The 56,035-nt window shown below is 71.9% G+C and carries 54 protein-coding genes (2 of these 54 cut by a window edge); 31 read left to right on the top strand and 23 right to left on the bottom strand.

Annotated features, from left to right (window positions below):
• From lepA to hemW, 3 genes are all read left to right on the top strand, one after another.
• Positions 1-647, top strand: partial view of a translation elongation factor 4 gene (lepA, locus tag ACFVXJ_RS07100; protein ID WP_389659874.1) — the 3' end only. 1,219 nt of this gene lie to the left of the window's left edge; only the last 647 of its 1,866 coding nucleotides appear in the window; the start codon falls outside the window, past its left edge; its stop codon occupies positions 645-647.
• 239 nt (positions 648-886) lie between these two features.
• Positions 887-2,773, top strand: coding sequence for an AMP-dependent synthetase/ligase (locus ACFVXJ_RS07095; RefSeq protein ID WP_389659871.1), 1,887 nt, complete (start codon positions 887-889; stop codon positions 2,771-2,773).
• A 32-nt stretch (positions 2,774-2,805) separates the two neighbouring features.
• Positions 2,806-4,038 (top strand): radical SAM family heme chaperone HemW, encoded by a 1,233-nt coding sequence (gene hemW, locus ACFVXJ_RS07090; protein WP_389659868.1) that lies wholly within the window; start codon positions 2,806-2,808, stop codon positions 4,036-4,038.
• A 134-nt stretch (positions 4,039-4,172) separates the two neighbouring features.
• Here hemW and ACFVXJ_RS07085 read toward each other — a convergent pair whose 3' ends face one another.
• Together ACFVXJ_RS07085 and ACFVXJ_RS07080 are read right to left on the bottom strand one after the other, a co-directional pair.
• Positions 4,173-4,976, bottom strand: coding sequence for a DUF3097 domain-containing protein (locus ACFVXJ_RS07085; RefSeq protein ID WP_389659865.1), 804 nt, complete (start codon positions 4,974-4,976; stop codon positions 4,173-4,175).
• Between the two features lie 28 nt (positions 4,977-5,004).
• Positions 5,005-5,730 (bottom strand): MBL fold metallo-hydrolase, encoded by a 726-nt coding sequence (locus ACFVXJ_RS07080; RefSeq protein WP_389659862.1) that lies wholly within the window; start codon positions 5,728-5,730, stop codon positions 5,005-5,007.
• A 166-nt stretch (positions 5,731-5,896) separates the two neighbouring features.
• On the opposite strand from ACFVXJ_RS07080, the gene hrcA reads away from it, so the two are divergent.
• The 12 genes from hrcA to ACFVXJ_RS07020 all read left to right on the top strand — a co-directional run bounded on the left by hrcA (position 5,897) and on the right by ACFVXJ_RS07020 (position 16,606).
• Entirely contained in the window at positions 5,897-6,913 is a 1,017-nt protein-coding gene (gene hrcA / locus ACFVXJ_RS07075; protein WP_136215669.1) for a heat-inducible transcriptional repressor HrcA, read from the top strand.
• Positions 6,914-8,053, top strand: a complete 1,140-nt coding sequence (dnaJ, locus tag ACFVXJ_RS07070) for a molecular chaperone DnaJ (RefSeq protein ID WP_190182426.1) — start codon at positions 6,914-6,916, stop codon at positions 8,051-8,053. It abuts the gene before it with no gap.
• Between the two features lie 202 nt (positions 8,054-8,255).
• Positions 8,256-9,347, top strand: coding sequence for a nitronate monooxygenase (locus tag ACFVXJ_RS07065; RefSeq protein ID WP_389659858.1), 1,092 nt, complete (start codon positions 8,256-8,258; stop codon positions 9,345-9,347).
• Positions 9,344-10,090: a 16S rRNA (uracil(1498)-N(3))-methyltransferase gene (locus tag ACFVXJ_RS07060; protein ID WP_389659856.1), complete on the top strand. Its 747-nt coding sequence runs from the start codon at positions 9,344-9,346 to the stop codon at positions 10,088-10,090. Before ACFVXJ_RS07065 ends, ACFVXJ_RS07060 begins: the two co-directional genes overlap by 4 nt.
• Positions 10,091-10,227: 137 nt before the next feature.
• On the top strand, positions 10,228-10,587 hold the full coding sequence (locus ACFVXJ_RS07055) for a histidine triad nucleotide-binding protein (protein WP_389659853.1): 360 nt from the start codon (positions 10,228-10,230) through the stop codon (positions 10,585-10,587).
• Positions 10,588-10,590: 3 nt separating this feature from the next.
• Complete coding sequence (locus ACFVXJ_RS07050; RefSeq protein ID WP_389659850.1) at positions 10,591-11,496, top strand: ribonuclease Z; 906 nt, start codon at positions 10,591-10,593, stop codon at positions 11,494-11,496.
• 210 nt (positions 11,497-11,706) lie between these two features.
• Positions 11,707-12,804 (top strand): PfkB family carbohydrate kinase, encoded by a 1,098-nt coding sequence (locus ACFVXJ_RS07045; protein ID WP_389659847.1) that lies wholly within the window; start codon positions 11,707-11,709, stop codon positions 12,802-12,804.
• A 152-nt stretch (positions 12,805-12,956) separates the two neighbouring features.
• Positions 12,957-14,015 (top strand): PhoH family protein, encoded by a 1,059-nt coding sequence (locus tag ACFVXJ_RS07040; protein WP_389659844.1) that lies wholly within the window; start codon positions 12,957-12,959, stop codon positions 14,013-14,015.
• 13 nt (positions 14,016-14,028) lie between these two features.
• Entirely contained in the window at positions 14,029-14,526 is a 498-nt protein-coding gene (gene ybeY / locus ACFVXJ_RS07035) for an rRNA maturation RNase YbeY (RefSeq protein WP_361310834.1), read from the top strand.
• Positions 14,523-15,833 carry a hemolysin family protein gene (locus ACFVXJ_RS07030; RefSeq protein WP_389659840.1) on the top strand — a complete coding sequence of 437 codons (1,311 nt, stop codon included), beginning with the start codon at positions 14,523-14,525 and terminating at the stop codon, positions 15,831-15,833. Before ybeY ends, ACFVXJ_RS07030 begins: the two co-directional genes overlap by 4 nt.
• Complete coding sequence (locus ACFVXJ_RS07025) at positions 15,830-16,183, top strand: MmcQ/YjbR family DNA-binding protein (RefSeq protein WP_389659837.1); 354 nt, start codon at positions 15,830-15,832, stop codon at positions 16,181-16,183. The genes ACFVXJ_RS07030 and ACFVXJ_RS07025 overlap by 4 nt, the downstream gene beginning before the upstream one ends.
• Positions 16,184-16,252: 69 nt before the next feature.
• Positions 16,253-16,606 (top strand): cytidine deaminase, encoded by a 354-nt coding sequence (locus ACFVXJ_RS07020; protein ID WP_389659834.1) that lies wholly within the window; start codon positions 16,253-16,255, stop codon positions 16,604-16,606.
• Positions 16,607-16,612: 6 nt separating this feature from the next.
• Here the strand turns inward: ACFVXJ_RS07020 and ACFVXJ_RS07015 are convergent, their stop codons facing one another.
• Positions 16,613-17,266, bottom strand: coding sequence for a class I SAM-dependent methyltransferase (locus ACFVXJ_RS07015; protein ID WP_389659831.1), 654 nt, complete (start codon positions 17,264-17,266; stop codon positions 16,613-16,615).
• Positions 17,263-18,585 carry an MFS transporter gene (locus ACFVXJ_RS07010; protein ID WP_389659828.1) on the bottom strand — a complete coding sequence of 441 codons (1,323 nt, stop codon included), beginning with the start codon at positions 18,583-18,585 and terminating at the stop codon, positions 17,263-17,265. The genes ACFVXJ_RS07015 and ACFVXJ_RS07010 overlap by 4 nt, the downstream gene beginning before the upstream one ends.
• A gap of 71 nt (positions 18,586-18,656) precedes the next feature.
• Between ACFVXJ_RS07010 and ACFVXJ_RS07005 the strand changes: the two genes are divergently transcribed.
• Both ACFVXJ_RS07005 and era read left to right on the top strand, forming a co-directional pair.
• Complete coding sequence (locus ACFVXJ_RS07005; RefSeq protein ID WP_389659825.1) at positions 18,657-19,706, top strand: GlxA family transcriptional regulator; 1,050 nt, start codon at positions 18,657-18,659, stop codon at positions 19,704-19,706.
• 496 nt (positions 19,707-20,202) lie between these two features.
• Positions 20,203-21,153: a GTPase Era gene (era, locus tag ACFVXJ_RS07000; protein WP_389660104.1), complete on the top strand. Its 951-nt coding sequence runs from the start codon at positions 20,203-20,205 to the stop codon at positions 21,151-21,153.
• Between the two features lie 78 nt (positions 21,154-21,231).
• On the opposite strand, the gene ACFVXJ_RS06995 is transcribed toward era, so the two are convergent.
• From ACFVXJ_RS06995 to ACFVXJ_RS06980, 4 genes are all read right to left on the bottom strand, one after another.
• A complete protein-coding gene (locus ACFVXJ_RS06995; RefSeq protein ID WP_389659822.1) occupies positions 21,232-21,906 on the bottom strand; it encodes an SAM-dependent methyltransferase in 675 nt (224 codons plus the stop codon).
• Between the two features lie 119 nt (positions 21,907-22,025).
• Positions 22,026-22,895: a GNAT family N-acetyltransferase gene (locus ACFVXJ_RS06990; RefSeq protein WP_389659819.1), complete on the bottom strand. Its 870-nt coding sequence runs from the start codon at positions 22,893-22,895 to the stop codon at positions 22,026-22,028.
• 53 nt (positions 22,896-22,948) lie between these two features.
• The gene (locus ACFVXJ_RS06985) at positions 22,949-23,218 is read right to left on the bottom strand and encodes a protealysin inhibitor emfourin (RefSeq protein WP_389659816.1); all 270 of its coding nucleotides are present in this window, start codon (positions 23,216-23,218) and stop codon (positions 22,949-22,951) included.
• 10 nt (positions 23,219-23,228) lie between these two features.
• Positions 23,229-24,293: a M4 family metallopeptidase gene (locus tag ACFVXJ_RS06980; protein ID WP_389659813.1), complete on the bottom strand. Its 1,065-nt coding sequence runs from the start codon at positions 24,291-24,293 to the stop codon at positions 23,229-23,231.
• A gap of 376 nt (positions 24,294-24,669) precedes the next feature.
• Between ACFVXJ_RS06980 and leuA the strand changes: the two genes are divergently transcribed.
• From leuA to ACFVXJ_RS06950, 6 genes are all read left to right on the top strand, one after another.
• On the top strand, positions 24,670-26,433 hold the full coding sequence (leuA, locus tag ACFVXJ_RS06975; protein WP_389659810.1) for a 2-isopropylmalate synthase: 1,764 nt from the start codon (positions 24,670-24,672) through the stop codon (positions 26,431-26,433).
• Positions 26,434-26,683: 250 nt separating this feature from the next.
• Entirely contained in the window at positions 26,684-27,379 is a 696-nt protein-coding gene (locus tag ACFVXJ_RS06970) for a TerB family tellurite resistance protein (RefSeq protein WP_389659807.1), read from the top strand.
• 509 nt (positions 27,380-27,888) lie between these two features.
• Complete coding sequence (locus ACFVXJ_RS06965) at positions 27,889-29,499, top strand: nucleobase:cation symporter-2 family protein (RefSeq protein WP_389659804.1); 1,611 nt, start codon at positions 27,889-27,891, stop codon at positions 29,497-29,499.
• Positions 29,500-29,600: 101 nt separating this feature from the next.
• Entirely contained in the window at positions 29,601-30,347 is a 747-nt protein-coding gene (gene recO, locus ACFVXJ_RS06960; protein ID WP_136215648.1) for a DNA repair protein RecO, read from the top strand.
• Positions 30,348-30,358: 11 nt separating this feature from the next.
• Positions 30,359-31,183 (top strand): isoprenyl transferase, encoded by an 825-nt coding sequence (locus ACFVXJ_RS06955; RefSeq protein WP_361310793.1) that lies wholly within the window; start codon positions 30,359-30,361, stop codon positions 31,181-31,183.
• Between the two features lie 98 nt (positions 31,184-31,281).
• Positions 31,282-31,809, top strand: a complete 528-nt coding sequence (locus tag ACFVXJ_RS06950; RefSeq protein WP_389659799.1) for a YcxB family protein — start codon at positions 31,282-31,284, stop codon at positions 31,807-31,809.
• 24 nt (positions 31,810-31,833) lie between these two features.
• Here ACFVXJ_RS06950 and ACFVXJ_RS06945 read toward each other — a convergent pair whose 3' ends face one another.
• The 4 genes from ACFVXJ_RS06945 to ACFVXJ_RS06930 are packed head-to-tail and all read right to left on the bottom strand — an operon-like array spanning position 31,834 to position 34,966.
• Positions 31,834-32,256 (bottom strand): transcriptional repressor, encoded by a 423-nt coding sequence (locus ACFVXJ_RS06945; RefSeq protein WP_361310789.1) that lies wholly within the window; start codon positions 32,254-32,256, stop codon positions 31,834-31,836.
• Between the two features lie 51 nt (positions 32,257-32,307).
• Positions 32,308-33,174, bottom strand: coding sequence for a metal ABC transporter permease (locus ACFVXJ_RS06940; RefSeq protein ID WP_389659796.1), 867 nt, complete (start codon positions 33,172-33,174; stop codon positions 32,308-32,310).
• Positions 33,174-33,968, bottom strand: a complete 795-nt coding sequence (locus ACFVXJ_RS06935) for a metal ABC transporter ATP-binding protein (RefSeq protein ID WP_389659793.1) — start codon at positions 33,966-33,968, stop codon at positions 33,174-33,176. The genes ACFVXJ_RS06940 and ACFVXJ_RS06935 overlap by 1 nt, the downstream gene beginning before the upstream one ends.
• Before the next feature lie 32 nt (positions 33,969-34,000).
• Positions 34,001-34,966, bottom strand: a complete 966-nt coding sequence (locus ACFVXJ_RS06930) for a metal ABC transporter substrate-binding protein (RefSeq protein WP_389659790.1) — start codon at positions 34,964-34,966, stop codon at positions 34,001-34,003.
• Positions 34,967-35,120: 154 nt separating this feature from the next.
• Here ACFVXJ_RS06930 and ACFVXJ_RS06925 point away from each other — a divergent pair, with 154 nt between their 5' ends.
• The gene (locus ACFVXJ_RS06925) at positions 35,121-36,503 is read left to right on the top strand and encodes a glycine--tRNA ligase (protein WP_361310778.1); all 1,383 of its coding nucleotides are present in this window, start codon (positions 35,121-35,123) and stop codon (positions 36,501-36,503) included.
• Positions 36,504-36,577: 74 nt separating this feature from the next.
• On the opposite strand, the gene ACFVXJ_RS06920 is transcribed toward ACFVXJ_RS06925, so the two are convergent.
• From ACFVXJ_RS06920 to ACFVXJ_RS06905, 4 genes are all read right to left on the bottom strand, one after another.
• Complete coding sequence (locus tag ACFVXJ_RS06920; RefSeq protein ID WP_389659787.1) at positions 36,578-37,291, bottom strand: VC0807 family protein; 714 nt, start codon at positions 37,289-37,291, stop codon at positions 36,578-36,580.
• Positions 37,292-37,480: 189 nt separating this feature from the next.
• Positions 37,481-38,074 (bottom strand): TetR family transcriptional regulator, encoded by a 594-nt coding sequence (locus ACFVXJ_RS06915; protein WP_389659784.1) that lies wholly within the window; start codon positions 38,072-38,074, stop codon positions 37,481-37,483.
• Between the two features lie 20 nt (positions 38,075-38,094).
• Complete coding sequence (locus tag ACFVXJ_RS06910; protein ID WP_389659781.1) at positions 38,095-39,180, bottom strand: aldo/keto reductase; 1,086 nt, start codon at positions 39,178-39,180, stop codon at positions 38,095-38,097.
• A 57-nt stretch (positions 39,181-39,237) separates the two neighbouring features.
• A complete protein-coding gene (locus ACFVXJ_RS06905; RefSeq protein ID WP_389659778.1) occupies positions 39,238-39,582 on the bottom strand; it encodes a DoxX family protein in 345 nt (114 codons plus the stop codon).
• A 91-nt stretch (positions 39,583-39,673) separates the two neighbouring features.
• Here ACFVXJ_RS06905 and ACFVXJ_RS06900 point away from each other — a divergent pair, with 91 nt between their 5' ends.
• Positions 39,674-40,129, top strand: coding sequence for a MarR family winged helix-turn-helix transcriptional regulator (locus ACFVXJ_RS06900; protein ID WP_389659775.1), 456 nt, complete (start codon positions 39,674-39,676; stop codon positions 40,127-40,129).
• Between the two features lie 71 nt (positions 40,130-40,200).
• On the opposite strand, the gene ACFVXJ_RS06895 is transcribed toward ACFVXJ_RS06900, so the two are convergent.
• Positions 40,201-41,607: an MFS transporter gene (locus ACFVXJ_RS06895; protein WP_389659772.1), complete on the bottom strand. Its 1,407-nt coding sequence runs from the start codon at positions 41,605-41,607 to the stop codon at positions 40,201-40,203.
• Positions 41,608-41,671: 64 nt separating this feature from the next.
• Here ACFVXJ_RS06895 and dusB point away from each other — a divergent pair, with 64 nt between their 5' ends.
• The 4 genes from dusB to ACFVXJ_RS06875 all read left to right on the top strand — a co-directional run bounded on the left by dusB (position 41,672) and on the right by ACFVXJ_RS06875 (position 47,926).
• Positions 41,672-42,814, top strand: coding sequence for a tRNA dihydrouridine synthase DusB (gene dusB / locus ACFVXJ_RS06890; RefSeq protein WP_389659769.1), 1,143 nt, complete (start codon positions 41,672-41,674; stop codon positions 42,812-42,814).
• Between the two features lie 376 nt (positions 42,815-43,190).
• The gene (gene ppdK, locus ACFVXJ_RS06885) at positions 43,191-45,899 is read left to right on the top strand and encodes a pyruvate, phosphate dikinase (RefSeq protein ID WP_389659766.1); all 2,709 of its coding nucleotides are present in this window, start codon (positions 43,191-43,193) and stop codon (positions 45,897-45,899) included.
• Between the two features lie 444 nt (positions 45,900-46,343).
• On the top strand, positions 46,344-47,399 hold the full coding sequence (locus ACFVXJ_RS06880; protein WP_389659763.1) for an ArsR/SmtB family transcription factor: 1,056 nt from the start codon (positions 46,344-46,346) through the stop codon (positions 47,397-47,399).
• Between the two features lie 116 nt (positions 47,400-47,515).
• Entirely contained in the window at positions 47,516-47,926 is a 411-nt protein-coding gene (locus tag ACFVXJ_RS06875; RefSeq protein WP_389659760.1) for a VOC family protein, read from the top strand.
• 12 nt (positions 47,927-47,938) lie between these two features.
• Here ACFVXJ_RS06875 and nirD read toward each other — a convergent pair whose 3' ends face one another.
• Genes nirD through ACFVXJ_RS06860 form a run of 3 tightly spaced genes read right to left on the bottom strand, consistent with a single transcriptional unit; the run spans position 47,939 to position 52,169 of the window.
• Positions 47,939-48,277: a nitrite reductase small subunit NirD gene (gene nirD / locus ACFVXJ_RS06870; protein ID WP_389659757.1), complete on the bottom strand. Its 339-nt coding sequence runs from the start codon at positions 48,275-48,277 to the stop codon at positions 47,939-47,941.
• A complete protein-coding gene (nirB, locus tag ACFVXJ_RS06865; RefSeq protein WP_389659754.1) occupies positions 48,274-50,913 on the bottom strand; it encodes a nitrite reductase large subunit NirB in 2,640 nt (879 codons plus the stop codon). Before nirB ends, nirD begins: the two co-directional genes overlap by 4 nt.
• 2 nt (positions 50,914-50,915) lie before the next feature.
• The gene (locus tag ACFVXJ_RS06860) at positions 50,916-52,169 is read right to left on the bottom strand and encodes an NAD(P)/FAD-dependent oxidoreductase (protein ID WP_389659751.1); all 1,254 of its coding nucleotides are present in this window, start codon (positions 52,167-52,169) and stop codon (positions 50,916-50,918) included.
• Positions 52,170-52,350: 181 nt separating this feature from the next.
• Between ACFVXJ_RS06860 and ACFVXJ_RS06855 the strand changes: the two genes are divergently transcribed.
• A complete protein-coding gene (locus tag ACFVXJ_RS06855) occupies positions 52,351-53,127 on the top strand; it encodes a sulfite exporter TauE/SafE family protein (RefSeq protein WP_389659748.1) in 777 nt (258 codons plus the stop codon).
• 25 nt (positions 53,128-53,152) lie between these two features.
• On the opposite strand, the gene ACFVXJ_RS06850 is transcribed toward ACFVXJ_RS06855, so the two are convergent.
• Together ACFVXJ_RS06850 and ACFVXJ_RS06845 are read right to left on the bottom strand one after the other, a co-directional pair.
• Positions 53,153-53,788: a class F sortase gene (locus tag ACFVXJ_RS06850; protein WP_389659745.1), complete on the bottom strand. Its 636-nt coding sequence runs from the start codon at positions 53,786-53,788 to the stop codon at positions 53,153-53,155.
• A 129-nt stretch (positions 53,789-53,917) separates the two neighbouring features.
• Positions 53,918-54,460, bottom strand: a complete 543-nt coding sequence (locus ACFVXJ_RS06845; RefSeq protein WP_361310742.1) for a hypothetical protein — start codon at positions 54,458-54,460, stop codon at positions 53,918-53,920.
• A 269-nt stretch (positions 54,461-54,729) separates the two neighbouring features.
• On the opposite strand from ACFVXJ_RS06845, the gene ACFVXJ_RS06840 reads away from it, so the two are divergent.
• Positions 54,730-55,200, top strand: coding sequence for a gamma-glutamylcyclotransferase family protein (locus ACFVXJ_RS06840; RefSeq protein WP_389659741.1), 471 nt, complete (start codon positions 54,730-54,732; stop codon positions 55,198-55,200).
• Between the two features lie 51 nt (positions 55,201-55,251).
• Here the strand turns inward: ACFVXJ_RS06840 and dnaG are convergent, their stop codons facing one another.
• Positions 55,252-56,035: the final stretch of a DNA primase gene (dnaG, locus tag ACFVXJ_RS06835; protein WP_389659738.1), read on the bottom strand. 1,118 nt of this gene lie beyond the right edge of the window; only the last 784 of its 1,902 coding nucleotides appear in the window; its start codon lies beyond the right edge, outside the window — the gene reads right to left on this strand; its stop codon occupies positions 55,252-55,254.

Here is a 56,035-nt window from a genome sequence, read left to right as displayed (position 1 = left end):
GCGAGTTCCCCGAGGGCAAGATCTCGGACGTGTTCGAGCCGGTCGTGCGGGCCACGATCCTCGCGCCCAGCGAGTTCATCGGCGCGATCATGGAGCTGTGCCAGACCCGCCGCGGCACCCTGCTCGGCATGGACTACCTCTCCGAGGACCGGGTCGAGATCCGCTACACGCTCCCCCTCGCGGAGATCGTGTTCGACTTCTTCGACCAGCTGAAGTCCAAGACGCGCGGTTACGCCTCCCTCGACTACGAGCCCACCGGCGAGCAGTCCTCCAGCCTGGTCAAGGTCGACATCCTGCTGCACGGCGACAAGGTCGACGCCTTCTCCGCCGTCTGCCACAAGGACGCCGCCTACGCCTACGGGGTGCGGCTCGTCGCCAAGCTGCGCGAGCTCATCCCGCGCCAGGCGTTCGAGGTGCCGATCCAGGCGGCCGTCGGCTCCCGCGTCATCGCCCGCGAGACCATCCGCGCCATCCGCAAGGACGTCCTCGCGAAGTGCTACGGCGGTGACATCTCCCGTAAGCGGAAGCTGCTGGAGAAGCAGAAGGAAGGCAAGAAGCGGATGAAGATGGTCGGCTCCGTGGAGGTCCCGCAGGAAGCCTTCATCGCCGTCCTCTCCAGCGACGAGTCCGCCGGCAAGAAGAAGTAGCCGGCCGGCGACACCGGTCATGACAAACGGGCCCACATGCGGACGCATGCGGGCCCGTTTCGTTATGAACCGGCCGCCCGCCGCCCCTTACGCGCGGGCCGGGCGGCCTTTAGTCTGATCACTGCTCGATGGTTACTCGCCAGTCACAAACTCGCCAACAGCACGTGCGCAGGTCCCCACCCCGCCAGCCCCAAGCGCCCCACGCCCACGCTGCCGCGTGGACCGGTCCGGAGGATGTCGTGAGCGACACACAGACCTTGATCGAGAACCGCCCGCCCACCGTGGCGGCCCTCTTCCTGGAGCGTGTCGCCGCCACGCCGGACGGGGAGGCGTACCGGTACCCGGTCCCCTCCGCCAACGGCGGGCCCGACGCGTGGAAGTCGCTGAGCTGGGGCCAGGCCGCCGAGCGGGTGTTCGCCATCGCCGCCGGCCTGGCCGACCTCGGCCTGGGCCCGGAGGACCGGGTCGCGCTCGCCTCGAACACCCGGGTCGAGTGGATCCTGGCCGACCTCGGCGTGATGTGCGCCGGCGCCGCGACCACCACCATCTACCCCAGCACCAACGCGGAGGAGTCGGCGTTCATCCTGGCCGACTCCGAGAGCCGGGTGCTGATCGCCGAGGACGCCAAGCAACTGGCGAAGGCCCGCGCCCACCGCGCCGACCTGCCCCGCCTCGCCCACGTCGTCGTCCTGGACGCCGAGGACGCCCTGGCCGCGGACGGGGACCCGGAGGGCTGGGTCCTCTCCCTCGACGCCCTGGAGGCGCGCGGCGCGGAGTACCTGGCCAAGCACCCCGAGGCGGTCAAGGAGCGGATCGCCTCGATCACCCCGGACCAGCTCGCCACGCTGATCTACACCTCCGGCACCACCGGTCGCCCCAAGGGCGTGCGGCTGCCCCACGACAACTGGTCCTACATGGCCAAGGCGACCGTGGCCACCGGCATGATCCACGCGGACGACGTCCAGTACCTGTGGCTGCCGCTGGCCCACGTCTTCGGCAAGGTGCTCACCTCCGGCCAGATCGAGGTCGGGCACGTCACCGCGGTCGACGGCCGCATCGACAAGATCATCGAAAACCTGCCGGTGGTGCAGCCGACCTACATGGCGGCCGTCCCGCGCATCTTCGAGAAGGTCTACAACGGCGCCGCCGGCAAGGCCCGGGCCGCGGGCGGGGCCAAGTACAAGATCTTCAAGTGGGCCGCCGAGGTGGCGCGCGAGTACGCGAGGACCCGGCAGGACAACTACCGGCGCACCGGAAGCACGAAGGTCCCCGCCGGACTCGCCGCCAAGCACAAGATCGCCGACGCGCTCGTCTACTCCAAGCTCCGCGAGGCGTTCGGCGGCAAGCTGCGCGCCGCCGTCTCCGGCTCCGCCGCCCTCGCACCCGAGATCGGCTACTTCTTCGCGGGCGCCGGCATCCACATCCTGGAGGGCTACGGACTCACCGAGTCCAGCGCCGCCTCCTTCGTCAACCCCGGCGAGGCGTACCGCACCGGCACCGTCGGCAAGCCGCTCCCCGGCACCGAGGTCCGCATCGCCGACGACGGCGAGATCCTGCTGCGCAGCCCCGGCATCATGGAGGGCTACCACCGGCTGCCCGACAAGACCGCCGAGGTGCTGGAGGCGGACGGCTGGCTGCACACGGGCGACATCGGCGAGCTCTCGCCCGACGGCTACCTGCGCATCACCGACCGCAAGAAGGACCTGATCAAGACCTCGGGCGGCAAGTACGTGGCCCCGGCGGAGGTCGAGGGCCAGTTCAAGGCGATCTGCCCGTACGTCTCCAGCATCGTCGTCCACGGCGCGGACCGGAACTTCTGCTCGGCGCTGATCGCACTCGACGGCCCGGCGATCCTGACCTGGGCGGCCGAGCACGGCCTGGAGGGCAAGACGTACGCCGAGGTCGCGGCGGCGCCCGAGACGAACCGGCTGATCGAGACGTACGTACAGACCCTCAACGAGGGCCTCCAGCGCTGGCAGACGATCAAGCAGTTCCGGCTGCTGCCGCGCGACCTGGACGTCGAGCACGGCGACCTCACTCCCAGCCTCAAGCTGAAGCGGCCCGTCGTCGAGCGCGAGTTCAAGCACCTCATCGACGAGATGTACGCCGGGGCCAACGAAGCGTAAACGACCATGGGGCAGTGCGGGACAATGGGCCCATGCCTTCCGCACTGCCCGACGGTGAACCCATGCCCGAAGACGGCTCCCTGCCGGCGCACGCCCTGGCGGGTGCCGAGGACCGACCGCTCGGGTTCTACCTGCACGTCCCGTACTGCGCCACGCGCTGCGGCTACTGCGACTTCAACACCTACACGGCGACCGAGCTGCGGGGCACCGGAGGCGTGCTCGCCTCCCGGGAGAACTACGCCGACACCCTGATCGACGAGGTCCGCCTCGCCCGCAAGGTGCTCGGGGACGACCCGAGGGCCGTGCGCACGGTGTTCGTGGGCGGCGGTACGCCGACGCTGCTGCCGGCCGCCGACCTCGTACGGATGCTCGCGGCGATCCGGGACGAGTTCGGCCTGGCCCCGGACGCCGAGATCACCACGGAGGCCAACCCGGAGTCGGTGAACCCGGAATACCTGGCCGAGCTGCGCGCGGGCGGGTTCAACCGGATCTCCTTCGGCATGCAGAGCGCCAAGCAGCACGTCCTGAAGGTGCTGGACCGTACGCACACCCCCGGGCGCCCGGAGGCGTGCGTGGCGGAGGCGCGGGCGGCGGGCTTCGAGCACGTGAACCTGGACCTGATCTACGGCACGCCGGGGGAGTCCGACGAGGACTGGCGGGCGTCGCTGACGGCCGCGCTGGGGGCCGGCCCGGACCACATCAGCGCCTACGCGCTGATCGTGGAGGAGGGCACGCAGCTCGCGCGGCGGATCCGGCGCGGCGAGGTCCCGATGACGGACGACGACGTGCACGCCGACCGGTACCTGATCGCCGACGCGGTCATGGCGGAGGCCGGGTACCACTGGTACGAGGTGTCGAACTGGGCCACGTCCGAGGCCGGGCGGTGCCTGCACAACGAGCTGTACTGGCGCGGCGCCGACTGGTGGGGCGCTGGGCCGGGGGCGCACTCGCACGTGGGCGGGGTGCGGTGGTGGAACGTGAAGCATCCGGGGGCGTACGCCGCCGCGCTGGCGGAGGGGCGGTCACCGGGGGCGGGGCGGGAGCTCCTGTCGGAGGAGGACCGGCGGGTGGAGCGGATCCTGCTGGAGCTGAGGCTGGTGGACGGCGTGCCGTTGTCGCTGCTCGCGGGAGCCGGTCTCGCGGCGTCGCGGCGGGCGGTGGCGGAGGGGCTGCTGGCGCCCGAGCCGTACGAGGCGGGGCAGGCCGTGTTGACGTTGCGGGGGCGGTTGCTGGCCGACGCGGTGGTCCGGGACCTGGTCGACTGAGGTCGGGCGGGGCGGGGCGGGGCGTTCGGCTGCGGCGCCGCGACGCTGCGCGGCCTCGGCTGCGCCGGGCTTTCGGGGCTCCGCCCCGGACCCCGCGCCTCAATCGCCGGCGAGGCTGGATTTGGCCCCGCTGATCAGGCGGGGGCCGTGACGTGGTCGATGAGGTGTTCCACCGCGCCGAGGAGGGTGGGGTCGAGGTCCTTGTAGGACGTCACGCGGGACAGGATGTGCTGCCAGGCCGCGCCGGTGTTCGGGGGCCAGCCCAGGGCCTGGCAGATGCCCGTCTTCCAGTCCTGGCCCGGGGGGATCACCGGCCAGGCCTGGATGCCCAGGGCAGACGGTTTCACCGCCTGCCAGACGTCCACGTACGGGTGGCCCACCACCAGGACGTGCGGGGACGTCACCGAGGCCGCGATGCGGGACTCCTTCGAGCCCGGCACCAGGTGGTCGACCAGCACGCCCAGCCGGGCGTCCGGCGCGGGGGCGAAGTCCGCCACGATCGCGGGGAGGTCGTCGATGCCCTCCAGGTACTCCACGACCACGCCCTCGATCCGCAGGTCGTCGCCCCAGACCCGCTCCACCAGCTCCGCGTCGTGGCGGCCCTCGACGTAGATCCGGCCCGCCCGCGCCACCCGCGCCCGCGCCCCGGGGACGGCCACCGAGCCCGACGCGGTACGGGCGGGCGCCGCCGCCGCGCGAGCCGGGCGGGTCAGGGTGACCACCGCGCCGTCCAGCAGGAACCCGCGGGGCTCCAGCGGGAAGGCACGGCGCTTGCCGAAGCGGTCCTCCAGGGTCACCGTGCCCGCCTCGCAGGCCACCACCGCGCCGCAGAAGTCGATGCCCGCCACCTCCACCACCAGCCCGGGGTCGGCCGGAACCTCCGGCACGGCCTTGGCGCGCTTCCACTGCGGGGTCAGATCGGGGGAGTACTCACGCATCCGGCCGACGGTACGAGAGAGCCCGCGCTCACGCGCCCGACACGCCGAACCGCCCCGCGAGTGTGGCGCGTTGCGCACGGACGAAGGCCGCGTCGACCACCGCTCCGTGACCCGGCACGTACAGCGCGTCGTCGCCGCCGAGCGCGAGCAGCCGGTCCAGCGCGGCCGGCCATCGCGCCGGGACCGCGTCCGGGCCCGCCTGCGGTGCGCCCGACTCCTCCACCAGGTCCCCGCAGAAGACGACCTCCTGCCCGCCCGGCACGAAGACCGCCAGATCGTGCCGGGTGTGGCCCGGCCCGACGTTCGCCAGCAGCACCTGCACCCCGCCCAGCTCCAGCGTCCACTCGCCCGACACCAGGTGCCGCGGCAGCGGCATCAGGTCCGCCGCCTCGGCGGCCTCCGCCGCCGCCAGTCCCTGCCGGACCGCGTCCTCCCGCAGGGCGTCCCGGTCCAGCGCGAGGTGCGCGTCCAGCCCGACCGCACCGTAGAACTCGGCCCCCGAGAAGGCGGAGCCCCCCAGTACATGATCGAAATGTCCGTGCGTGAATGCGATATGGGTCACGTGGCGACCGGTCAGTCGCTCCGCCTCCGCCCGGATGTCCGCGCCCTCGCGGACACAGGAGCCGGGGTCGATCAGAAGGACCGACTCGTCCCCCACCACCAGCCCCACCGTGCAGTCCCACACCGGCAGTCGGCGTCTTCCGGCCCGCCCGGTCAGCCGTTCCCAGCCCGCCTCTTCCCAACGCACGTCCATGCGGGGACGCTACCCTGGCGGGCCGCCCTTGCCTCCGGCGTACTACCCGGCCGTACACTGACCGGGGGATCTCTGGCACTCGGATGCACAGAGTGCCAACACGGCCCGCCCCGGGCCGGCCGGAAACGACCGCAGCGACGACCCACCGCACTGGAGGTGTGCACGAGTGCTCAGCGAACGCAGGCTCGAAGTGTTGCGCGCCATCGTCCAGGACTACGTGGGGACGGAGGAGCCGGTCGGATCCAAGGCGCTCACCGAACGCCACCGGCTCGGCGTCTCCCCGGCGACGGTCCGCAACGACATGGCCCTGCTGGAGGAGGAGGGGTACATCGCCCAGCCCCACACCAGCGCCGGGCGCATCCCCACCGACAAGGGCTACCGGCTCTTCGTGGACAAGCTGGCGGGGGTCAAGCCGCTGTCGACGCCCGAGCGCCGGGCCATCCAGAACTTCCTCGACGGCGCCGTCGACCTCGACGACGTCGTGGGGCGCACGGTGCGGTTGCTCGCGCAGCTCACCCGGCAGGTCGCCGTCGTCCAGTACCCGAGCCTGACCCGTTCCACCGTCCGGCACGTGGAGCTGCTGTCCCTGGCGCCCGCGCGGCTGATGCTCGTACTGATCACGGACACCGGACGGGTCGAACAGCGGCTCGTCGACTGCCAGACCCCCTTCGCGGAGACTTCGCTCGCCGACCTGCGGGCGCGCCTCAACAGCCGGGTCGTCGGCCGTCGCTTCACCGACGTGCCGCCGCTCGTGCAGGACCTTCCGGAGTCCTTCGAGGCCGAGGACCGGGCGACGGTCAAGGCCGTCCTCGCGACCCTGCGGGAAACGCTGGTGGAGGAGGCGGAGGAACGGCTGATGATCGGCGGTACCGCCAACCTCACGCGATTCGGACATGATTTCCCCCTGACGATCAGGCCGGTGCTGGAAGCGCTGGAGGAGCAGGTCGTGCTCCTCAAGCTGCTGGGCGAGGCCAGTGAGTCGGGGATGGCCGTGAAGATCGGGCATGAGAACGCCTACGAGGGGCTGAACTCCACGTCGGTCGTCTCGGTCGGTTACGGTTCGGGCGGCGAAGCAGTCGCCAAACTCGGCGTGGTCGGACCGACCCGCATGGACTACCCCGGAACGATGGGAGCGGTACGCGCAGTGGCACGTTACGTCGGACAGATCCTGGCGGAGTCGTAAGTGGCCACGGACTACTACGCCGTTCTCGGCGTGCGCCGCGACGCATCGCAGGACGAGATCAAGAAGGCATTCCGTCGCCTCGCGCGCGAACTCCACCCGGACGTGAATCCGGACCCGAAGACGCAGGAGCGCTTCAAGGAGATCAACGCGGCCTACGAGGTCCTCTCGGACCCGCAGAAGAAGCAGGTCTACGACCTCGGCGGCGACCCGCTGTCCTCCTCGGGCGGTGGCGGCGGCGCGGGCGGGTTCGGGGCGGGCGGCTTCGGCAACTTCTCCGACATCATGGACGCCTTCTTCGGCCAGGCGTCGCAGCGCGGACCGCGCTCGCGCACCCGCCGCGGCCAGGACGCCATGATCCGCCTCGACCTGGAGCTGGACGAGGCGGCCTTCGGGACGACCAAGGACATCCAGGTCGACACGGCCGTCGTCTGCACCACCTGCTCCGGTGAGGGCGCCGCCCCCGGCACCTCCGCGCAGACCTGTGACATGTGTCGCGGTCGCGGCGAGGTGTCGCAGGTCACCCGGTCGTTCCTGGGCCAGGTCATGACCTCGCGACCCTGCCCGCAGTGCCAGGGCTTCGGCACCGTCGTCCCGACCCCGTGCCCCGAGTGCGCGGGCGACGGCCGGGTCCGCTCCCGCCGCAGCCTCACCGTCAAGATCCCGGCCGGGGTCGAGAACGGCACCCGGATCCAACTGGCGGGCGAGGGCGAGGTCGGTCCCGGCGGCGGCCCCGCCGGCGACCTGTACGTGGAGATCCACGAGCTGGCGCACCCGACCTTCCAGCGGCGCGGGGACGACCTGCACTGCACGGTCACCATCCCCATGACGGCGGCGGCCCTGGGCACCAAGTGCCCGCTGGAGACGTTGGACGGCCTGGAGGAGATCGACATCCGGCCCGGCACCGGATCCGGCCAGGCGATCCCGCTGCACGGCCGCGGCGTCACGCACCTGCGCGGCGGCGGCCGGGGCGACCTGATCGTCCACGTCGAGGTCACCACCCCCGGCAAGCTGGACGCCCAGCAGGAGGACCTGCTGCGCCAGCTGGCGAAGCTGCGCGGCGAGGAGCGGCCGATGGGCCAGTTCGCGCCGGGCCAGCAGGGTCTGTTCAGCCGCCTGAAGGACGCGTTCAACGGCCGCTGACCGGCCCGCCGCACCGCCTGTGAGCCCGGCCCGGGGACTGCCCCGGACCGGGCTCGCGGCGTTCGTGGACATGGGCCCGTGGTGAGCCCGCCGCGGGCCCGCACGGGGCACGCGGCGGCGTCGGACCCGTGCCGGGAAGCGGACTATGCCAGGCGAATGCCGTGATTCGGCCCGGTGCGCGGGACGTGGCACGATGCAGGGCATGTCCACCGCGCCGAACGGTCTCTCCCCGTACCCGATCGTGCAGGCCCCCATGGCGGGCGGCGCCTCCTGCCCGCCGCTCGCCGCCGCCGTGTGCGAGGCGGGCGGACTCGGTTTCCTGGCCGGCGGCTACAAGACCGCCGACGGGATGTACCAGGAGATCAAACAGCTCCGCGCGCTCACCCGGCGGCCCTTCGGCGTCAACCTGTTCATGCCGCAGACCGGCTACGTCGACCCGGCGGCCGTCGAGACGTACCGGGGCCAACTCGCCGGGGAGGCGACCTGGTACGAGGTGTCCCTCGCGCCGGACGACATCGTCGGCACCTGCGACGACGGCTACGACGCCAAACTCGCCACCCTCCTGGAAGACCCCGTCCCGGTGGTGTCCTTCACCTTCGGTTGCCCCCCGGCCGGCGTCCTGACCAGGCTGCGCGAGGTCGGCACGTACACCGTCGTCACCGTGACCGCCGTCGAGGAGGCCCGTACCGCCCAGGCCGCGGGCGCCGACGCGGTCTGCGTCCAGGGCGTCGAGGCGGGCGGCCACCAGGGCACCCACCGGGACGACCCCGAGACCGACGGCACGGCCGGCGTCGGCCTGCTCGTGCTCGTCACGGCGGTACGGGAGGCGGTGGCCCTCCCGATCATCGCGGCGGGCGGGGTGATGCGCGGGGCGCAGATCGCGGCGCTGCTCGCCGCCGGCGCATCGGCCGCCCAGCTCGGCACGGCCTTCCTGCCCTGCCCCGAGTCGGGCGCCGACCCCCAGCACAAGCGGGCGCTCACGAACCCGCTGTTCCCGCACACGGAACTCACCCGGGCCTTCTCCGGCAGGCCCGCCCGGGGCCTGGTCAACCGCTTCATGCGCGAGCACGGCCCGTACGCCCCGGCCGCCTACCCGCAGGTCCACCACCTGACCGCGGGGCTGCGCAAGGCGGCGGCCGCCGCCGGGGACCCGCAGGGCATGGCGCTGTGGGCGGGACAGGGGCACCGGCTGGCGCGGGCGCTGCCGGCCGGGGAACTGGTGGAGGTGCTGGCGGCGGAACTCGTCGAGGCACAGAGTGCGTTGAAGGTCACGCAGATGAGGAGAGCGTCATGACGGCCCCGGTGTTCGTGGTCGAGGAGGTCCCCGCGGGGCCCGAGTTCGTGCTGGACGGCCCGGAGGGACGCCACGCGGTGTCCGTGAAAAGGCTGAACCCCGGCGAGGACGTGGTCCTCACCGACGGGCGCGGCCACTGGGCGGAGGGCGTCGTCAAGGCCGCCGAGGGCAAGGACCGCCTCGTCGTCATGGATCTGGAATCCACCCAGGAGGAACCGGAACCGGCCGTCCGGATCACCGTCGTACAGGCGCTCCCCAAGGGCGACCGGGGAGAACTCGCGGTCGAGACCATGACCGAGACCGGGGTCGACGCGATCGTGCCCTGGCAGGCGTCCCGGTGCATCACCCAGTGGCGCGGCGAGCGGGGCGCCAAATCCCTCGCCAAGTGGCGGGCCACCGCGCGGGAGGCGGGCAAGCAGTCCCGCCGGGTGCGCTTCCCGGAGGTCGCCGAGGCCCTGTCCACGAAGCAGGTGGCGGCGCTGCTCGCCGAGGCCGATCTGGCCGTGGTCCTGCACGAGGACCGCGACACCCCCTCGGGCGCCCTGGCGACCGCCGAGTTGCCCACCGCCGGCTCCGTCGTCCTGGTGGTCGGACCGGAGGGCGGGGTCTCACCGGAGGAGCTCGCCGTCTTCGCGGCGGCCGGCGCCCACCCGTACCGGCTCGGCCCCTCGGTGCTGCGGACCTCCACCGCCGGTACGGCCGCGACGGCCGTGCTGCTGGCCCGGACGGGCCGCTGGTCCTGACGGCCGGCGCGGCGGCGGGGAGGGTTCGAGCCGGCCACGAGCCGGGAGATCACCGCGCCGGTTACGATGCCCCGGTCGACTCGACGTCCTGATCGACTCGACGTCCTGATCCGACGCACGGCACGAGAGGCGCAGCAATGGCCGGGGAACCGCAGGCGGACTGCCTGTTCTGCAAGATCGTGGAGGGGAAGATCCCGGCGACGATCGTCAGCGAGTCCGAGACGACCGTCGCCTTCCGCGACATCAACCCGCAGGCGCCCACCCACGTCCTTGTCATTCCCAAGGCGCACTACCCCGACGCCGCGTCCCTCGCCGCCGCCGAGCCGACGATCGCCGCCGACGTGCTCCGCGAGGCCGGGCGGATCGCCGCCGACGAGGAGATCGCCGACCACGGCTACCGGATCGTGTTCAACACCGGAGCCGGCGCCGGCCAGACCGTCTGGCACGCCCACGCGCACGTCCTCGGGGGTCGCGGCCTCCAATGGCCCCCCGGATAAGCCGTGTCCGTACGCGAGTTCGTGGTCCTGGGGACCGCCAGCCAGGTCCCCACCCGGGCCCGTAACCACAACGGCTACCTGCTGCGCTGGGACGGCGAGGGCATCCTCTTCGACCCGGGCGAGGGCACCCAGCGCCAGATGCTGCGCGCGGGGGTCGCCGCGCACGACATCGACCGGATCTGCGTCACCCACTTCCACGGTGACCACAGCCTCGGCCTCGCCGGGGTGATCCAGCGGATCAACCTCGACCAGGTCCCGCACCCCGTCACCGCGCACTACCCGGCCTCGGGGCAGAAGTTCTTCGACCGGCTCCGTTACGCCACCGCCTACCGGGAGACGGTGCGGCTGCGCGAGGAGCCGGTGGCCGAGGACGGGACGCTGGCGCGCGGGGCCTCGTACACGCTGGAGGCCCGGCGCCTCTCGCACCCCGTGGAGTCCTTCGGCTACCGGATCACCGAGCCGGACGGGCGCCGGATGGTGCCGGAGCTGCTGGCGCGGCACGGGATCAAGGGGCCGGACGTGGGCCGGCTCCGGCGCGAGGGCGTCCTGGGCGGGGTGACCTTGGACGAGGTCAGCGAGCACCGACCGGGGCAGCGGTTCGCCTTCGTGATGGACACCCGGCTGTGCGAGGGCGTGGACGCGCTCGCCGAGGGCTGCGACATGCTGGTGATCGAGTCGACGTTCCTCGACGAGGACGTGGCGCTGGCCACCGACCACGGCCACCTCACCGCCGGACAGGCGGCCCGGGCGGCCCGGGACGCGGGGGTCCGGCACCTGGTGCTGACGCACTTCTCGCAGCGCTACGCCGACCCCGCCGAGTTCGAGCGGCAGGCGCGGGCGGCCGGCTTCGAGGGTGAACTGACGATCGCCGCCGACCTGGTACGGGTTCCCCTGCCGAAGCGGACGTAGACCGGCGGCCGGACCGGGAGTGCCGGACCGGGCCTGGCGGGCGATCGGGGCGGTCGGGGCATCGGATCCGACCGGATCCGAGCGCTCATATGGTGATGTGGGTCACACTGGGTTCCGGTTCGTCCGTGCTCGGCACGGTGCCCGCCGCGGGCCCGGGCTCGGCGGCGAACCGCCCACCCCTGGGCCGCACACACGAAACGGGAGGACATCGTGACCACTCGGGAAAGCCGCACCAGCCCCGAGGCGAGACTGGACCCGCTCGGGCCGGTGCGCGATCCCCATGAACCCGGCTGCGACGTCTTCCTCACCGGCACCGTCTTCCTCGACATCATCTTCACGGGCCTGGACTCGGCCCCCGTCCGCGGTACGGAGTCGTGGGCGCGCGGCATGGGCTCCAGCCCCGGTGGAGTCGCCAACATGGCCGCCGCGCTGGCCCGCCTCGGCCTGCGCACCTCCCTGGCCGCGGCCTTCGGGGACGACCACTACGGCGAGTACTGCTGGGACGCGCTGGAACAGGGCGAGGGCATCGACCTGTCGATGTCCCGCAAGATCCCCGGCTGGCACAGCCCCGTCACCGTCTCCATGGCGTACGAGGGCGAGCGCACGATGGTCTCCCACGGGCACGAGCCGCCCCTCCCGGCGGGCCCCGGCCGATTCCCGCGGTGCCCGCCGCGCGCCCGGGCGGCCGTGGCCTCGCTCGGCCCGGGCGCCGGCGAGGAGTGGATCGCGCGGGCGGCCCGCCAGGGCTCCCGGGTCTTCGCCGACGTGGGCTGGGACGAGAGCGGCCGGTGGGACCTGGGGGCGCTGGCGGACCTGGAGCACTGCGAGGCGTTCCTGCCGAACGCGGGCGAGGCCATGCGGTACACCCGGACCGACTGCCCCCGCGCGGCGGCCCGCGCGCTGGCGGAGAGGGTGCCGGTGGCGGTGGTGACCATGGGCGCCGACGGCTCCTGCGCGGTGGACGGGCGCACCGGCGAGACGGCGGAGGTCCCCGGGATCACGGTGGACGCCCTGGACCCGACCGGGGCGGGCGACGTGTTCGTGGCGGGCTTCGTCACGGGCACCCTGGCGGGATGGCCGCTCGCGGACCGGCTGGCCTTCGCAGGACTCACGGCGGCCCTGTCGGTGCAGGAGTTCGGCGGCTCCCTGTCGGCCCCCGGCTGGCCCGAGGTCTCCCACTGGTGGCGCGCCGCCCCGGAGGACCTGCGGGACCGGTACGCCTTCCTGGACGCGCTGGTCCCCCCGGGCGCGCCGCCGGGTCCCCGCCGCCGGGCCGTCCCCACGATCGGCTTCCGGCCGTCCGTGTAGGGCGGTGACGGAAGACATATCGGGCGCCCGGGGCCGGCCCCCGGGAAAAGCCCTCGGGGATGGCGCCGGGGAGTCGTACCCTTGGTAGTCCGGAGGTCGACGATCGGCGCGACCCCTCAGTGGGAGGTATGCGCAGGCCACAGTGCCGGCCCATGACTCAGACACCGACAGCCCGTAACCCGGCGCCGGGGCAGGCGCGAGCCCACTTCACCGTTCCGGCCACGCACCCGATGGTGACCGTGCTGGGCTCTGGTGACGCCCTGCTGCGCGTCATCGAGAACGCCTTCCCGAAGGCCGACATCCATGTTCGGGGCAATCAGGTCAGCGCGATCGGCGACGCGGTGGAAGTCGCCCTGATCCAGCGCCTGTTCGACGAGATGATGCTGGTGCTCCGCACCGGGCAGTCGATGACGGAGGACGCAGTGGAACGCTCGATCGCCATGCTCAAGGCGAACGGCAGGGGCAACGGCGGCGACGGCGGCCAAGACGAGACCCCGGCCGAGGTGCTCACCCAGAACATCCTCTCCAGCCGCGGTCGCACCATCCGTCCCAAGACGCTCAACCAGAAGCGCTACGTGGACGCGATCGACAAGAACACCATCGTCTTCGGCATCGGCCCCGCCGGTACCGGCAAGACCTACCTCGCCATGGCCAAGGCGGTCCAGGCCCTGCAGTCCAAGCAGGTCAGCCGGATCATCCTGACCCGCCCCGCCGTCGAGGCCGGCGAGCGCCTCGGCTTCCTGCCGGGCACCCTGTTCGACAAGATCGACCCGTACCTGCGTCCGCTCTACGACGCGCTGCACGACATGCTCGACCCGGACTCCATCCCCCGTCTGATGGCCGCCGGGACGATCGAGGTGGCGCCCCTGGCATATATGCGCGGTCGCACCCTCAACGATGCTTTCGTCGTACTGGACGAGGCGCAGAACACCACCGCCGAGCAGATGAAGATGTTCCTGACCCGGCTCGGCTTCGATTCGAAGATCGTCGTCACCGGTGACATCACGCAGATCGACCTGCCGGGCGGGGCCAAGAGCGGCCTGCGTCAGGTGCAGGAGATCCTCGACGGGGTGCCGGACATCCACTTCTCGCGGCTCACCTCCGAGGATGTCGTCCGGCACAAGCTGGTCGGCCGTATCGTCGACGCGTACGAGAAGTACGACGACAGCCAGGACTCCCCGCAGTCCCGGAACGGCTACCAGCGGAAGTAGAACTCAGCGCACCATGTCGATCGACGTCAACAACGAGTCCGGGATCGAGGTCGACGAGCAGGCGGTCCTCGACATCGCCCGCTACGCGCTCACCCGGATGCGGATCCACCCGCTGTCCGAGCTGTCCGTCATCGTCGTCGACGAGGAGGCGATGGAGCAGCTCCACATCCAGTGGATGGACCTGCCCGGACCCACCGACGTCATGTCGTTCCCCATGGACGAGCTGCGCCCCCCGGCGAAGGACGACGAGGAGCCCCCGCAGGGGCTCCTCGGCGACATCGTGCTGTGCCCGGAGGTCGCCAAGCGGCAGGGCGAGGAAGCGCCGACGGGGCATTCCATGGACGAGGAGCTCCAGCTCCTGACCGTCCACGGGGTGCTCCACCTGCTCGGGTACGACCACGAGGAGCCGGACGAGAAGGCCGAGATGTTCGGCCTCCAGGCGGCCATCGTCGACGGCTGGCGCGCCGAGCGCGGCCTGACCGGCCCGTCCCCCGCCCCCACCGTCTCGTGACCGGCGCACCGCAGCTGATCAGCGGCGCGGTGCTGCTGGTCGTCGTGGCGTGGTTCGCGGCCTGCGCGGAGTCCGGGATCGCCCGCGTCTCCAGCTTCCGCGCCGAGCAGGCCGTACGGGAGGGCCGGCGCGGCAGCGCCAAGCTGGCCCAGGTCGCCGGGGACCCCACCCGCTACGTCAACGTGGCGCTGCTCGTCCGGGTCACCTGCGAGATGGCGGCCGGGGTGTTCGTCACGTACGTGTGCCTGGACGAGTTCGGCGAGAACTGGACGGCGCTGCTCGTGGCCATCGGCGTGATGGTGCTGGTGTCGTACGTGGCGGTCGGCGTGTCCCCGCGCACCATCGGCCGCCAGCACCCGCTGAACACGGCGACCGCGGCCGCGTACGTACTCGTCCCGCTCGCGCGGATCATGGGGCCGATCCCGCAGTTGCTGATCCTCCTCGGCAACGCGCTCACCCCGGGCAAGGGTTTCCGCAAGGGGCCGTTCGCCTCCGAGGCCGAGCTGCGGGCGATGGTCGACCTCGCGGAGAAGGAATCGCTGATCGAGGACGACGAACGCCGGATGGTGCACCAGGTCTTCGAACTCGGCGACACCCTCGTCCGCGAGGTGATGGTGCCCCGCACCGACCTCGTCTGCATCGAGCGCTACAAGACGGTCCGCCAGGCCACGACGCTCGCGCTGCGCTCGGGCTTCTCGCGCATCCCCGTGACCGGGGAGAACGAGGACGACATCGTCGGGATCGTCTACCTGAAGGACCTCGTCCGCAAGACGCACATCAGCCGGGAGGCGGAGTCCGATCTCGTCTCGACGGCGATACGGCCGGCCGTCTTCGTGCCCGACACCAAGAACGCCGGCGACCTGCTGCGCGAGATGCAGTCGGTGCGCAACCACGTGGCCGTCGTCATCGACGAGTACGGCGGCACGGCCGGCATCGTGACGATCGAGGACATCCTGGAGGAGATCGTCGGCGAGATCACCGACGAGTACGACCGCGAACTCCCGCCGGTCGAGGAGCTGGGCGACGACCGCTACCGGGTCACGGCCCGCCTCGACATCACCGACCTCGGGGAACTGTTCAAGGTCGAGGCGTTCGACGACGAGGACGTGGAGACGGTCGGCGGTCTGCTCGCCAAGGCGCTCGGCCGGGTACCGATCGCGGGTGCGTCGGCGGTGGTGGAGCTGCCCGACGGGCGGCCGCTGCGACTGACCGCCGAATCCCCGGCCGGACGCCGGAACAAGATCGTGACGGTGTTGGTGGAGCCCGTGGTGACGGAGCCCGACGTGAGCGCGGAGGTGCCGGAATGACCCCCGCGGAGCTGCGCGCGTTCTGCCTGGGTTTCAACGCGGCGGTGGAGGAGTTCCCCTTCACGCCCGAGACCTCGGTGTTCAAGGTGCTCGGCAAGGTGTTCGCGCTGACGGCGCTGGACGCCGAACCATTGAAGATCAACCTCAAGTGCGAGCCGGAGGCCGCGGTGCGGCTGCGGGCGGAGCACGAGGCGATCGTGCCGGGTTGGCACATGAACAAGCGGCACTGGAACACGGTGACGGTCGGCGGGCTGCCGGACGAGCTGGTCCGGGAGCTGGTGGAGGACTCGTACGACTTGGTGGTCGCCGGTCTGCCGAAGGCCGAGCGGTTGCGGCTGGACCGGCCCTGAGCGGTCGCTCGTAGCGGCTCGGCGGGGTCGTTCCCCGGCCTCGCCGGGACGCTCCCTATGCTTTCGACCATGAGCGACAACACCGGGATCGACCCCGAGGACAGCAAGATCATCACACTGGCGCGCAGCGCCCGGGCCCGTAACGGGGTGCCGGAGGGCGCGGCGGTGCGCGACGAGACGGGCCGCACGTACGTGGCCGGGACCGTGGAGCTGGACTCCCTCAAGCTCAGCGCGCTCCAGACGGCCGTCGCGATGGCGGTGGCGAGCGGGGCCCAGTCCCTGGAGGCCGCCGCCGTGGTGAGCGCCGCCGATGCGCCGGCCGACGTCGACCGCGCGGCCGTCCGCGACCTCGGCGGCCCCGACACCCCGGTCTTCCTGGCCGCCCCGGACGGCACCCTCAAGTCGACGACCGCCGCGGGCTGACGTCTCCTACGGGGCGCGCCACACGAGCGTGTACCGCCAGAACAGGCGCCGGCGCGGGCGGGCGCCCGGCAGGGCGGCGCGCGCCCGGTCGCGGATCTCGCCGAAGGTCATCACCGGCGGGCGGGTCGGGGCCGTCATCGCGTCCGGTCGGGGCGCCGGCCGGCCCCGGTTCCGCAGCCAACCGACGGCCGCGTTCAGCGGGATCGAGAGGGCGCCGAGCAGGTGGTCGCCGACGGTCTCGGCCCGCGCCAGGCCGACGACCACCAGGGTCCCGCCCGGGGCGAGGCGGTCGCGGAAGACGTCCAGGGCCCGGTCGAACGGCATGTGATGGAGCGCTGCGACACAGGTGACGACCTCGTACGGGCCGGGCGGTAGCGCCGCCGGCGCGTCGCCGGCGGCGAAAGTGACTCGGCCGCCGGCCCCCGTCAGCTCACGGGCCCGGGCGACGATCGCCGGGTCGGCGTCGATGCCGAGCACCGTCTCCGCCCGGCCGGCCAGGAGCCTAGCCAGGTCGCCAGTGCCGCAACCGACGTCCAGCGCCCTCGCGCACCGCTTCGGCAACTGCCGCAGGATCCACCGGTGGTAGTGGGCGTTGTGGTCCCAGGGGTGGGCCGCGTTGAACCGGTCGAGGGCCGCCAGGGCGCGGAGGGCAAGGGTCATGCGGCCAGTGAATCACCGGCCCGGCGCCGGATGACCATGGCCATCAGGGCGGCCATCGCGCACAGCGCCCCGGCCGCGTACCAGACCAGGTCGTACGAGCCGAACGCGTCCCGTGCCAGACCGCCCAGGAACGCCACCAGAGCCGCGCCGACCTGGTGCGAGGCGAGGACCCAGCCGAAGACGATGGCGCTGTCCTCGCCGTACTGCTCCCGGCACAGGGCGATGGTGGGCGGGACGGTCGCGACCCAGTCCAGGCCGTAGAAGACGATGAAGAACACCATCGGCGGGTGCACGGTCGGCGCCAGCAGCATCGGCAGGAACAGGAGCGAGACGCCGCGCAGGGCGTAGTACACGGCCAGCAGTCGGCGCGCCTCGAACCGGTCGGTGAACCAGCCGGAGGCGATCGTGCCGAGCACGTCGAACACGCCGACCACCGCGAGCAGCCCGGCCGCCGCCGTCACCGGCATGCCGTGGTCGTGCGCGGCGGGCACGAAGTGGGTCCGCACCAGCCCGTTGGTCGAGGCGCCGCAGATCGCGAAGGTGCCGGCCAAGAGCCAGAAGGGGCCGGTCCGGGCCGCCTTGAACAGCACCGACACCGCCCGGCCCGCCGCACCGCGGGCCGGCGCCGGCTTGGCCGCGTACGTGCCCCCGTACGGGGCGAGCCCCACGTCCGCCGGGTGGTCGCGCAGCAGCAGCCACACGAACGGCACCACGGCCACCGCCGCCAGCGACACGGTCACCGCGCCCGGGCGCCAACCGTGGTGCTCCACCAGCCAGGACAGCAGCGGCAGGAAGATCAGCTGCCCGGAGGCGCCGGCCGCGGTCAGGATGCCCGTGACGAGACCGCGGCGGGCGGTGAACCAGCGGTTGGTCACCGTCGCGGCGAACGCCATGGCCATCGAACCGCTGCCCAGACCGACCAGCACGCCCCACAGCAGCACCAGTTGCCAGGCCGCGGTCATCCAGACCGTGGCGACCGCCCCGGCGGATATGACGAGCAGGGCCAGTGCCACGACCCGGCGCATGCCGAAACGGTCCATCAGCGCGGCCGCGAAGGGGGCGGTCAGTCCGTAGAGGGCGAGGTTGACGGAGACGGCGAAGCCGATGGTGCCGCGCGACCAGTCGAACTCCTCGTGCAGCGGCTCGATGAGCAGTCCCGGCAGTGAGGCGAAGGCGGCGGCACCGACGATCGTCACGAAGGCGACGGCCGCGACGAACCAGGCGCGGTGGACGCGGCCGGACGGGCGCGGAGCGTGCGGGCGGCCGGGATCGGCATCGGGATCGGCGGAGGGCGCGGGCGTGGGTGCTGTCTGGGTCACCGGGACAGCTTCCGGCCCCCGGGGTCCCCGCCGAAAGTGGCCTGAACGACATGCTTCGGTACGATCGGGCCATGGAGTCCCGGACAACCGTTCCCCCGAGGATCGCCGCGCACCGGGTGGTCGTCCTCGCCCTCGCCGGCCTGCTGCCCTTCGAACTCGGCATTCCGCACCGGATCTTCGGCCGGGCCAAGGACCCGGCCGGACGGCCGCTCTACGCGATCCTCACCTGCGGGTTGTCCGCGGGGCCGGTGACCACCGACGCCGACTTCGCGATCCACGTCGAGCACGGCCCGGAGCTGCTGGCCACGGCCGACACCGTCGTGGTGCCGGCCTCGTACGAGCTGGGCCCCGTGTACGAGCACGGCACGCTTCCGGTCGAACTCGCCGCCGCCCTGGCCCACATCCGGCCCGGCACCCGGCTCGTCTCCATCTGTACGGGTGGTTATGTGCTGGCCGCCGCGGGGTACCTGGACGGCCACCGCGCCACGACCCACTGGGCCCACGCCGACCACTTCCAAAGCCTCTTCCCGCGGGTGCTCGTGGACCCCGACGTGCTCTACACCGACGACGGGGACGTGCTCACCTCCGCCGGAGTCGCCGCCGGCATCGACCTGTGCCTGCACATCGTGCGCCGCGACCACGGCGCCGCCGTCGCCAACGACGTGGCCCGGCGGACCGTGGTCCCGCCCCACCGGGACGGCGGGCAGGCGCAGTTCGTCGAGCGCCCCGTCCCCGAGCCGCAGCGGGCCGGCACCACATCCGCGCGCGCCTGGATGCTGGAGCGGCTGCACGAGCCGATCCGGCTGAGCGACCTGGCCCGCCAGGAGGCCATGTCGGTACGGACGTTCACGCGCCGGTTCCGTGCGGAGGCCGGGGTGAGCCCGGGGGAGTGGATCGTCGGGCAGCGGGTGGAGCGGGCGCGGTGGCTCCTGGAACGCACGGAGCTGCCGATGGAACAGGTGGCACGGGAGACGGGGTTCGGGACGGCGCAGTCGCTGCGCAAGCACGTCCGGGCCGCGCTGGGCGTGAGCCCGACCGCGTACCGCAGGACGTTCCGGGCGGTAGGGAACTCCCTGTCACCGTCTGATGGTCCATCGGTTGACGCGGAGCCCGCGCGTTGACTTCCCCGGGGGAGCGCCGGCCACTGGGGGAACGGCCCCGGGGCGGGGCGCGGTGAGCTTTTCCTTCGCCTCCGCCTCCGCCTTCGCCTTCACCGTCGCGGGGCGGGCCGAGGCCGGGGACCACCCCGGCGCCGTCGTCGCCCCGGAGGACGGCCCGGCGCCGGCGCCTCCGGGATCGGGTGTCCGGCAGGCCGTCGCCGCCCGCCTCCACTGCCTCCGGGTCACGGGGCCCACCGCCCCCGCGCTCGCCGTCCGGGAGCCCCGGTCCGGGCCACCCCCACCGCCGGCGGCCTCGCCGGCCGCACCCTCGGCCGCCCGCTCACCGGCCTGCCGGCGGAGCCCGTGGCCCGATCCGCCGGCGCCGGAGTGGGCCCGGCTGGCCGTGCGCGCCGGGGACGCCGAAGGCACCGCCGACCACGCGGGGCGGCCCCGGCTCACGACCGCGCCGGCCCTCGCGACCGCGGCCTGGTCGGCGCCGGGAGCGGCATCGGGGAGAATGGCCCGTATGAGCGATCGTTCCCCCGAGCCCACCGCCCCGCACCGCGCGGGCTTCGCCTGCTTCGTCGGCCGCCCCAACGCGGGCAAGTCGACCCTGACCAACGCGCTCGTGGGCACCAAGGTCGCGATCACCTCGAACCGGCCGCAGACCACCCGCCACACCGTTCGCGGCATCGTGCACCGCCCCGACGCCCAGCTCGTGCTGGTCGACACCCCCGGCCTGCACAAGCCGCGCACCCTGCTCGGCGAGCGCCTGAACGACGTCGTACGGACCACCTGGGCCGAGGTCGACGTCATCGGCTTCTGCCTGCCGGCCGACCAGAAGCTCGGCCCCGGTGACAAGTTCATCGCCAAGGAACTCGCGGGGATCAAGAAGACCCCCAAGATCGCCATCGTGACCAAGACCGACCTGGTGGAATCGAAGCAGCTCGCCGAGCAGCTCCTCGCCATCCACCAGCTCGGCGCGGAGCTCGGCTTCGAGTGGGCCGAGATCGTCCCCGTGTCGGCGGTCGGCGGCAGCCAGGTCCAACTGCTGGCGGACCTGATCGCACCGCTGCTGCCGGAGAGCCCGCCGCTGTACCCCGAGGGCGACCTCACCGACGAACCCGAGATGGTGATGGTCGCGGAACTCATCCGTGAGGCCGCGCTGGAGGGCGTGCGCGACGAGCTCCCGCACTCGATCGCGGTGGTCGTCGAGGAGATGATCCCCCGGGAGAACCGTCCGGCGGACCGCCCGCTGCTCGACATCCACGCGAACGTCTACATCGAGCGGCCCAGCCAGAAGGGCATCATCATCGGCCCGAAGGGCTCCCGCCTCAAGGAGGTCGGGATGAAGTCGCGCAAGCACATCGAGGCGCTCCTGGGCACGCCCGTGTTCCTGGACCTCCACGTGAAGGTGGCCAAGGACTGGCAGCGCGACCCGAAGCAGTTGCGCAAGCTCGGCTTCTGACCTTTTTCGCGGCTCGGTCCGGTGCCGACTTCGGCCGGACAAGGGGCCGGTCCGGCCCGCAGGGCACGCTCCGGCGGGCTACGGCAGCCGCCGGACCTTCACCGCGTTGTCCGTGCGCGCCCCGGGGTGGCCGTCGGGCCGGGTCTGGGTCCGCTCGTGTTCCGCCGCGAGCAGCACCTCCCACTCGCCCTCCGGCAGCTCCAGCCGCGCCACCACCTCGTCCGGGGTCGGGAAGTGCACGGAGTGGTCCGGGTGGTCGTGCCAGGTAGGCCACGCCGCGTGGCCGACGACCAGCAGGACACCGCCCCCGGCCACGGCCGCGGCGGCCCTGCGCAGGACCCGCTCGCGCGGGAAGTCCCCGTAGGTGTGCAGGAAGCACGCCGAGACGAGGTCGAACTCGCCGTCCGGGAAGGACCGGGCCAGGTCGTGGCGCTGCCAGTCGACGCGGTCCTCGACCCCCGCCTCCTTCGCGTGGGCCCGCGCCCGCTCCAGCGCGACGCCGGAGATGTCGGTCGCGGTGACCCGCCAGCCCTGCCGGGCCAGCCACACGGTGTCGCCGCCCTCGCCGCAGCCGAGGTCCAGCGCGCGGCCCGGCGTGAGCCCCTCGACCTCCCGGACCAGGACGGCGTTGGCGTTGCCGCTCCACACGCGGTCGCTCTCGCGGTAGCGGGAATCCCAGTACTCCTCGCCGCCCTCGACGACGGTGTGCGCGGTGGCTTCGAGGTGGTCGGGGTGCGCGGCTTCTTCGGGCATCGGAGCCTCTTCTCTGTGCGGTGACCGGTACGCCGATGGTCCGCCCGGCCGCCGCGCGCGGGCAAACAACCTTGCCGTTCCGGCAAACGACCGCCTCCTCGCCCCGCCCGCGGGGGCCCTCAGGCTCCGGCCGTCGCCGGGGGCTCAGCGATCAGGGCGGTCCCGACCCGGCGGAAGCCGGCCCGCCCGTAGATCCGCGCCACGTCCTCGTCACCGGCGGAGAGGAACACCGTACGCACGCCGCGCGCGCGGGCCTCCTTGACCAGGGCCGCCGTCACCGCGAGGGCCAGTCCCCGGCGGCGGGCCGCCGGCAGGGTGCCGACGCCGACGATCTCGGCCACCTCGCCGACCGGGTTGTACTGGCCCGAGCACAGCACCACCGCGTCCCGGACGGCGGCGGCCAGCACCGTGCTGCCCGCCGCGATCTTCTCCGCCACCCAGGCCCGGCGGACCTCCACCGCCGGGTCCGCGGTCGCCGCCGCGAGTTCCGCCGCGCCGGCCTCGCCCGGGGCCGTGCCGGGGGCGGCGAAGGCCAGCATCGGCACGGTCACGGCGGCTGCCAGCAGAGGGTCGTCGGCGCCGAGCACCCGCGCCGGGTCCGGCGTCGGCGGGAGCGGGTCGGCGGGGTCGGCGGTGTCCGTGGTGTCGTCGGCGGTGTCCGCGGTGTCGGCGGGGTCCAGGACCATGAGCGGGTAGGCGTGGACCCGGAGTCCCGCGGCCTCCACCGCGGCGCGGAGGGAGGGATTGTTTTCGGCCACCCATTCGAAGCTCTCGGGCAGTTCGAGCTCCCGCTGGCGCGCCAGGACGCGTTCGACGTCCGCCGCGGAGACCTCGGGGCCGCCGAGCGTGGGTCGCGCGTAGTACGGCCAGCCCGCTCCCTCCTGCACGAACAGGGTCAGCGGACCGAAGTCCTCCGCCCGGGCGCCGCCCGCGCGCGGCGCCCCGTCGTAGTACTGCTCCAACGCGGCCAAGATCGTTTGTGTGGTCATCCGGTCATCCAAGCAAAGCCGCCGGTGCCGGTCATCCCAATTCGGGGCCGCCGCTACGCCCCCTCCTTGAGCACCCGCGTGATCAGGCTCCGCTGGGCCTCCGACAGGTACGGCTCCGCGCAGGCCACGGTGCGCCCGTCCACCGTGATCCGGTACGAGAACCCGTCCCGCACCCGGTCCGGCCCGTGCCCCGGCGGACCGGGCCGCAGGGCCAGCAGGGCCAGCGCCCGCAGCTCGTCCTCGTCGGGCCGGCCCGAGGTGTCCACCTCGGCCCGGCGTTCGATGCCCGCGAAGCCGCCCGTCCGTACCACCAGAATCAGCATGTCGGGCCTTCTACCCCAGCCCGACCGCCGACCACGCCTTCTGCATCGCCTGGTGCTCCGCGCCGCCCTCCCCGTACCGGGCGACGGCCGCCGCCACCGAGAGCCGGGCGAAGTCCGCGAAGTCGGCGTCGGGGGCGAGGGCGCCGCCGGTCAGGGTGTCGTACCAGATCCGCCCGGCCCGCTCCCACGCCTTGCCGCCCAGTTCGCTCGCCACGATGTAGAAGGCGTGGTTGGGGATGCCGGAGTTGATGTGCACGCCGCCGTTGTCGGCGTGGGTGGTGACGTAGCCGTCCATCGTCGCGGGCTGGGGGTCCTTGCCGAGCTCGTCGTCGTCGTACGCCGTCCCCGGCGCCTTCATCGAGCGCAGCGCGACCCCGGTGACGGCGGGTCCGAGCAGGCCCGCGCCGATCAGCCAGTCCGCCTGGTCGGCGGTCTGCCCGAGCGAGTACTGCTTGATCAGTGAACCGAACACGTCCGACATCGACTCGTTCAGCGCACCCGACTGGCCCCGGTACTCCAAGTTGGCCGTGTACTGGGTGACGCCGTGGGTCAGCTCGTGCCCGATCACGTCCACGGCCACCGTGAAGTCGAGGAAGAGGTCGCCGTCCCCGTCCCCGAAGACCATCTGGCGACCGTCCCAGAACGCGTTGTCGTAGTCCTCGTCGTAGTGCACGCTCGCGTCCAGCGGCAGGCCCGCGTCGTCGATCGAGTGGCGGCCGAATCCCTTGAGGAACAGGTCGTACGTGGCTCCCAGCCCGGCGTACGCGCGGTTGACGCTCGCGTCACCGGTCGGCTCGTCGCCCTCGCCGCGCACCCGCGTGCCCGGGAGCCGGGTGCGGTGGCCGGCGTCGTACACCGTCCGCCGGGGCTCGTCGGGGACCGGCGCCGCGAGCGCCGGGGCGACGCCGCGCACGGTGGTGACCCGGCGGCGGGTGCGCAGGGCGGCGTCGTGTTCGAGGGTCCGCTGCGCGGCGTCGGCGCGGCGGGTGTCCAGGGACCGGGCGATCCGGTCGAGGAGGTGGGGAGGTACGACCGTGCAGAACACGGGGGGCGCGGGGCGAAGAGAGGCATCCATGTGCGCAATGTGGCAGTGCGTGACGCTGCTGTCACTGATCGCGACCATGATTCATTCGGTTGTCTGAAAGACGGCGTGCCGCATTGACGGATCGACCGGACATTCCCCGCAAGCGGAGGACCAAAGGGAGTCTTAGCTCACAAAGGGGTACAAAACGGACCAGCAGGTCTTGCATACTGAAACAGGTCCTCGCGTTACGGCGCGGCTCGGCTAGGCTCGGCCCATCATGCGTTTCGGGCTGCTTCTCCTTAGCTGCCGCGGCGAGGGTCTGTAGTCGTAGGCCGGCCCCCTCCCCGCGGAGTTTGGTGTTGCGGATTTACGACCGCCGTCGGCCGTCCCAGCGAACTACACGCGGACACGCGAGGAGCCCCACGCCATGAGTCAGCACACTTTCGCAGGTCGCCCCACGCCCATCACGAACGCGACCCACACGCAGAAGCCCTCCGGGATGCCGATCCACAAGTACGGCTTCTACGAGCAGGTGGACATCCAGGACCGCACCTGGCCGAACGCCCGCGTCACCAAGGCCCCCCGCTGGCTGTCCACCGACCTGCGCGACGGCAACCAGTCGCTGATCGACCCGATGACCCCCGCCCGCAAGCGCGAGATGTTCGACCTGCTGGTGCGCATGGGCTACAAGGAGATCGAGGTCGGCTTCCCCTCCTCCGGCGAGACGGACTTCGCCTTCGTCCGCTCCATCATCGAAGAGGGCGCGATCCCGGACGACGTCACCATCTCCGTACTGACGCAGGCCCGCGAGGACCTGATCGAGCGGACCGTGGAATCGCTGGTCGGCGCCAAGCGCGCCACCGTGCACCTCTACAACGCGACCGCCCCGACCTTCCGCCGGGTCGTCTTCCGCGGCTCCAAGGAGCAGATCAAGCAGATCGCCGTCGACGGCACCCGCCTGGTCATGGAGTACGCCGACAAGCTGCTGGGTCCGGAGACCACCTTCGGCTACCAGTACAGCCCCGAGATCTTCACCGACACCGAGCTGGACTTCGCCCTGGAGGTCTGCGAGGCCGTCTGCGACGTGTGGCAGCCCGGGGAGGGCCGCGAGATCATCCTGAACCTGCCCGCCACGGTGGAGCGCTCGACGCCGTCCACCCACGCGGACCGCTTCGAGTGGATGGCCCGCAACCTGACCCGTCGCGAGCACATCTGCATCTCCGTCCACCCCCACAACGACCGGGGCACCGCCGTGGCCGCCGCCGAACTGGCCCTGATGGCCGGCGCCGACCGGATCGAGGGCTGCCTGTTCGGGCAGGGCGAGCGCACCGGCAACGTCGACCTGATCACGCTGGGCATGAACCTGTTCTCGCAGGGCATCGACCCGCAGATCGACTTCTCCCAGATCGACGAGATCCGCCGCACCAGCGAGTACTGCAACCAGATGGAGGTCCACCCGCGCCACCCCTACGCGGGCGACCTGGTCTACACCGCCTTCTCCGGCTCCCACCAGGACGCCATCAAGAAGGGCTTCGACGCCATGGAGGCCGACGCGGCCGCCCAGGGCAAGACCGTGGACGACATCGAGTGGGCCGTGCCGTACCTGCCGATCGACCCGAAGGACGTCGGCCGCTCCTACGAGGCGGTCATCCGGGTCAACTCGCAGTCCGGCAAGGGCGGCATCGCGTACGTCCTGAAGAACGACCACAAGCTGGACCTGCCGCGCCGCATGCAGATCGAGTTCTCCCGGATCATCCAGGCCAAGACCGACGCCGAGGGCGGCGAGGTCACGCCGAAGGCGATCTGGGCCGCGTTCCGGGACGAGTACCTGCCCAACCCCGAGAACCCGTGGGGCCGCATCCAGCTGCGCTCGGGCTCGACGGCCACCGACAAGGACGGCACCGACACGCTGACCGTCGAGGCGGTGGTCGACGGCGTCGAGACCGTCCTGACCGGCACCGGCAACGGTCCGATCTCGGCCTTCTTCGACGCGCTGGCCGGCATCGGCGTCGACGCCCGCCTGCTGGACTACACCGAGCACACGATGAGCGAGGGCGCCTCCGCCGTGGCCGCGTCGTACATCGAGTGCGCCATCGACGGCCGCGTCCTGTGGGGCATCGGCATCGACGCCAACACCACCCGGGCCTCGCTGAAGGCCGTCATCTCCGCCGTCAACCGCGCGGGCCGCTGATCCCACCGGTCCCACCCGGCCCCGCCGGCCCCGTACGACGAACCCCGCGCCCCCGCAGAGGGAGGCGCGGGGTTCCGCTTTTCCCGGGCTCCACCGCGCCCCCGGCGCGCGTCCCGGCGGGGGCACAGATCGGCCAACTCCGGTTCCGGAGCCAGGTTGTCTCGTCACACGACTGACACACACTCACGGATGTGGCTAACATCACGCCCACCCGGCGATGGTGCACGGGGTCCGTATACGGAGGTGCGACGTGCTGCCAGTTCGGGGTGGGGACGGCCGGAAGCTGACCGTATGGGGCATCCGTACCACCTGGAGCACCGTGGCCGACGGGGAGTTCTTCTGCCCCGGCTGCGGTGGTGACCGCAACTACCGCCGGCGCACCGGCCGCCGCCGCTTCGCGGTCCTCGGCGTGCCGCTGCTGCCGCGCGGGTCCGCCGGGCCGGTGGTCGAGTGCCAGGCGTGCAAGGAGCGCTTCGACACCGACGTGCTGGACCACCTGACCACCACCCGCTTCTCGGCGATGCTGCGCGACGCCGTGCACACCGTGACGCTGGCCGTCCTCGCCGCCGGCGGGACCGCCTCCCGCAGCGCCCTGGAGGCGGCCGTGTCGGCCGTACGCGGCGCCGGGTTCCAGGACTGCACCGAGGAGCAGTTGGAGGCCCTCGTGGACGCCCTGGCGACCGACGAGGGGCGGCTGGGCCTGTACGACGGGCCGGAGTGCTGCGGGGCCGCGCTCTCGATAGAGCTCCACGAGGCGCTGGAACCCCTGGCGCCGCACCTGGCCGGACCGGGGCGGGCGTCGCTCCTGCTCCAAGGCGCCCGGATCGCCCTCGCCGACGGACCGTACATCCCGGCCGAGCGGGAGGTGCTGGCGACCGTGGGCGCGGCGCTGCGCATGGGCGCCGACGAGGTCACCGGGCTGCTCTCGGCGGTCCGCGCCCCGTAACGATCCGGCCACGCCAGGCTGAACCAGGTCCCTCCGTCATCCGTGTCACGGATGGAGGGGCCTTACCGTTCGAAGCGGTGTGTCCACCCCTCGGACGGCCTCGAACGCGCGCCTCGCGGCGGCCCCATGATGCCTGCGCAGCCTCGCGCCGCAGGTCAGGCCGTTGTGGGGCCGTCGTGGCGGTGGGGGCGGGGCGACGCGGGGTGCGGGGGCGCGCCGTGGTTCTTACGCCCGCCGACCGACCTCGCGCCAGTGGAGGAACCTCTAAATCGGGCGCCTCTGAAGGTCAACACTTTGTAGAAGTCGACGATACCTGTGAGCCCTTCCACAGGCGTTCAATTCCGGTCACACGACGAGACGCCGCCGGTAACACAGCGGGGCTTCGATTCACGTGAACTTCACTGAAACCCCACCGGATCAACGGAGCCCGGCACACGCCGGGGGAGACCACTCCGGTCGGGGACAACCAGATCTCCTCTCACTTACCTACCTTGAAGGGCAAGGCAGAGATGGCACGTGTCGCCGCCCGGCTTTCCGTTGACGGAGAGCAGAGCTCACACCACCCGGTCGACGAGGTGCTCCCGCTCCCCAAGCTCGCGCTGTACGGCTTCCAGCACGTACTCGCCTTCTACGCCGGCGCCGTGATCGTTCCGATCCTCGTCGGCAGCGCGCTCAAACTGAGCCCGCACGACCTCATCTACCTGATCAACGCGGACCTCTTCACCTGCGGCATCGCCTCGATCATCCAGGCGTGGGGCATCGGCCGGGTCGGCGCCCGGCTGCCGATCATCCAGGGCGTCACCTTCACCGCCGTCTCCCCGATGATCGCCATCGGTCTCGGCGCGGGCGGCGGGACGGCCGCCCTGCTGGTCATCTACGGCGCGGTCATCACGGCCGGACTCGCCACGTTCGCCTTCGCCTGGATGCCCGCCAGGGTCTTCCGCCTGGTGATGTCGCTCTTCCCGCCGGTCGTCACCGGCACGGTCATCACCATCCTCGGCATCGTCCTGCTCCCGGTCGCCCTCAAGGACGCCGTCGGCGGCGCGCCGCTGGTCGGCGACGGCGGCGACCCCCGGCAACTGGCCTACGCCGTCGGCACGATGCTGTTCGTCCTGGTGGTCATGCGGCTGCGCCGGCCCTTCCTCTCCAGCATCGCGGTCCTGCTCGGCCTCGTCGCCGGCACCGTGGTCGCGTTCGTCCTCGGCGACGCGAAGCTCGACGCGGTCAAGACCTCCGACTGGGTCGGGGTGACCACCCCCTTCCACTTCGGCGCCCCCAAGTTCGAGTGGTTCCCGATCTTCCTCATGCTGATCGTCATGCTGATCACCATGGTGGAGACCACCGGTGACACCTACGCCATCGGCGAGATCGTCGGCAAGGACATCGACAGCGAGACCGTGGCCCGCGCCCTGCGGGCGGACGGCGCCGCCACCGCCATCGGCGGCCTGCTCAACTCCTTCCCGTACGTGGCCTTCGCCGAGAACGTCGGCCTGGTCCGGGTCACCAAGGTCAAGAGCCGGTTCGTGGTGGTCGCCGCCGGCGTCATCATGATCGTCCTCGGTCTGCTGCCGAAGGCGGCCGCCATCGTCGCGGCGATCCCGCCCGGGGTACTGGGCGGCGCCGCCACCGTCATGTTCGGCATGGTCGCGCTGGCCGGTATCCAGACCCTGGGCAAGGTGGAGCTCCGCGAGGAGAAGAACGCGCTCATCGTCGGTGTCTCGCTGGCCTTCGCACTCTTCCCCGCCACCGTCCCGGCCTACTTCGACAAGCACCTGAGCGCCGACCTGTCCTCGCTGCTCAACAGCGGTGTCACCCTCGGTGCGACGGCGGCCATCGTCTTGAACCTGCTCTTCAACGGACTGGCCAAGGGCGACCCGCACAACGCCCCGCACAACGCCCCGCACCTCGCCCTGCCGGCCCAGGCCGCAGCGGACGGAGCGGACACCGCGGTCGACGCGGAAGCCGTCCCGGAGGTCGACGCGGAAGCCGTCCCGCAGGCCGATGCGGACGCGGATTCCGATGCCGCCGCGGATGCCGATGGCAACGCCGAGGAGAGGAAGCCGGTACGGGACGTCGCCGCCCCGGACCCGGCGGACGAGGCGGCCGCCCCCGCCTCCTGACCCGCCCCGAAGACCGAGGGCCTCCTCTTCCCCCCGGAGGAGGTCCTCACCGTCCTTCCCGGCGGCCCCGATCGGGTCCCCGCGCAGGGGACAATGGACCCATGAGTCTGTTCCGCGACGACGGCATCGTGCTGCGCACCCAGAAGCTGGGTGAGGCGGACCGCATCATCACGCTCCTCACCCGAGGCCACGGCCGGGTACGGGCCGTCGCGCGCGGGGTGCGCCGTACGAAGTCCAAGTTCGGCGCCCGGCTGGAACCTTTCTCCCACGCCGACGTGCAGTTCTTCGCCCGCGGCAGCGACCTGGTCGGCCGCAGCCTGCCGCTGTGCACCCAGACCGAGATCATCGCCCCGTACGGCAACGGCATCGTCACCGACTACGCCCGCTACACCGCCGGCACCGCGATGCTGGAGACCGCCGAGCGCTTCACCGAGAACGAGGGCGAACCGGCCGTCCAGCAGTACCTGCTGCTCATCGGCGCCCTGCGCACCCTCTCGCGCGGCGAACACGACCCGCACCTCATCCTCGACGCCTTCCTGCTGCGCTCGCTGGCCGTCAACGGCTACGCCCCGAGCTTCGAGGACTGCGCGAAGTGCGGCATCCACGGACCCAACCGACACTTCTCCGTCGCCGCGGGCGGGGTCATATGCGGGGACTGCCGGGTCCCGGGCAGCGTCGTACCCTCGTCGGAGGCCATCGCTCTGCTCAGCGCGCTGCTGACGGGCGACTGGGGTCACGCGGACGCCTGCGAGGCGCGTCACGTGCGGGAGGGCAGCGGGCTGGTCTCGGCCTATTTGCACTGGCATCTGGAGCGCGGGCTACGCTCCCTGCGATACGTCGAGAAATAGGAGCTGGGCACATGGCACGACGCGGGATTCTGGGACGCTCTCGCCGCGAGTACAAGGTTCCCGAGCCGCACCCGTCCGGTGAGCGTCCGCCGAAGATCCCCGGCGAGCTGGTCCCGAACCACGTCGCGATCGTCATGGACGGCAACGGCCGCTGGGCCAAGGAGCGCGGGCTGCCGCGCACCGAGGGCCACAAGGTGGGCGAGGGCGTCGTGCTCGACGTGCTCAAGGGCTGCCTGGAGATGGGCGTCAAGAACCTGTCCCTGTACGCCTTCTCGACGGAGAACTGGAAGCGCTCGCCCGACGAGGTCCGCTTCCTGATGAACTTCAACCGGGACGTCATCCGCCGCCGCCGTGACGAGATGAACGAGCTGGGCATCCGCATCCGTTGGGTCGGCCGGATGCCCAAGATGTGGAAGTCGGTCGTCCAGGAACTCCAGATCGCGCAGGAGCAGACCGTCGACAACGACGCGATGACCCTGTACTTCTGCGTCAACTACGGCGGCCGCGCCGAGATCGCGGACGCGGCGCAGGCCATCGCCCGGGACGTGGCCGCGGGCAAGCTGGACCCCTCGAAGGTCAACGAGAAGACCTTCGCGAAGTACATCTACTACCCGGACATGCCGGACGTGGACCTGTTCCTGCGGCCGAGCGGCGAGCAGCGCACCTCCAACTACCTGATCTGGCAGAGCGCTTACGCCGAGATGGTCTTCCAGGACGTGCTGTGGCCGGACTTCGACCGCCGTGACCTGTGGCGGGCCTGCCTGGAGTACGCCCAGCGCGACCGCCGCTTCGGCGGCGCGGTACCGAACCAGCCGGCCCCGAACACGCCCCGCTGACCCCGGATCGCCCCGCCGCCCCGGCCGACCCCGCCCGCGTCCCCGGGCGGGGGCCCGGCCCGCGCACGCGGCCCGCGCCGGCCGTAGGGTTCGCTGTCATGGACATAGCAGCAGATCGGGCGGTCGAGCTCGTTTTCCGGGCCACCACGGCGGACGTCGCGGAGGCACTGCGCGCCCGGAGTACCCGTACCAGGTCCGGACGCCGCAGCCGATGGATGCTCCCGACGATGGGGACGGTGGCGGTGCTCTCCGCCGTCCTGCTGTTCAGGCAGGGCGGCCACCTCCCCGGCGCGGTGGGCTTCCTCGCGGCCGGGCTGACGCTGTGGGTGGGCACGGTGTTCGGCCCCCGGCTCACCGCCCGTGCCTTCGGCGGGCTGCTGGAGCGGGCGGGGGAGACGCGGGTCGTCATCGACGGTTCCGGCGTCCTTGTGGCGACGGAGGTCACCGAGACCCGTGTCGGCTGGGCCGCGCATCCGACGTACGCGGAGACGGACGGCCTGTTCGTCCTGCTCAGCGACGACAAGCGCGCCGTCGCCTTCATCGTCCTGCCCAAGCGGGGCGCCCAGGACCCGGCCGACATCGACCGGCTCCGGGCGGTCCTCGACCGGAACCTGCGGCGGGTCTAGCAGGCCGCGGCCGACCAGCCGCGGCTAGCCGGCCGCCGCGCAGTCCGCGCAGGTGCCGAAGATCTCCACCGTGTGGGCGACGTTCACATAGCCGTGCTCGGCCGCGATCGCCTCCGCCCACTTCTCCACGGCCGGACCCTCGACCTCGACCGCCTTGCCGCACTTGCGGCACACCAGGTGATGGTGGTGGTCGCCCGTGGAGCAGCGCCGGTAGACGGATTCGCCGTCGCTGGTGCGCAGCACGTCGACCTCGCCCGCGTCCGCGAGCGACTGGAGGGTGCGGTAGACGGTGGTCAGGCCCACGGAGTCGCCGCGGTGCTTGAGCATGTCGTGCAGCTCCTGGGCGCTGCGGAACTCGTCCACCTCGTCCAGCGCCGCCGCCACGGCGGCACGCTGCCGGGTGGATCGTCCTCGTACTGGCGCGGTCTCGCCAGGCGCAGTCGCCACCGGTTCCTCCTCGTGTCGGCCTCGGCCCATTGTGCCAGGCGGCCGGCCCTTCTAGACCTTCACATCGTCGCGCGTGCAGACCTCTTCGGCGGCCCGGGCGGCCTTGGCGCGGCGCCGGGCCAGTGGGGCGGACAGGGCGGTCATCGCCATGAAGACGCCGATGGCCAGCAGCACGATCGTGGAGCCGGAGGGCACGTCGATGTAGTACGTGGCGGCCGAGCCGGTCAGCGCGACGGTGAGGCTGATCGCCATCGCGAGGCCGAGGGTGGCGGCGAAGCCGCGGGTGATCCGCTGCGCGGCCGCGACCGGGATCACCATCATGGCGCTGACCAGCAGCAGGCCGACGATGCGCATCGCGACGGTGACGGTGACGGCCGCGGTGACCGCGATCAGCAGGTTCAGGGCGCGCACCGGCAGACCGGTGACCCGGGCGAACTCCTCGTCCTGACAGACGGCGAAGAGTTGGCGGCGCAGGCCGACGGTGACGGCGAGGACGAACGCGGCCAGGATCACCATCGCGATGATGTCCTCGGGCGCGACGGTGGTGATCGAGCCGAACATGGCGCTGATCAGGTTGGTCGTGGAGCCGCCCGGAGCCAGGTTGATGATCATGACGCCGCCGGCCAGACCCCCGTAGAAGAGCATCGCGAGTGCGACGTCGCCGCTGGTCCGGCCCCGGGAGCGGATGATCTCCATGCCGATGGCGCCGACGATCGCGACCGCCGTGGCCATCCACACCGGGCTCGACCGGAGCAGGAAGCCGAGGGCGACACCGGTCATGGCGACATGGCCGAGACCGTCGCCCATGACGGCCTGCCGGCGCTGGACGAGGTACGTGCCGATGGCGGGAGCCGTCAGGCCGACCAGCCCGGCGGCGATCAGGGCCCGCACCATGAAGGGGTAGTGGAGGAGGTCCATCAGCTCAGCAGTCCCGTCCGCAGGGGCTCGGCGTCGTGCGCCGCGTGGGGGTGTACGTGGTCGTGGCCGGGCAGGGCGTGTTGACCGACGGCCTCCGGGGGCGGGCCGTCGTGCACCACGCAGCCGTCGCGCAGGACGACGGCCCGGTCGATCAGCGGCTCCAGGGCGCCCAGCTCGTGCAGGACGAGCAGGACGGTCGCGCCGGCGGCCACCTGGCGGCGTACGGCCTTGGCGAGGACCTCCTGATTGGCCAGGTCCACGCCCGCCATCGGCTCGTCCATGATCAACAGTTCGGGCTCGACGGCGAGCGCCCGGGCGATGAGCACGCGCTGGTGCTGCCCGCCGGACAGGGCGTTCACGGAGGCGTCCGCGTACGTGCCCATGTCGACGAGGTCCAGGGCGCGCTCCACGGCGATCCGGTCGGCCTTGCGCAGGACGCCGAAGCGGGTACGGGCCAGCCGGCCGGAGGAGACGACCTCCCGGACGGTGGCGGGCACGCCCGCGGCGGCGGTGGTGCGCTGGGGCACGTAGCCGATCCGCGACCACTGCCGGAAGCGCTTGAAGTCGGTGCCGAAGAGGGAGAGCCGGCCCTCGGTGAGGGGGACCTGCCCGACGACGGCGCGGACGGCCGTGGACTTGCCCGAGCCGTTGGCGCCGAGGAGGGCGACGACCTCGCCGCGCCGGACGGTGAGGTCGACCCCGCGCAACACGGGGCGCGAGCCGAGCGAGGCCGTGGCCCCGCGCAGGGAGATGACGGGCTGCTCGGCCGCCGATGCGGATGTGTCGGACTCCATGGCGCGCGCCTCCGTTGCTGCTACCGCTGTCATCACTTGGTGCCGAGTGCCTTCTGCAGGTTCTTGAGGTTGGACCGCATGACCTCGAAGTAGTCAGCGCCCTGCGAGGCGGTGGTGATTCCTTCGAGGGGATCGAGGACGTCGGTCTTCAGGCCGGTGTCGGCGGCGAGGGTCTTGGCCGTCTTGTCGCTGGCGAGGGTCTCGAAGAAGACGGTGGACACGTTGTCCTTCTTCGCGATCGCCTGGAGGTCCTTCATCCGGGCCGGGCTCGGTTCGGACTCGGGGTCGACGCCGGAGATGCCCTCCTGGTCGAGACCGTAGCGCTCGGCGAGATAGCCGAAGGCGGCGTGGGTGGTGATGAAGGTCTTGGAGGCCGTGTCGCCCAGGCCGTTCCTGTACTCGGTGTCCAGCGCGCCCAGCCTGGCCACCAGGTCGTCGGTGTTCTTCGCGTAGTCGGCCGCGTGGGCGGGATCGGCCTTCCGCAGCGCCGCGCCGACGCCCTTGGCGATCTCGGCGTACTTGTTCGGGTCGAGCCAGACATGGGGGTCCGCGCCGGCCTCGCCGTGGTCGTGGCCCTCGTCCTCGCCCTCGGTCGCGTGGTCGTCGTGGCCGGAGGTGGCGTGTTTCTCCAGCCTGGTGAGGGTGGCGGCGTCGACGGTGTTCTTCACGCCGGCCTGGGCCACCGCTTTGTCGACGGCGGGCTGGAGGGTCTTGAGGTAGAGCACCACGTCGGATTCGCCGAGCCGGGCGGTCTGCTTCGGGGTGATCTCCAAGTCGTGCGGTTCGACGCCCGGCTTGGTCAGGGTGTCGACCTTCACGTGGTCCTTGCCGATCTGTTCGGCGAGGTACTGCAGCGGGTAGAACGACGCCATCACACCGAGTTTGCCGTCCTTGTGACCGCCCTCGGCAGCCGCGCCGGAACACCCGGTGAGGGCCGTCGCGGCGAGGGCCACGGCCCCGGTGAGGGCGGCGGTCGGTATGAGGCGTCGTACGTTCATGACATCCATTTTCATCAAACATGGAAACGATTGTCAAAAACCCTGGTGGGCGGGCTGCGGAAGGCCGTTGCAGGGGGTCCCGATTTGAAACGGGGGGTGCGGGCGCCGGTAACCTAAAGGCTTCGCCGTTCGTCCTCGTAATGAAGAGAGCACCGTGGCCGCCGACAAGATCGAAACCATCGTCAGCCTGAGCAAGCGCCGTGGCTTCGTTTTCCCGTGCAGTGAGATCTACGGCGGCTCCAGGGCTGCCTGGGACTACGGTCCGCTCGGTGTCGAGCTGAAGGAAAACATCAAGCGCCAGTGGTGGAAGGCCATGGTCACCGGGCGCGAGGACATCGTCGGCCTCGACTCTTCGGTCATCCTCGCCCCCGAGGTCTGGCAGGCATCCGGTCACGTCGCGACCTTCTCCGACCCGCTGACCGAGTGCACCGCCTGTCACAAGCGTCACCGCGCGGACCACCTGGAAGAGGCGTACGAGGCCAAGCACGGCCGCCCGCCGGTCAACGGCCTTGCCGACATCAACTGCCCGCACTGTGGTGTGAAGGGCCAGTTCACCGAGCCGAAGCAGTTCTCCGGCATGCTGGAGACCCACCTCGGCCCGACCCAGGACACCGGCTCCAAGGCGTACCTGCGGCCCGAGACCGCCCAGGGCATCTTCACCAACTTCGCCACGGTGCAGACCACCTCGCGCAAGAAGCCCCCCTTCGGCATCGCGCAGATGGGCAAGTCCTTCCGCAACGAGATCACCCCCGGCAACTTCATCTTCCGCACCCGCGAGTTCGAGCAGATGGAGATGGAGTTCTTCGTCAAGCCGGGCGAGGACGAGCAGTGGCAGGAGTACTGGATGGCCGAGCGGTGGAACTGGTACCGCGACCTCGGCATCCGCGAGGAGAACATCCGCTGGTACGAGCACCCGAAGGAGAAGCTGTCCCACTACTCGAAGCGCACCGCCGACATCGAGTACCGCTTCAACTTCGGCGGCAATGAGTTCTCCGAGCTGGAGGGCGTCGCCAACCGCACGGACTACGACCTCAAGGCCCACTCCGCCGCCTCCGGCCAGGACCTGTCGTACTTCGACCAGGAGGCCGGCGAGCGCTACACCCCGTACGTCATCGAGCCGGCGGCCGGTGTCAACCGCGCCATGCTCGCCTTCATGCTCGACGCGTACAACGAGGACGAGGCCCCCAACGCCAAGGGCGTCATGGAGAAGCGCACCGTCATGCGCCTCGACCCGCGCCTCGCGCCGATCAAGGTCGCCGTCCTGCCGCTGTCCCGCAACGCGCAGCTCTCGCCGAAGGCCAAGGGTCTCGCCGCCGACCTGCGCAAGAACTGGAACATCGAGTTCGACGACGCGGGCGCGATCGGCCGCCGCTACCGCCGCCAGGACGAGGTCGGTACGCCGTTCTGCGTGACCGTCGACTTCGACACCCTGGACGACAACGCCGTGACCGTGCGCGAGCGCGACACCATGAAGCAGGAGCGCGTCTCCCTGGACCAGATCCAGAGCTACCTCGGCAGCCGCCTGCTCGGCTGCTAGTTCCCGGCCGGAAGACCGGTGGCCCGGTGCGCTGTGCGCACCGGGCCACCGTCGTTCTGCCGAGCCGCCGCCGGTCAGGCGGCCCCGGGCCTAGCGGCGGCCGCGTCGGCCGCCGCCCGGCGTTCGCCCTCCGCCTGGGAGCGCTTGCCGTAGCGCGCGGTCCAGAGGGCCAGCACACCGAGCACCGTGTAGATCATGAACGGGCTGAGGGTGACCATCGTGCCGGTGTCCAGCATGTACGTCAGTGCGACGCGAACCCCGGCTTCCGCCAGATACGCCACGCCCCACACCGTGGTCATGACGGTCAACGTCCGGCGGAAGCCCTCGTACTGCCACAGGCCGTTCCACCAGGCGGTGCTCTGGGAAGTGCCGTCGGTGGCGAACTTGCGGCCGAAGTAGAACATCAGCGGTCGTGGGGCGAGCAGGGTCGCCAGGCACAGCAGCCCGAACAACCCGGTGACACAGGAGTCCTTGATCAGCAACGCGCGGGCCGAGTGCGCGCCGACCAGCGACACGACGGCCGTGATCACGAGGAACACCAAGGTCACGACGGCGAACTCGTCGAGCTTGCGGCGCCACGCCAGGCTGATCGCGCTGTCGAGCACCGGCCAGGCGCTGCTGAGCAGCAGGGCGCCGAACTCGCTCCAGCCGTGGTCGTGAAGCTGGTTGTACGTGATGATCGGCGCGACCACGTTGAGACAGATGGTCACGGTCCAGCCGAACGCGGCGACACCGGCCGACCGCGCGGGTGGCGCCGGGCGAGTGGCCTGCGGCTCCGAAACGGACATGCTTCCCCCTGAGAGTTGCCTGATGACTGTCCGGGGGGGAACCAGGGCAGGCGTGCGGGCCCACGACAGCGTTCCCCGGATCACATGATCACCAAGTCGGCCCGGAATGAGCCAGTCCGCTCAGCGGTGGGGGTCGCGGAGGTCGGTGGCGGCCGGTCGGGGTCGATGGCGGCCGGGAGGGGCGCCGGTTCAGGCCCGCAAGCCCCGGATGACCAGCGAGGTGACCGCCTCGAACTCGGCGAGGATCGTGGGCGAGAGCCAGTCGGCGGCGTACTGCGGGTCATGGAAGCGTCCGGTGGCATCGAACACCGCGCGCGCGGCGGCCGGCACGTCATGCGCGGCCAGCGTCCCGTCCGCGACACCCTCGGAGATGATCCGGGTCAACTGTCCGATCAGCTCGTTCAGATGGTGATCCACCACCCCGCTGCTCTCGGAGAGGAGCACCGTGTACGTCGCGAACAGCTCCGGGTCGTCGCCCGCCTTGTGTCGCTTGGCTTCGAAGAGCGCCTCCAACCACGCCTCCAGCTTGGAGGGGGCCGGCTCGGCCGGCGCCGAGGCGATCTCCTCCAACCGGACGACGCTCTTGGCGAGCCAGCGGTCGGTGACGGCCTCGCGCAGCGCCGCCTTCGACGGGAAGTGCCGGTAGACGCTGCCGTGGCTGACGCCCAGGGCGCGCGCCACGTCCACCACGGTCGCCTTGGTCGGACCGAAGCGGCGCAGCACTTCCTCGGTGGTTTCGAGGATGCGCTCGGGAGTCAGGGGTTCGGCGGCAGCGGAGGGCATGAGACGACCGTACCGTCAGCTCAGCGCTCGCTGTCTAGGTGGGCCATCTGCGCGGCCGGGTAACGCTCGCCGGCCGCCGCCCCCGCGGGTATCGCCGCCTCGACGGCGGCCACCTCGGCGGCGCTCAGCTCCACCTCCAGCGCGCCCAGTGCCTCCGCCAGCCGGTCCCGACGTCGGGCCCCCACCACCGGCACGATGTCGACACCGTGCCTCGGGCCCTGGGCGAGCACCCAGGCTATGGCGATCTGGGCGACGCTCACCCCCTTCTCCTGCGCCACCTTGCGCAGGGCCTCCACCAGATCGAGGTTCCGGTCGAGGTTCTCGCCCTGGAAGCGGGGGCTCATCCCGCGGAAGTCGCCGGGCGCCAGTCGGCGGTCGCGGCTGAAGTGGCCGCTGATCAGCCCGCGGGACAGCACCCCGTACGCGGTGATCCCCATGCCGAGTTCGCGCGCGGTCGGCAGGATCTCCGCCTCGATCCCTCGCGAGATCAGCGAATACTCGATCTGGAGGTCCGCGATCGGGGCGACCGCGGCGGCCCGGCGCAGGGTGTCCGCGCCGACCTCCGAGAGTCCGATGTGCCGTACGTGCCCGGCCTGGACGGCCTCGGCGATGGCGCCGACGGTCTCCTCGATGGGCACGTCCGGGTCGAGACGGGAGAGTCGGTAGATGTCGATGTGGTCCCGCCCCAGCCGCTGGAGCGAGTAGGCGAGGAAGTTCTTCACCGCCTCCGGTCGGCCGTCTATCCCGGTGAACGCACCTTCGACCGTCCGCAGCGCGCCGAACTTCACGCTGGTCAGCGCCCGCTCCCGCAGCGCGGCGGGTGCCGTGCGCAGGGCCTCGCCGATCAGCAGCTCGTTGTGGCCCATGCCGTAGAAGTCACCGGTGTCGAGCAGGGTATCCGTCCCGTCGGCCGCTGCCTCCAGATAGGCGTGGATGGTCGCGATCGACTCGGCGCGGTCGCTCTCCCCGTACAGCGCGGACATGCCCATGCAGCCCAGCCCCAGCGGGAAGACGGCGGGGCCGGTGGCGCCGAGGGTCGTGGTCGCGGACCCGGTCGCGGACGTGGTCGATGCGACGGTGGTCGGGTTGCTCTCGTTCGTCGTCATGCAACGAGAATGACATGACGAGTGACAGATTTCAATATCTGTCACTCGTCGGGGTTGCTACGCCGTCGCGCGCAGCACTAGGGCGGCCGCCGCGACCAGGGCGAGGACCGCCGCCGGGGCGAGTGCGTAGTCCTTGACGCGCAGGTGGCTGACGACGGCGCCGATGAAGTAGAGCGTCACGCCCACCGCCGCGGCCACGCCCAGCGGCGCGACCCACAGCCCGGCGACCAGTCCGACCGCACCGGCCGCCTTCAGGGCGGCCAGTCGCGGCAGCCAGGACTCCGGGACCTCGACCTTGCGCATGCTGCCCATCACCGCCTCGTTGCGCTGGAGCGTGAAGGTGGCGGACGCGGCCAGGGTGAGCGCCGGCAGGACGGCGACGACGGCGTAGGCAAAGAACATGAAGAACTCCAACGATCGAATGGGTGAGATCATTGAATAGCATCAACGATTGGCTGATCGCAATCATTCGGCGATTGTTACGATGTGCTACATGACGGCAGCTCAGGAACGCCCGCCCGCCCCCCAGCGACTGGGGCTGCTGCTGGCCTGGCACGGTTCGATCACCCAGAACCGGATGAAGGCGGCGTTCGGCGCCGCCGGACTCACACCCCGGCACGCGATGACGCTGATGGCGCTGGAGGACGGCCCGATCGGTCAGCGGACCCTCGCCGAACGGCTGGAGGTGGACCCGAGCGTGCTGGTCGGCATCCTCAACGACCTGGAGGGCGAGGGGCTGGCCGAACGCCGTCGCGACCCGGCCGACCGGCGCCGCCACAACGTCGCCCTCACCGACGCGGGCGCCGCCGCGCTGGGCAAGACCAACGCCGCGCTGGACCAGGTCGAGCTCGCGCTGTTCTCCGGCCTCTCGCAGCGCGAGCAGGACGCGCTACGAGGACTGCTCGCCCGCATCGACTCGCACGCCGACGACTTCGACTGCGGCGAATAGCGGGCTACCCCCGAGGCCTTCCCCGGTACGGCACGGGCCAAGCGTCACGGCACGGGCCGGGCGGTACGGCGCTAGCCGAGCGCGCGGGCGGTCCGGGTCGCCGTGGCCAGGGCCCACCGCCCGGTCGTCGCGACGCCCACCGCCAGCACCAGCACCCCGCACAGCGTGATGATCCACCAGGCCGGCAGCGCCGCCGTGACGAAGCCGCCGCCTTGGGAGAGGCCGGCCGCCAGCACCGCGCCGATCACCGCCACGCCCAGCGTCCCCCCGGTCTGCCGGCTGGTCGACGCGACCGCCGCCGCCACGCCCGCCTGGGCGCGCGGCATCCCGGACACCGCGGTGTTGGTGATCGGCGCGTTGACCATGCCGAAGCCGAGACCGAACAGCACGTACCCGGCGAACATCAGCGGATCGGACGCCTCCGCCGAGAACCCCGCGAACAGCAGCCCACTGGCCGCCATCGCCACCCCGGCGATCATCAGGGGCACCCGCGGCCCCACCGCGCCCACCAGCCGCCCGGACAGCGGCGCGCACAGGAAGGCCAAGGCCGCCATCGGCAGCATGTAGAGGCCCGCTTGCAGCGCGTCCAGCCCGCGCACCTCCTGGAGGTAGAGCGTGTTCAGGAACAAGAACCCCGAGAGCGCGGCGAAGGCGCTCACGGCGATCACCGTCGCCCCGCTGAACGGGGCGCTGCGGAAGAACCGCGGGTCGATCAGCGGCTCCGCCCGCCTCGGCTCGTAGACGAGCAGCGCCACCAGGGCCGCCACCGCGAGCGTCGCGCACCCGATGACCGTGGGCGAGATCCAGCCGGCCGAGGGGGCCTCGATGATCCCGTACGTCACCGATCCCAGCAGCGCCACGACCAGCAACTGGCCGACCGGGTCCGGGCGGCGCGGGTGCTCGGCCCGCGACTCGGGGATGAAGCGCAGGGTCAGGACGAGGGCCAGCAGCCCGACGGGCAGGTTCACCCAGAAGATCGACCGCCAGCCGACCGAGTCGACCAGCAGGCCGCCGATCAGCGGGCCGGCGGCCATGGAGATGCCGACGACCCCGCCCCAGACGCCGATGGCGCGGGCGCGCTCCTTGGGTTCCGTGAACGTGTTGGTGATGATCGACATGGCCACGGGGTTGAGCATCGAGCCGCCCACGGCCTGGATCATCCGGAACCCGATCAGCCACTCCAGGCTCGGCGCCAGCGAACACAGCATCGAGCCCGCCGTGAAGACGATCAGCCCGGTGCTGAACACCCTCCGGCGCCCGATCCGGTCGCCCGTGGACCCGGCCAACATCAGCAGCGAGGCCAGGACCAGCGTGTACGCGTCGATCGTCCACTGCATGCCCGCCACCGAAGCGTCGAACTCCCGCCGCATCGAGGGCAGGGCGACGTTCAGAACGGTGGTGTCCAGGCTCACGATCAACAGGCTCATGCAGCAGATGGCCAGCACGAGGCTGCGTCGCCTGGGGCTCAGGGTGCGCATGACTCCGATAGTACGGCTAACTAATGAAATGCGGGACGCGGTCCGGCTGGGCGACAATGGGGGGATGACCACGCTCCCCCCGCCCCTCGCGATCGGCCCGCACACCGTGCAGCCCCCGGTGGTGCTCGCACCCATGGCCGGTATCACCAATGCCCCGTTCCGCACCCTGTGCCGCGAGTTCAGCGGCGGCAAGGGGCTGTTCGTCAGCGAGATGATCACGACGCGCGCCCTGGTCGAGCGCAACGAGAAGACCATGCAGCTGATCCACTTCGACGAGACCGAGAAGCCCCGCTCGATCCAGTTGTACGGAGTCGACCCCACGACGGTCGGCAAGGCGGTCCGCATGATCGTCGAGGAGGACCGCGCCGACCACATCGACCTCAACTTCGGCTGCCCGGTCCCCAAGGTCACCCGCAAGGGCGGCGGCTCGGCCCTGCCCTACAAGCGGAACCTGCTGCGCGCGATCCTGCGCGAGGCCGTCGCCGGCGCCGGTGACCTGCCCGTCACCATGAAGATGCGCAAGGGCATCAACGACGAGCACCTGACCTACCTCGACGCCGGGCGCATCGCGGTCGAGGAGGGCGTCACCGCCATCGCCCTGCACGGGCGCACCACCGCCCAGCACTACGGCGGCACCGCCGACTGGGACGCCATCGCGCGTCTCAAGGAGCACGTGCCGGAGATCCCGGTACTCGGCAACGGCGACATCTGGTGCGCCGAGGACGCCCTGCGGATGGTTCGCGAGACCGGCTGTGACGGAGTGGTCGTCGGCCGCGGCTGCCTGGGGCGGCCCTGGCTGTTCAACGACCTGGTCGCCGCCTTCGAGGGGCGCCCCGAGGACTTCCACAAGCCCACGCTGCGCGAGGTCGCGGCCACCATGCACCGGCACGCCCAGCTCCTGGGGGAGTGGATCGGTGACGAGGCGCGCGGGGTGATCGACTTCCGTAAGCACGTGGCCTGGTACCTCAAGGGTTTCTCCGTGGGGTCCGAGATGCGGCAGAAGCTGGCGGTGACCTCTTCCCTCGCCGAACTGGACGCTCATCTGAGCGAGCTTGATCTGGACCAGTCCTGGCCCGAGAGCGCCGACGGCCCGCGGGGGCGGACGTCCGGAAACAACCGAGTTGTCCTGCCGGAGGGCTGGTTGAACGATCCCTACGACTGCGCCGGCGTGACCGAGGACGCAGAGTCGGACACGTCCGGAGGCTGACAGCAGCCGACAAATCGCCCTCGGTGTAGCGTGATATACGCCACGCATGGGTGAGGTTTCGCTCAGATGAGCACGTAAGTCACGGGTAAGACTTCCAAAGGGTGGCACTGGGTGCCACCCTTTGTGCGTTCAACACTTGAACGCAAATGTATCGATGATCGCTCATCGGAGCGCAGAAACCCCTCAGGCGCCCCATCACCCTTCGGGAGGTGAACGCTGTTCGCCCGTCGGCATTACTTACCGGTTACTTTCGATTGGCTGGCACACGGGTGGTTACAGCCCCATGACGCCTAAGTGGACATATCCAGACGCCTTCGATCTGGGTATGTTCCTGGCCGTCAGGGCAGCCACCCGAGTCCTCGAGGAGTCGAGACCCGTGTCGGAAAACAAAGATCAGAAGTTCGTCTACGACTTCACCGAGGGAAACCGCGACCTCAAGGACCTTCTCGGCGGCAAGGGAGCCAACCTCGCCGAGATGACCAACCTTGGTCTCCCGGTGCCTCCCGGCTTCACCATCACCACCGAGGCGTGCAAGGTCTACCTCGAAAGCGGCGAGGCCCCGGCCGCGCTGCGCGACGAGGTCAGCGCCCACCTGGCCGCCCTCGAGGCGAAGATGGGCAAGAAGCTCGGCCAGTCGGACGACCCGCTGCTGGTCTCCGTACGCTCCGGCGCCAAGTTCTCGATGCCCGGCATGATGGACACCGTCCTCAACATCGGCCTCTCCGACGAGTCCGTGGTCGGCCTCGCCGCCCAGGCCGGCGACGAGCGCTTCGCGTGGGACTCCTACCGGCGCCTGATCCAGATGTTCGGCAAGACCGTCCTCGGCGTGGACGGCGAGCTCTTCGAGGACGCCCTCGACGAGGCCAAGGCCGCCAAGAAGGTCACCGTCGACACCGACCTCGACGCCGCCGACCTCAAGAAGCTGGTCAAGGGCTTCAAGAAGATCGTCGCGAAGGAGGCCGGCCGGGAGTTCCCGCAGGACGCCCGCGAGCAGATGGACCTCGCCGTCGAGGCGGTCTTCAACTCCTGGAACACCGACCGCGCCAAGCTCTACCGTCGCCAGGAGCGCATCCCCGGCGACCTGGGCACCGCCGTCAACATCTGTTCCATGGTCTTCGGCAACCTCGGCCCCGACTCCGGCACCGGTGTCGCCTTCACCCGCGACCCCGCCACCGGCCACCAGGGCGTCTACGGCGACTACCTGCAGAACGCGCAGGGCGAGGACGTCGTCGCGGGTATCCGCAACACCGTCCCGCTGGCTGACCTGGAGACCATCGACAAGGCCTCCTACGACCAGCTCATGACGATCATGGAGACGCTGGAGACCCACTACAAGGACCTCTGCGACATCGAGTTCACCATCGAGCGCGGTCAGCTGTGGATGCTCCAGACCCGGGTCGGCAAGCGCACCGCGGGCGCCGCCTTCCGCATCGCCACGCAGCTCGTGGACCAGGGCCTGATCGACGAGGCCGAGGCCCTCCAGCGCGTCAACGGCGCCCAGCTCGCGCAGCTGATGTTCCCCCGTTTCGACGAGGGTGCCACGACCACGCTGCTCGGTCGCGGCATCGCCGCCTCCCCGGGCGCGGCGGTCGGCAAGGCGGTCTTCGACTCGTACACGGCCGTCAAGTGGTCCCGTTCCGGCGAGAAGGTCATCCTGATCCGCCGTGAGACCAACCCGGACGACCTGGACGGCATGATCGCCGCCGAGGGCATCCTGACCTCCCGCGGCGGCAAGACCTCGCACGCCGCCGTCGTCGCCCGCGGCATGGGCAAGACCTGCGTCTGCGGCGCCGAGGACCTCGAGGTCGACACCAAGCGCCGCCGCATGACGGTCGGCGGCACGGTCATCGAAGAGGGCGACGTCGTCTCCATCGACGGCTCCACCGGCAAGGTCTACCTCGGCGAGGTACCCGTCGTACCGTCCCCCGTGGTCGAGTACTTCGAGGGCCGCATGCACGCCGGCGCCGACGACGCCGACGAACTGGTCGCCGCCGTGCACCGGATCATGGCGTACGCGGACCGGGTCCGCCGGCTGCGGGTGCGCGCCAACGCGGACAACGCCGAGGACGCCTCGCGCGCCCGCCGGTTCGGCGCCCAGGGCATCGGCCTGTGCCGCACCGAGCACATGTTCCTCGGTGAGCGCCGCGAGATGGTCGAGCGCCTGATCCTCGCCGACACCGACGACGAGCGCGAAGGGGCACTCAGTGCCCTCCTGCCGCTGCAGAAGAAGGACTTCGTCGAGCTGTTCGAGGCGATGGACGGGCTGCCCGTCACCGTCCGCCTCCTCGACCCGCCGCTGCACGAGTTCCTGCCCGACATCACCGAGCTGTCGGTGCGCGTCGCCCTCGCCGAGTCCCGCAAGGACGCCAACGAGAACGACCTGCGCCTGCTCCAGGCCGTGCACAAGCTGCACGAGCAGAACCCGATGCTGGGTCTGCGCGGTGTCCGGCTCGGCCTGGTCATCCCCGGCCTGTTCGCCATGCAGGTCCGGGCGATCGCCGAGGCCGCGGCCGAGCGCAAGAACGCCAAGGGCGACCCGCGCGCCGAGATCATGATCCCGCTCGTGGGCACGGTCCAGGAGCTGGAGATCGTCCGCGAGGAGGCGGACCAGGTCATCGCCGAGATCGAGGCCGCAACCGGCACCAGCCTCAAGCTGAGCATCGGCACGATGATCGAGCTGCCGCGCGCCGCGCTGACCGCCGGTCAGATCGCCGAGGCCGCGGAGTTCTTCTCCTTCGGTACGAACGACCTGACGCAGACGGTGTGGGGCTTCTCCCGCGACGACGTCGAGGCCAGCTTCTTCACCGCGTACCTGGAGAAGGGCATCTTCGGGGTCTCGCCCTTCGAGACCATCGACAAGGACGGCGTCGGCTCGCTGGTCCGCAGCGCGGTCGAGGCCGGTCGGGCCACCCGCCCCGACCTCAAGCTCGGCGTCTGCGGCGAGCACGGCGGCGACCCGGAGTCGGTGCACTTCTTCCACGAGGTCGGCCTCGACTACGTCTCCTGCTCGCCGTTCCGGATTCCGGTGGCGCGCCTGGAGGCCGGCCGCGCGGCCGCCGAGTCGAAGGGCTCCGACAGCCGCTGAGCCCCCCTGTGCCGGGTTCCGGCGCGGCTCGGCCGGGCACGAACCCGGCCGGGCGGCACCGGTTCCCAAGGCTGCGCCCTGCTTCCGGTTTCCCTGACCCCCGGAAGCGGGCGCAGCCTGCTTTGCGTTTAGGGACCGCATTCAACCAAGTCGCCTTTACGGCACCAGGCGGTGGACGGATCCCCACCCGTCCACCGCCTGCCGCCTATCGCCGGGCACGTCGGCGCTTCCCTGTGCGACCGACCGCCAGGCCCCGCAAAGCCCCCCACGGCCTTCACGGAGCGTTTCGGTCGCACCGGAGTGTGCCCGGCGGAGTACAGGATTTCGGTTGTCACGCTCCTGCCGAAAGGGGTTTCAACTGTGGCTGAAAGGGCGTGGTGACCACGTGTGACGGCGTGCATACTCATGGGGCGGGGGGATTGCGGTTGCACAGGTGGGGGTTCGGTGCTTCGTATCCATTTCACGGGAGTGGACCTCGCACGCGTACGGATGGCGGGACGCCCCGATGCGCTGTGGGAAACGATTCTCAGTTTTCACCGCCTAAGGGACCGGCGAGATGCCCGGTTGTTCGGTGAATGGCGTACGGAAACCCGTAGCCGGTTGAATAGTGAAACAAGGCTCCTCGGCGCGCTGATACCGGGGCGCGGCTATTTCCCCGATTTCCTGACCCCGGTCGAGGGGCAGTACGGGTGGGACGTCGGGCTCGACGCGCTGCGCGGCATCCGCCCGGAGCGGATCCGGCGCGAGCTGTCGCTCCTGGGGGCCGGAGCGCGCGTCGGGGCTGCCTTCGGCATGCCCGCGGGCGCGGGCGGCGCGGGCGCCGACGCGCTCGTCCCCCGCCGGCTGCGCGAGTTCATGGACGACGCGCCCAAGCACATGCCGCGCGTGCTCGGCGAGCTACGCGCGTATCACCGGGTCGCCGTGGAGCCCTACTGGACCCACATCCAGGCCCAGATCGAGGCCGAGCGGGCCGCCCGGGGCCGCGCGCTGCTCGACGGCGGCGCGGACGAGCTGCTCGCCTCGCTGCCGCCGATGCTGCGCTGGCGGGCGCCGGTCCTGGAGTGCGACTACCCCGTCGACCGGGACGTTCGGCTGCGGGGGCGCGGCCTGCTGCTCCAGCCGTCCTTCTTCTGCCGCCGCACCGCCGTCACCCTGCACGATCCGGAGCTGCCGCCGGTCCTGGTGTACCCGGCGGCGGCGCAGCTCGCCTCGGCGCCCGCGCAGGGCGAGGGCGCCCGCCCGGCGGAGGAGCAGCGCCAGCGGACCCTGGGCAAGCTCGTCGGCCACACCCGCTCGGTGGTGCTGCGGGCGATCGGTGACGGAGCCACCACCAGCGAACTGGCCCGCCGGGCGGGGGTGTCGCTGGCCTCCGCGAGCCAGCACGCCTGCGTGATGCGGGAGGCGGGCCTGGTCACCACCCTGCGCCGGGGAAACGCCGTCCTGCACACGGTGACCCCGCTGGGCGCTGCGCTGCTGAAGGGCGGAGCCGTGGCCTCCTGACGGCCGGAGCGCGAGAAAACCGACGCTCGGAAAAAAGCTTCCCCACGGCGATGAGTTTCCCGGGGCGGCCCGGTCTACCCCTTCGCACGCACCACCACGAGAGAAGAGGGACCGAGATGTCCGCCACCATGATCTTCGTCAACCTGCCGGTCAAGGACCTGGAGGCGAGCCGGGCCTTCTGGGGCAAGCTGGGTTACTCCTTCAACGCCCAGTTCAGCGACGAGAACGGCGCCTCGCTGGTCATCAGCGACACCATCTACGCGATGCTGCTGACCGAGGCCCGCTTCAAGGACTTCACCCACAAGGCCATCGCGGACACCTCCACCACCACGGAGGCCCTGCTGTGTCTGAGCGCCGAGAGCCGCGAGGCGGTGGACGCGCTCGTCGACGCGGCCGTCGGCGCGGGCGGCACCGAGCCGCGGGCCGCGCAGGACCACGGTTTCATGTACGGGCGCGCCTTCGAGGACCTGGACGGCCACACCTGGGAGATCATGTGGATGGACCCGGCGGCCGTCCAGGGCCAGTAGGCTCCCCGGCCGCTACGCGGGCGAGGTCACGGCGGTCCGCACCGGGTAGGTCCGGACCGCCACCGCGTCGTCGTCCAGGCAGCGCCCCGACGCCAGGTCGAACCGCTGCTTGAGCAGCGGAGAGGCCACGAACGGCCGGCCCGTCACCGCGCCCACCAGCCCCCGGGCGAGCACCTGCGCGCCGGTGAAGGGGTCCCGGTTGCCGATGGCGTACGGGCGTCCCGCGCGGTCGACGAACACCGCGGCCTGGTTCCCGTCGGGCAGCAGGGCCGCGACCCCGCGGCCCGGGATCAGTTCCGACAGGTCGCACACCGTCAGCCAGCCGCCGTTCACTTCCAACTCGATGGTCACCGGTTGCCTCCCACGGGCTCAAGGGTGAGGACGGTCAGGTCGGGCTTGACCTGGTCGCGTTCGGGCACGAACCGCACGGTCGGGTCCGGGGCGCCGGGCGCGTTGACGAAGGACACGAACCGGCGCAGTCGCTCCGGGTCCTGGAGCGTCTCGGCCCATTCGTCGCGGTAGTGGGCGACGTGGTCGGCCATCAGCGACTCCAGCTCCGCGCACAGGCCGAGCGAGTCGTGCACGATCACGTCCCGCAGGTGGGCCAGGCCGCCCTCCAGCCGCTCCAGCCAGGTCGAGGTCCGCTCCAGCCGGTCGGCGGTGCGGATGTAGAACATCAGGAAGCGGTCGATGAGCCGGACCAGTTCGGCGTCCGACAGGTCCTGGGCGAGCAGGTCGGCGTGGCGCGGGGTGGCGCCGCCGTTGCCGCCGACGTAGAGGTTCCAGCCGTTGGCCGTCGCGATGACGCCGAAGTCCTTGCTCTGCGCCTCCGCGCATTCGCGGGTGCAGCCGGACACCGCCGACTTCAGCTTGTGCGGTGCACGCAGCCCCCGGTAGCGCAGCTCCAGGTCGATGGCCATGCGCACGCTGTCCTGCACCCCGTAGCGGCACCACGTCCGGCCCACGCACGACTTCACCGTGCGCAGCGCCTTCCCGTAGGCGTGCCCGGACTCGAACCCGGCGTCCACCAGCCGCGCCCAGATGCGCGGGAGCTGGTCGACCGAGGCCCCGAAGAGATCGATCCGCTGCCCGCCGGTGATCTTCGTGTAGAGGCCGAAGTCGCGGGCCACCTCGCCGATCACGATGAGCTTCTCCGGGGTGACCTCACCGCCCGGGATGCGGGGCACGACCGAGTACGAGCCGTTGCGCTGCATGTTCGCGAGGAAGTGGTCGTTGGTGTCCTGGAGGGCTGCCTGCTCCCCGTCCAGGACGTAGCCGCTCGCGCCCAGCGTCGCGGCGAGTGAGGCGATGATCGAGGCGACGGCCGGCTTGCAGACCTCGCAGCCCTCGCCGCCCCGGGCGCCTTCGCGGCCGTGGCCGTCGAGGAGCTCCCGGTAGGAGGTCAGGCGGCGGGTGCGGACGATCTCGTACAGCTCGGCGCGGGTGTACGGGAAGCAGCCGCACAGCCCCTTGTCGACGGCGGCGGGCAGCAGTTGGCCGATCACCTTCAGGCAGCCGCCGCAGCCGGTGCCGGCCTTGGTGCACGCCTTGACCTCGGGGAGCGAGGAGCAGGCGGTGATCTGCTGTTTGGTGACGTTGTGGCAGGAGCAGATCACCGCCGTGTCGGGGAGCGCGGCCGGCCCGAGCCGCGCGGCGGGCCCGATGCCCGCGGGCAGCACCAGTTGTTCGGGGGTGACGGGCGGGACGCTGCCGGTGAGCGGGCGCAGCAGCCCGTAGGAGTCGGCGTCGCCGACGAGGACCCCGCCGAGCAGGACTCCCTCGGGGGAGACGACCAGCTTCTTGTAGACGCCGGAGCGGGAGTCGGAGTAGACGACGTCGAGGCAGTCCGGGGTCGCGCCGTGTGCGTCGCCGAAGGAGGCCACGTCCACGCCGAGCAGCTTGAGCTTGGTGGACAGGTCGGCTCCGGTGAACTCCCGGTCGCGGCCCAGCAGGTCGTCGGCGGCCGTCTCGGCCATCTCGTAACCGGGGGCGACCAGGCCGTAGACCCGGCCGTCGGCGGCCAGCGCGCACTCGCCGATGGCGTACACGCGGGGGTCGGAGGTGCGGCAGCGGGCGTCGACGCGGATCCCGCCGCGTTCGCCGACCACCAGACCGGCATCGCGGGCGAGCTGGTCACGGGGGCGGACACCGGCGGAGAAGACGACCAGGTCGGTGGGGACGGTCGAACCGTCGGACAGGCGCATCCCGGTCACCGAGCCGTCCTCGCCGGTGAGCACCTCCTGGGTGCCGACGCCGGTGTGGACGGTCAGGCCCATGGATTCGATGGTCCGCAGCAGCGCGGCGCCGCCGCCCTCGTCGACCTGCACCGGCATCAGGCGCGGGGCGAACTCCACGACGCGGGTGGTCAGCCCCAGCCCCTGGAGCGCGCCGGCCGCCTCCAGGCCGAGGAGGCCGCCGCCGACGACGGCTCCGCTGCCGCGGCCCTTGCCGTACGCCTCGATCGCGAGGAGGTCCTCGATGGTGCGGTACACGAAGCAGCCGGGGGCGTCCTTGCCGGGTACGGGCGGCACGAAGGGGTAGCTGCCGGTCGCGAGGACGAGGACGTCGTACGGGAACACCCGCCCGGAGCGGGAGGTGACGGTGCGGGCGCCGCGGTCGAGGCTCTCGGCGGGGTCGCCCAGGTGCAGGTCGATCCCGTGCCGTTCCATGAAGCCGTCCGGGGTCAGCGACAGGTCCTCGGGGGTGCTGCCGGCGAAGTAGGAGGTCAGGTGGACCCGGTCGTAGGCCGGGCGGGGCTCCTCGCACAGGACGGTGACGCGGTGCGTGGCGGTGATCCCGCGTTCGGCGAGGGCCTCCAGGTAGCGCTGGCCGACCATGCCGTGGCCGACGAGCACGAGGGCGGGGCGGTGCGCCTGACCGTCCGTCGGGCCGTCCGCCGGGGCGGGCCCGGGGCCGGCTGCGGGGTCGGCTGCGGCCGTGGCCGCCGCCGTGGGTGCGGGGATGGGCGTGGGCGGGACTGCGGCCATGATCAGGAGCCTCCGTCGTCGGTGAGCAGGTGCGAGAAGTCGGTCAGGGCTTCGCCGTCCTCCCAGGAGCGGGCCAGCGCGCCCACGGTGGACAGTTCGCCGAGCAGGACCCCGCCGACCAGGCGGTCACCGCGGACGACGACCTTCCGGTAGGTCCGGCGGGTGGCGTCGGCGAGACGGATGACGTCGTCCCCGGGGAGCGGGGTCGCCTCCCCGAAAGCGGCCAGGTCCAACGGGCCGTCGCCGCCGGAGGTGAGGGTGAGCCGGGTCAGCGCGCGGGTCCCGGTGTAGCGGGAGGGGCCGGCGGGGTCGCCGGCGCCGGTGAGGAAGGCCGCGACGGCGTCGGCCTGCTCCAGCGCGGCCCCGGCCAGCCCGTACACGCGGCCGTCGTGCTCGGCGCAGTCGCCGATGGCGTGGATACGGGGGTCGGAGGTGCGCAGCCGGTCGTCCACGACGACGCCCTCGCGCACGTCGAGCCCGGCGGCCCGGGCCAGCCCGGTGCGCGGACGCACGCCGCAGGCGAGCACCACGAGGTCGGCTTCGAGCCGGTACCCGTCGGCGAGTTCCACGCCGGTGACCCGGGTTCCGGCACCGGCGCGGGAAGCCGCGGTCGTGGTCAGACCGCGTACCCGGCACTCGGTGTGGATCTCCACGCCGAGGGCCGTCAGATGGGTGTGCAGGAGCGCCGACGCGTCCGCGTCCAGTTGGCGTTCCATCAGCCGCTCGGCCTGCTGCGCGAGCACCACTTGGGCGCCGCGGGCGGCGAGGGCGCGGGCCGCCGAGACCCCGAGGAGCCCGCCGCCGATCACCACGGCGCGCACGCCGGGACGTACGGCCGCCGAGAGGGCCAGGCAGTCGTCCATGGTGCGGAACGCGTGCACCCCTTCGGGAAGGTCCCGTCCGTCCGGCTCGAACAGGCCGCGCAGCGGGGGCAGGACCGGGTTCGAGCCGGTCGCCAGCACCAGGGCGTCGTACCCGAGCACCGCCCCGTCGTCGCAGTGCACCGTCCGGTCGGCGCGGTCCACGCGCACCGCGCGCACGCCCCGGCGCAGCGCCGGTCCGGGGTCCGGGAGCGCGGTCACCTCGGGGTCGTACCGCCCGGCCAGGATCTCGGCCAGCAGCACCCGGTTGTACGGGGCGTGCGGCTCCTCGCCGAGGACCGTGACCGCAGCCGTGCGACCGGTGGCCAACCGCGCGGCGCACCGTAGGCCCGCCAGGCCGCCGCCGATCACCACCACACGCCGATTCGAGGTCATGGCACGAGCGTGCGGGCCCGCTGTTTCCCCGCCGCATCGCCGCTGTTACCCCGACGGAACGCGCGCCTCAGCACCCGGCCGGGCGGCCCGTGAGGCCCCGAACCGCACCCGAACCTCAACGTTTGCGCAAGTTTTCGATGTCCCGGGCCGTAGCGGTCGAACGCTCCATAGGGTCGGAGCCGTGCCTGACATATCAACCGCGATGATCATCGTGCTGTGCGTGGCCGCCGCGGCGGCCGGCTGGATCGACGCCGTGGTGGGGGGCGGCGGTCTGCTGCTCCTGCCCGCCCTGCTGCTCGGTCTCCCGCACTCGCCCCCCGCCGCCGTCCTCGGCACCAACAAGGCGGTGGCCATCGTCGGCACCACCGGAGCGGCCGTGACCTACGCCCGCAAGGCGCCGGTGAACGTGAAGCTCGCCGTCCGCATCGGCCTGGCCGCGCTCGCCGGATCGATGGGCGGCGCCGCGTTGGCCGGCGGGATCAGCAAGGACGCCCTGCGCCCGCTGATCATGGCGGTCCTGGTGGTCGTCGCCGCAGTGGTGATCTTCAAGCCCGGGTTCGGCGCGGCCGCGGACACCGCGCCCGTCAGCCGTCGCCGGGTCCTGCTCGCCATTGGCCTGGCGGGGCTGGGCATCGGTTTCTACGACGGCCTCATCGGGCCGGGCACCGGCACGTTCCTGGTCCTGGCCCTCACCGCGCTGCTCCACCTCGACCTGGTGACCGCCTCCGCCACCGCCAAGATCGTCAACTGCTGCACAAACGCCGGGGCGCTCGCGATGTTCGCGTACCAGGGGATGGTGCTGTGGCAACTGGCCGCGCTGATGGCGGCCTTCAACCTCGCCGGCGGCATGATCGGGGCCCGGATGGCGCTCACCAAGGGCAGCGCGTTCGTCCGGACGGTGCTGCTGACGGTCGTCGGGGCGCTGGTGGTGAAGCTCGGTATCGAGCAGTGGGGCTGAGCGGGGCCGCCGCCGTCCACGGCCGCTAGTACGTCCCCGTCAGGTGGGCGAAGACGACCACGTTGCCCTCGTAGCCGGTCCGGGGCGAGAAGCCGCCCCCGCAGGTGATCACCCGCAGCTCGGCGCGCGGCGAGGGTCCGTACACCCGGGAGTCGGGGAACGCCTTGGCGTCGTAGACCTCGACGGCGTGGACGGTGAACACGGCCGTCCGGCCGTCCGCGCGTGCCACCTCGATCGAGGCCCCGCGGCGCAGCGCGCCCAGGTGGTAGAAGACGGCCGGGCCGGTGGCGTGGTCGACGTGGCCCGCGATGAGCGCGGTGCCGGTGGCGCCCGGGGTGGTGCCGTCGCGGTACCAGCCGGCGAGGTCGCGGCGGCCGGGCGGCGGTACTTCGAGACTGCCGTCCGGCTGGAGTCCCAGCCCGGTGAGCGGGGCGTCCACCCGGATCGACGGGATACGGATGCGGGTGGGCGGTGATCCCGGCAGCGGGGCGATGCTCCCGGCGTAGGACGCCTGGCCGCTGAGCGTGCCCAGTGCCTCGGCGGGGGACGGCAGCGGCGGCCCGACGGTCTCCGAGGAGCCGCTGCCGACGAGCCAGATGCCCACGCAGGCGGCCAGGGCCAGGAGCCCGCCGCGGCCGGCGACGCCGGAGGTGCCCACCATGCCTGCCCCCTCGTGCTCGCTTGCCGTGCGTATGACTGGCCGTCGCCCGGCCCCGCGAACGGGGGGACCTCGCGGGGCGGGCGACGGGGACGGTACCGCTCGGACCGCGGTCGGGGCCGCGGGCGTCCGTCAGCTCCGCGTGCCGCTCGCCCGGCGACGCAGGAGCCAGGTACCGCCCACGGCGACCGCGGCCAGCACGACCGCTCCCGCCGTGACTCTGGCGGGGTCGGTGGTGGTGGTCGTGCCACCACCGACCCCGGTCCGTACGTGGCCTTGCGGGCCACGGTCGGTGACGATCAGGTCGCCGGTGGCGAACTTGCCGTTCGCACAGGTCGCGCCGATGTCGTAGGTTCCCGGTCGCAGGTCGCGGGCGACCTGGAACTGCCCCACGACCACCTCCTTGTGCGGGCCCGGCAGCAGCTTGAACCGGCCCCCGCCAACGGTGGTGGCGTCTCCCTCGGCGCGACCGGAGGGCCCGCAGGCGCCGGTGTTCACCGTCACGGTCACGCCCGGGGCGGCGGACTTCGGCCACACCTCCAGCGGGGCGAAGTCCCCCGGCGCGAAGGGGGGCATGCCGAGTTCCGCGGCGGCCACCGCACCCGCGACCGGGCCGGCGAAGGCGACGGCGGTCAGCGCGGTGGCGGTCAGCACATGGGCGGTGCGGCGGCGCATGGGGGCTCCTGGGAACGCGGGGTCGTGTTCCCGAGATAACCCTTCCCGCTCGCCCCCCGCCTCCTGATGTAGCGTCAGCTCAGCCGCGTCGGCCGGTGTTCCCCCAGGTCGGAGCGGCCCGCTTGGGCCGTCCGGGGGACTCTGCCCGTCCGGGTGACACCGGCCGCCGATCCGCGCGGGGGCGGGCTTACGGCGGCCCCGGCGCGCTGCGTACGGTGGGGGTGCGCGGACGGGCCGCCCGTACCGCGCCGGCAGTCCAGGGAGGGCCCGTGACACCGCTCGACGTGACACCGCCCGACCCGCCGGGAACCGCCGTGACCGCCCTGCCGTTCTTCGTGTACGGGACCCTGCGGCCGGGCGAGGTCAACCACGACCTGTTCCTGCGGGGCCGCACGGCCGCCGAGGAACCGGCCCTGCTGCCCGACACCGCCCTGTACGAGGGGCCGGGCTACCCGTACGCCGTCGCGCGCCCCGGGGCCGCGATACGGGGAGAGCTGATCACCGCCGCCCCCGAGAGCTACGCCGGGCTGCTGGTCGCGCTGGACCTGCTGGAGGAGTACCGCGGTCCGGGCCGGCCGGGGAACGTCTACGACCGTGTCGCCCGCGAGGCCCTGCGCCCCGACGGCACCCCGGTCCCGGCCTGGGTGTACCTGGCCGCCCCACCGCTGGCCCGCGCCCTCGCCCGCTCCGGGACCCGGATCCCGGGCGGCGACTGGCTCGCCCGCGACCGAACCCGGTGACGGGGGCCAGGGGGGGTGCGACGGGCCCGGCCTGACCCGTCACACACCCCCCTACAGCCCCTCGGCCCCGCGGTTGCGCAGCCGCTGCCCGTACTGCTGGAGGACCCACAGCTCCTCCTGGACCGCCGCGAGCTGTTCCGGCGGGGCCTGCGGGCCCAGGCGGGAGAGCGTGCCCTGGATCTCGTGCACCCGGCGGTCGACGGCGCGCAGTCGCACCTGGACCAGCTGCACGCCCGCGTAGACCTCGTCCACCGTCTTGGCGTGGATGGCTTCGACGGCGAGTTCCGTCACCAGCGCGCGGACCGTGTCGTTGGGCGCGGCGGCCCGGACCCGGGTCAGATAGTCCTCCGTGCCCAGGGAGGCGCCCCCGGCGTCCTGGATCGCCTGGCGGACCGCCGCGTAGGGCGGGGCGGTGAACTCGTCCATCCCGTAGGCGTCGAAGGCGGGGGAGACCAGGGCCGGTCTTTGCAGGGCCAGCTTGAGCAGCTCGCGTTCCGTGCGGTGGGCGGGGCTGCGCAGGTTCAGCGCCGGGCCGCCCGCCGCGGGGGCGGGCGCGGTCGCGGGGCCGGCCTCGTACGCCCGGCCGCGTCCGCTCTCCTGCGGCCGGCCGCCCCGCTCGCGCGCCCAGCGGGCGAGCTGGGCGACCCGCTTGACCACGAACTGTTCGTCGCGGATGCCGAGCATCCCCGCCAGTTGGACCGCCGACTCGTGCTGGATCGCGATGTTCTTGATGTGGGCGACGACCGGGGCCGCCTCGTCGAGCGCCGCCGCCCGGCCCGCCGGGTTCTCCAGGTTGTGCCGGGCCACGATGTGCCGCAGCGCGAACTCGAACAGC

The organism is Streptomyces sp. NPDC058279 (genome assembly GCF_042881255.1).
Lineage (GTDB): Bacteria > Actinomycetota > Actinomycetes > Streptomycetales > Streptomycetaceae > Streptomyces.
The sequence above is the reverse complement of the archived record's forward strand: the minus strand, read 5'-3'. Positions and strand labels throughout refer to the sequence as shown.

What these genes read in the sequence shown, in the direction of transcription:
- hemW (WP_389659868.1), top strand. Translation starts at nt 2,806, where the DNA reads ATGCCTTCCGCACTGCCCGACGGTGAACCCATGCCCGAAGACGGCTCC.
- ACFVXJ_RS07085 (WP_389659865.1), bottom strand. Translation starts at nt 4,976, where the DNA reads ATGCGTGAGTACTCCCCCGATCTGACCCCGCAGTGGAAGCGCGCCAAG.
- ACFVXJ_RS07080 (WP_389659862.1), bottom strand. Translation starts at nt 5,730, where the DNA reads ATGGACGTGCGTTGGGAAGAGGCGGGCTGGGAACGGCTGACCGGGCGG.
- ACFVXJ_RS07065 (WP_389659858.1), top strand. Translation starts at nt 8,256, where the DNA reads ATGTCCACCGCGCCGAACGGTCTCTCCCCGTACCCGATCGTGCAGGCC.
- ACFVXJ_RS07060 (WP_389659856.1), top strand. Translation starts at nt 9,344, where the DNA reads ATGACGGCCCCGGTGTTCGTGGTCGAGGAGGTCCCCGCGGGGCCCGAG.
- ACFVXJ_RS07055 (WP_389659853.1), top strand. Translation starts at nt 10,228, where the DNA reads ATGGCCGGGGAACCGCAGGCGGACTGCCTGTTCTGCAAGATCGTGGAG.
- ACFVXJ_RS07040 (WP_389659844.1), top strand. Translation starts at nt 12,957, where the DNA reads ATGACTCAGACACCGACAGCCCGTAACCCGGCGCCGGGGCAGGCGCGA.
- ybeY (WP_361310834.1), top strand. Translation starts at nt 14,029, where the DNA reads ATGTCGATCGACGTCAACAACGAGTCCGGGATCGAGGTCGACGAGCAG.
- ACFVXJ_RS07025 (WP_389659837.1), top strand. Translation starts at nt 15,830, where the DNA reads ATGACCCCCGCGGAGCTGCGCGCGTTCTGCCTGGGTTTCAACGCGGCG.
- ACFVXJ_RS07020 (WP_389659834.1), top strand. Translation starts at nt 16,253, where the DNA reads ATGAGCGACAACACCGGGATCGACCCCGAGGACAGCAAGATCATCACA.
- ACFVXJ_RS07015 (WP_389659831.1), bottom strand. Translation starts at nt 17,266, where the DNA reads ATGACCCTTGCCCTCCGCGCCCTGGCGGCCCTCGACCGGTTCAACGCG.
- ACFVXJ_RS07005 (WP_389659825.1), top strand. Translation starts at nt 18,657, where the DNA reads ATGGAGTCCCGGACAACCGTTCCCCCGAGGATCGCCGCGCACCGGGTG.
- era (WP_389660104.1), top strand. Translation starts at nt 20,203, where the DNA reads ATGGCCCGTATGAGCGATCGTTCCCCCGAGCCCACCGCCCCGCACCGC.
- ACFVXJ_RS06995 (WP_389659822.1), bottom strand. Translation starts at nt 21,906, where the DNA reads ATGCCCGAAGAAGCCGCGCACCCCGACCACCTCGAAGCCACCGCGCAC.
- ACFVXJ_RS06990 (WP_389659819.1), bottom strand. Translation starts at nt 22,895, where the DNA reads ATGACCACACAAACGATCTTGGCCGCGTTGGAGCAGTACTACGACGGG.
- ACFVXJ_RS06985 (WP_389659816.1), bottom strand. Translation starts at nt 23,218, where the DNA reads ATGCTGATTCTGGTGGTACGGACGGGCGGCTTCGCGGGCATCGAACGC.
- ACFVXJ_RS06980 (WP_389659813.1), bottom strand. Translation starts at nt 24,293, where the DNA reads ATGGATGCCTCTCTTCGCCCCGCGCCCCCCGTGTTCTGCACGGTCGTA.
- leuA (WP_389659810.1), top strand. Translation starts at nt 24,670, where the DNA reads ATGAGTCAGCACACTTTCGCAGGTCGCCCCACGCCCATCACGAACGCG.
- ACFVXJ_RS06965 (WP_389659804.1), top strand. Translation starts at nt 27,889, where the DNA reads ATGGCACGTGTCGCCGCCCGGCTTTCCGTTGACGGAGAGCAGAGCTCA.
- recO (WP_136215648.1), top strand. Translation starts at nt 29,601, where the DNA reads ATGAGTCTGTTCCGCGACGACGGCATCGTGCTGCGCACCCAGAAGCTG.
- ACFVXJ_RS06955 (WP_361310793.1), top strand. Translation starts at nt 30,359, where the DNA reads ATGGCACGACGCGGGATTCTGGGACGCTCTCGCCGCGAGTACAAGGTT.
- ACFVXJ_RS06950 (WP_389659799.1), top strand. Translation starts at nt 31,282, where the DNA reads ATGGACATAGCAGCAGATCGGGCGGTCGAGCTCGTTTTCCGGGCCACC.
- ACFVXJ_RS06940 (WP_389659796.1), bottom strand. Translation starts at nt 33,174, where the DNA reads ATGGACCTCCTCCACTACCCCTTCATGGTGCGGGCCCTGATCGCCGCC.
- ACFVXJ_RS06935 (WP_389659793.1), bottom strand. Translation starts at nt 33,968, where the DNA reads ATGGAGTCCGACACATCCGCATCGGCGGCCGAGCAGCCCGTCATCTCC.
- ACFVXJ_RS06930 (WP_389659790.1), bottom strand. Translation starts at nt 34,966, where the DNA reads ATGAACGTACGACGCCTCATACCGACCGCCGCCCTCACCGGGGCCGTG.
- ACFVXJ_RS06920 (WP_389659787.1), bottom strand. Translation starts at nt 37,291, where the DNA reads ATGTCCGTTTCGGAGCCGCAGGCCACTCGCCCGGCGCCACCCGCGCGG.
- ACFVXJ_RS06915 (WP_389659784.1), bottom strand. Translation starts at nt 38,074, where the DNA reads ATGCCCTCCGCTGCCGCCGAACCCCTGACTCCCGAGCGCATCCTCGAA.
- ACFVXJ_RS06910 (WP_389659781.1), bottom strand. Translation starts at nt 39,180, where the DNA reads ATGACGACGAACGAGAGCAACCCGACCACCGTCGCATCGACCACGTCC.
- ACFVXJ_RS06905 (WP_389659778.1), bottom strand. Translation starts at nt 39,582, where the DNA reads ATGTTCTTTGCCTACGCCGTCGTCGCCGTCCTGCCGGCGCTCACCCTG.
- ACFVXJ_RS06900 (WP_389659775.1), top strand. Translation starts at nt 39,674, where the DNA reads ATGACGGCAGCTCAGGAACGCCCGCCCGCCCCCCAGCGACTGGGGCTG.
- ACFVXJ_RS06895 (WP_389659772.1), bottom strand. Translation starts at nt 41,607, where the DNA reads ATGCGCACCCTGAGCCCCAGGCGACGCAGCCTCGTGCTGGCCATCTGC.
- dusB (WP_389659769.1), top strand. Translation starts at nt 41,672, where the DNA reads ATGACCACGCTCCCCCCGCCCCTCGCGATCGGCCCGCACACCGTGCAG.
- ACFVXJ_RS06875 (WP_389659760.1), top strand. Translation starts at nt 47,516, where the DNA reads ATGTCCGCCACCATGATCTTCGTCAACCTGCCGGTCAAGGACCTGGAG.
- nirB (WP_389659754.1), bottom strand. Translation starts at nt 50,913, where the DNA reads ATGGCCGCAGTCCCGCCCACGCCCATCCCCGCACCCACGGCGGCGGCC.
- ACFVXJ_RS06860 (WP_389659751.1), bottom strand. Translation starts at nt 52,169, where the DNA reads ATGACCTCGAATCGGCGTGTGGTGGTGATCGGCGGCGGCCTGGCGGGC.
- ACFVXJ_RS06850 (WP_389659745.1), bottom strand. Translation starts at nt 53,788, where the DNA reads ATGGTGGGCACCTCCGGCGTCGCCGGCCGCGGCGGGCTCCTGGCCCTG.
- ACFVXJ_RS06845 (WP_361310742.1), bottom strand. Translation starts at nt 54,460, where the DNA reads ATGCGCCGCCGCACCGCCCATGTGCTGACCGCCACCGCGCTGACCGCC.